At 65.8% G+C, this 56,606-nt stretch carries 49 protein-coding genes (1 of these 49 running past the window's edge); 27 read left to right on the forward strand and 22 right to left on the reverse strand.

What is annotated here, in order from left to right; translation table 11 throughout:
* Positions 1–201: 201 nt before the first annotated feature.
* Together I6F17_RS13050 and I6F17_RS13055 are read right to left on the reverse strand one after the other, a co-directional pair.
* Positions 202–756: a flavin reductase family protein gene (locus I6F17_RS13050; protein WP_225129252.1), complete on the reverse strand. Its 555-nt coding sequence runs from the start codon at positions 754–756 to the stop codon at positions 202–204.
* Positions 757–871: 115 nt separating this feature from the next.
* On the reverse strand, positions 872–1,969 hold the full coding sequence (locus I6F17_RS13055; RefSeq protein WP_225129250.1) for an LLM class flavin-dependent oxidoreductase: 1,098 nt from the start codon (positions 1,967–1,969) through the stop codon (positions 872–874).
* A 234-nt stretch (positions 1,970–2,203) separates the two neighbouring features.
* Here I6F17_RS13055 and I6F17_RS13060 point away from each other — a divergent pair, with 234 nt between their 5' ends.
* The 3 genes from I6F17_RS13060 to poxB all read left to right on the forward strand — a co-directional run bounded on the left by I6F17_RS13060 (position 2,204) and on the right by poxB (position 5,611).
* On the forward strand, positions 2,204–3,118 hold the full coding sequence (locus tag I6F17_RS13060; RefSeq protein ID WP_225129248.1) for a 2-dehydro-3-deoxygalactonokinase: 915 nt from the start codon (positions 2,204–2,206) through the stop codon (positions 3,116–3,118).
* Positions 3,119–3,132: 14 nt separating this feature from the next.
* The gene (locus tag I6F17_RS13065; protein WP_036036194.1) at positions 3,133–3,765 is read left to right on the forward strand and encodes a 2-dehydro-3-deoxy-6-phosphogalactonate aldolase; all 633 of its coding nucleotides are present in this window, start codon (positions 3,133–3,135) and stop codon (positions 3,763–3,765) included.
* Positions 3,766–3,874: 109 nt separating this feature from the next.
* Positions 3,875–5,611 carry a ubiquinone-dependent pyruvate dehydrogenase gene (poxB, locus tag I6F17_RS13070; RefSeq protein ID WP_225129247.1) on the forward strand — a complete coding sequence of 579 codons (1,737 nt, stop codon included), beginning with the start codon at positions 3,875–3,877 and terminating at the stop codon, positions 5,609–5,611.
* Positions 5,612–5,613: 2 nt separating this feature from the next.
* Here the strand turns inward: poxB and I6F17_RS13075 are convergent, their stop codons facing one another.
* Both I6F17_RS13075 and I6F17_RS13080 read right to left on the reverse strand, forming a co-directional pair.
* Positions 5,614–5,973 (reverse strand): hypothetical protein, encoded by a 360-nt coding sequence (locus I6F17_RS13075; RefSeq protein ID WP_225129245.1) that lies wholly within the window; start codon positions 5,971–5,973, stop codon positions 5,614–5,616.
* A 68-nt stretch (positions 5,974–6,041) separates the two neighbouring features.
* A complete protein-coding gene (locus I6F17_RS13080; protein ID WP_225129243.1) occupies positions 6,042–6,950 on the reverse strand; it encodes a PaaI family thioesterase in 909 nt (302 codons plus the stop codon).
* 135 nt (positions 6,951–7,085) lie between these two features.
* Between I6F17_RS13080 and I6F17_RS13085 the strand changes: the two genes are divergently transcribed.
* A complete protein-coding gene (locus tag I6F17_RS13085; protein ID WP_036009675.1) occupies positions 7,086–7,406 on the forward strand; it encodes a hypothetical protein in 321 nt (106 codons plus the stop codon).
* A gap of 73 nt (positions 7,407–7,479) precedes the next feature.
* Here the strand turns inward: I6F17_RS13085 and I6F17_RS13090 are convergent, their stop codons facing one another.
* Both I6F17_RS13090 and I6F17_RS13095 read right to left on the reverse strand, forming a co-directional pair.
* Positions 7,480–8,955, reverse strand: a complete 1,476-nt coding sequence (locus I6F17_RS13090; protein ID WP_225129241.1) for an amidase — start codon at positions 8,953–8,955, stop codon at positions 7,480–7,482.
* 115 nt (positions 8,956–9,070) lie between these two features.
* Positions 9,071–10,180 carry a ring-opening amidohydrolase gene (locus I6F17_RS13095; RefSeq protein WP_225129239.1) on the reverse strand — a complete coding sequence of 370 codons (1,110 nt, stop codon included), beginning with the start codon at positions 10,178–10,180 and terminating at the stop codon, positions 9,071–9,073.
* Between the two features lie 241 nt (positions 10,181–10,421).
* On the opposite strand from I6F17_RS13095, the gene I6F17_RS13100 reads away from it, so the two are divergent.
* The gene (locus I6F17_RS13100; RefSeq protein WP_225129237.1) at positions 10,422–12,758 is read left to right on the forward strand and encodes a Tex family protein; all 2,337 of its coding nucleotides are present in this window, start codon (positions 10,422–10,424) and stop codon (positions 12,756–12,758) included.
* Positions 12,759–12,783: 25 nt separating this feature from the next.
* On the opposite strand, the gene I6F17_RS13105 is transcribed toward I6F17_RS13100, so the two are convergent.
* Both I6F17_RS13105 and I6F17_RS13110 read right to left on the reverse strand, forming a co-directional pair.
* Entirely contained in the window at positions 12,784–13,155 is a 372-nt protein-coding gene (locus tag I6F17_RS13105) for a helix-turn-helix transcriptional regulator (protein WP_225129235.1), read from the reverse strand.
* On the reverse strand, positions 13,152–14,018 hold the full coding sequence (locus I6F17_RS13110) for a S1C family serine protease (RefSeq protein ID WP_225129233.1): 867 nt from the start codon (positions 14,016–14,018) through the stop codon (positions 13,152–13,154). The genes I6F17_RS13105 and I6F17_RS13110 overlap by 4 nt, the downstream gene beginning before the upstream one ends.
* Positions 14,019–14,210: 192 nt before the next feature.
* Between I6F17_RS13110 and I6F17_RS13115 the strand changes: the two genes are divergently transcribed.
* The 4 genes from I6F17_RS13115 (at position 14,211) to I6F17_RS13130 (ending at position 19,839) form a co-directional block, all read left to right on the forward strand.
* Entirely contained in the window at positions 14,211–15,176 is a 966-nt protein-coding gene (locus I6F17_RS13115) for a VOC family protein (RefSeq protein ID WP_225129231.1), read from the forward strand.
* Between the two features lie 63 nt (positions 15,177–15,239).
* Complete coding sequence (locus I6F17_RS13120; protein ID WP_225129229.1) at positions 15,240–16,115, forward strand: dihydrodipicolinate synthase family protein; 876 nt, start codon at positions 15,240–15,242, stop codon at positions 16,113–16,115.
* 166 nt (positions 16,116–16,281) lie between these two features.
* On the forward strand, positions 16,282–17,388 hold the full coding sequence (locus I6F17_RS13125; RefSeq protein WP_225129227.1) for a trypsin-like peptidase domain-containing protein: 1,107 nt from the start codon (positions 16,282–16,284) through the stop codon (positions 17,386–17,388).
* A 126-nt stretch (positions 17,389–17,514) separates the two neighbouring features.
* On the forward strand, positions 17,515–19,839 hold the full coding sequence (locus I6F17_RS13130) for a xanthine dehydrogenase family protein molybdopterin-binding subunit (RefSeq protein WP_225129225.1): 2,325 nt from the start codon (positions 17,515–17,517) through the stop codon (positions 19,837–19,839).
* 201 nt (positions 19,840–20,040) lie between these two features.
* Here I6F17_RS13130 and I6F17_RS13135 read toward each other — a convergent pair whose 3' ends face one another.
* From I6F17_RS13135 to I6F17_RS13145, 3 genes are read right to left on the reverse strand one after another with little or no spacing between them, the layout of a single operon-like run.
* Positions 20,041–21,237, reverse strand: coding sequence for an acyl-CoA dehydrogenase family protein (locus I6F17_RS13135; RefSeq protein WP_225129223.1), 1,197 nt, complete (start codon positions 21,235–21,237; stop codon positions 20,041–20,043).
* A gap of 13 nt (positions 21,238–21,250) precedes the next feature.
* Positions 21,251–22,399: an acyl-CoA dehydrogenase gene (locus I6F17_RS13140; protein ID WP_225129221.1), complete on the reverse strand. Its 1,149-nt coding sequence runs from the start codon at positions 22,397–22,399 to the stop codon at positions 21,251–21,253.
* A 5-nt stretch (positions 22,400–22,404) separates the two neighbouring features.
* On the reverse strand, positions 22,405–23,259 hold the full coding sequence (locus I6F17_RS13145; protein ID WP_225129219.1) for an enoyl-CoA hydratase: 855 nt from the start codon (positions 23,257–23,259) through the stop codon (positions 22,405–22,407).
* Positions 23,260–23,403: 144 nt separating this feature from the next.
* Between I6F17_RS13145 and I6F17_RS13150 the strand changes: the two genes are divergently transcribed.
* The 6 genes from I6F17_RS13150 to I6F17_RS13175 all read left to right on the forward strand — a co-directional run bounded on the left by I6F17_RS13150 (position 23,404) and on the right by I6F17_RS13175 (position 28,612).
* Positions 23,404–24,012, forward strand: coding sequence for a LemA family protein (locus tag I6F17_RS13150; RefSeq protein ID WP_225129217.1), 609 nt, complete (start codon positions 23,404–23,406; stop codon positions 24,010–24,012).
* A 15-nt stretch (positions 24,013–24,027) separates the two neighbouring features.
* Positions 24,028–24,912: a YgcG family protein gene (locus tag I6F17_RS13155; protein ID WP_225129215.1), complete on the forward strand. Its 885-nt coding sequence runs from the start codon at positions 24,028–24,030 to the stop codon at positions 24,910–24,912.
* Between the two features lie 5 nt (positions 24,913–24,917).
* Complete coding sequence (locus tag I6F17_RS13160; protein WP_036009684.1) at positions 24,918–25,415, forward strand: TPM domain-containing protein; 498 nt, start codon at positions 24,918–24,920, stop codon at positions 25,413–25,415.
* A gap of 313 nt (positions 25,416–25,728) precedes the next feature.
* Positions 25,729–26,736 carry a hypothetical protein gene (locus I6F17_RS13165; RefSeq protein WP_225129263.1) on the forward strand — a complete coding sequence of 336 codons (1,008 nt, stop codon included), beginning with the start codon at positions 25,729–25,731 and terminating at the stop codon, positions 26,734–26,736.
* A gap of 93 nt (positions 26,737–26,829) precedes the next feature.
* On the forward strand, positions 26,830–28,368 hold the full coding sequence (locus I6F17_RS13170) for a hypothetical protein (RefSeq protein WP_225129262.1): 1,539 nt from the start codon (positions 26,830–26,832) through the stop codon (positions 28,366–28,368).
* Positions 28,369–28,447: 79 nt separating this feature from the next.
* Complete coding sequence (locus I6F17_RS13175) at positions 28,448–28,612, forward strand: hypothetical protein (protein ID WP_193374981.1); 165 nt, start codon at positions 28,448–28,450, stop codon at positions 28,610–28,612.
* Between the two features lie 159 nt (positions 28,613–28,771).
* Here I6F17_RS13175 and I6F17_RS13180 read toward each other — a convergent pair whose 3' ends face one another.
* The 3 genes from I6F17_RS13180 to putA all read right to left on the reverse strand — a co-directional run bounded on the left by I6F17_RS13180 (position 28,772) and on the right by putA (position 33,869).
* Positions 28,772–29,419, reverse strand: a complete 648-nt coding sequence (locus I6F17_RS13180; protein ID WP_225126702.1) for a glutathione S-transferase family protein — start codon at positions 29,417–29,419, stop codon at positions 28,772–28,774.
* A gap of 129 nt (positions 29,420–29,548) precedes the next feature.
* Positions 29,549–30,754 (reverse strand): CoA transferase, encoded by a 1,206-nt coding sequence (locus I6F17_RS13185; protein WP_225129213.1) that lies wholly within the window; start codon positions 30,752–30,754, stop codon positions 29,549–29,551.
* 115 nt (positions 30,755–30,869) lie between these two features.
* Complete coding sequence (putA, locus tag I6F17_RS13190; RefSeq protein ID WP_225129211.1) at positions 30,870–33,869, reverse strand: bifunctional proline dehydrogenase/L-glutamate gamma-semialdehyde dehydrogenase PutA; 3,000 nt, start codon at positions 33,867–33,869, stop codon at positions 30,870–30,872.
* Positions 33,870–33,983: 114 nt separating this feature from the next.
* Here putA and I6F17_RS13195 point away from each other — a divergent pair, with 114 nt between their 5' ends.
* On the forward strand, positions 33,984–34,445 hold the full coding sequence (locus I6F17_RS13195; protein ID WP_225129260.1) for an Lrp/AsnC ligand binding domain-containing protein: 462 nt from the start codon (positions 33,984–33,986) through the stop codon (positions 34,443–34,445).
* Positions 34,446–34,617: 172 nt separating this feature from the next.
* On the opposite strand, the gene I6F17_RS13200 is transcribed toward I6F17_RS13195, so the two are convergent.
* The 4 genes from I6F17_RS13200 to I6F17_RS13215 all read right to left on the reverse strand — a co-directional run bounded on the left by I6F17_RS13200 (position 34,618) and on the right by I6F17_RS13215 (position 38,495).
* Positions 34,618–34,818, reverse strand: coding sequence for a cold-shock protein (locus I6F17_RS13200; RefSeq protein ID WP_008563500.1), 201 nt, complete (start codon positions 34,816–34,818; stop codon positions 34,618–34,620).
* 208 nt (positions 34,819–35,026) lie between these two features.
* Complete coding sequence (locus I6F17_RS13205) at positions 35,027–35,335, reverse strand: cytochrome c (RefSeq protein ID WP_225129209.1); 309 nt, start codon at positions 35,333–35,335, stop codon at positions 35,027–35,029.
* 12 nt (positions 35,336–35,347) lie between these two features.
* Positions 35,348–36,547, reverse strand: a complete 1,200-nt coding sequence (locus I6F17_RS13210; RefSeq protein WP_225129207.1) for a molybdopterin-dependent oxidoreductase — start codon at positions 36,545–36,547, stop codon at positions 35,348–35,350.
* A gap of 220 nt (positions 36,548–36,767) precedes the next feature.
* Positions 36,768–38,495, reverse strand: coding sequence for an adenylate/guanylate cyclase domain-containing protein (locus I6F17_RS13215; protein ID WP_225129205.1), 1,728 nt, complete (start codon positions 38,493–38,495; stop codon positions 36,768–36,770).
* Between the two features lie 391 nt (positions 38,496–38,886).
* Here I6F17_RS13215 and I6F17_RS13220 point away from each other — a divergent pair, with 391 nt between their 5' ends.
* On the forward strand, positions 38,887–40,449 hold the full coding sequence (locus I6F17_RS13220; protein ID WP_225129258.1) for a glycosyltransferase family 39 protein: 1,563 nt from the start codon (positions 38,887–38,889) through the stop codon (positions 40,447–40,449).
* A gap of 8 nt (positions 40,450–40,457) precedes the next feature.
* Here the strand turns inward: I6F17_RS13220 and I6F17_RS13225 are convergent, their stop codons facing one another.
* On the reverse strand, positions 40,458–41,582 hold the full coding sequence (locus I6F17_RS13225; protein ID WP_225129203.1) for a threonine synthase: 1,125 nt from the start codon (positions 41,580–41,582) through the stop codon (positions 40,458–40,460).
* Between the two features lie 324 nt (positions 41,583–41,906).
* Between I6F17_RS13225 and I6F17_RS13230 the strand changes: the two genes are divergently transcribed.
* From I6F17_RS13230 to I6F17_RS13245, 4 genes are all read left to right on the forward strand, one after another.
* Positions 41,907–43,163 (forward strand): GTP cyclohydrolase II, encoded by a 1,257-nt coding sequence (locus I6F17_RS13230; RefSeq protein WP_225129202.1) that lies wholly within the window; start codon positions 41,907–41,909, stop codon positions 43,161–43,163.
* 5 nt (positions 43,164–43,168) lie between these two features.
* Positions 43,169–44,407 carry a URC4/urg3 family protein gene (locus I6F17_RS13235; protein ID WP_225129199.1) on the forward strand — a complete coding sequence of 413 codons (1,239 nt, stop codon included), beginning with the start codon at positions 43,169–43,171 and terminating at the stop codon, positions 44,405–44,407.
* A 68-nt stretch (positions 44,408–44,475) separates the two neighbouring features.
* Positions 44,476–45,105, forward strand: a complete 630-nt coding sequence (upp, locus tag I6F17_RS13240) for a uracil phosphoribosyltransferase (protein WP_036036127.1) — start codon at positions 44,476–44,478, stop codon at positions 45,103–45,105.
* A gap of 67 nt (positions 45,106–45,172) precedes the next feature.
* Positions 45,173–45,385 carry a hypothetical protein gene (locus I6F17_RS13245; RefSeq protein ID WP_036009716.1) on the forward strand — a complete coding sequence of 71 codons (213 nt, stop codon included), beginning with the start codon at positions 45,173–45,175 and terminating at the stop codon, positions 45,383–45,385.
* Between the two features lie 18 nt (positions 45,386–45,403).
* Here the strand turns inward: I6F17_RS13245 and I6F17_RS13250 are convergent, their stop codons facing one another.
* Together I6F17_RS13250 and I6F17_RS13255 are read right to left on the reverse strand one after the other, a co-directional pair.
* Complete coding sequence (locus tag I6F17_RS13250; RefSeq protein WP_036036124.1) at positions 45,404–46,513, reverse strand: M48 family metallopeptidase; 1,110 nt, start codon at positions 46,511–46,513, stop codon at positions 45,404–45,406.
* A 3-nt stretch (positions 46,514–46,516) separates the two neighbouring features.
* Positions 46,517–47,662: a DUF898 family protein gene (locus I6F17_RS13255; RefSeq protein WP_193375050.1), complete on the reverse strand. Its 1,146-nt coding sequence runs from the start codon at positions 47,660–47,662 to the stop codon at positions 46,517–46,519.
* 309 nt (positions 47,663–47,971) lie between these two features.
* Here I6F17_RS13255 and I6F17_RS13260 point away from each other — a divergent pair, with 309 nt between their 5' ends.
* Positions 47,972–49,237, forward strand: a complete 1,266-nt coding sequence (locus I6F17_RS13260) for a cytochrome P450 (protein WP_036009721.1) — start codon at positions 47,972–47,974, stop codon at positions 49,235–49,237.
* A gap of 24 nt (positions 49,238–49,261) precedes the next feature.
* Positions 49,262–50,536, forward strand: a complete 1,275-nt coding sequence (locus tag I6F17_RS13265; protein WP_225129197.1) for a cytochrome P450 — start codon at positions 49,262–49,264, stop codon at positions 50,534–50,536.
* Positions 50,537–50,778: 242 nt separating this feature from the next.
* Here I6F17_RS13265 and I6F17_RS13270 read toward each other — a convergent pair whose 3' ends face one another.
* On the reverse strand, positions 50,779–51,699 hold the full coding sequence (locus tag I6F17_RS13270) for a LysR substrate-binding domain-containing protein (protein WP_225129195.1): 921 nt from the start codon (positions 51,697–51,699) through the stop codon (positions 50,779–50,781).
* 125 nt (positions 51,700–51,824) lie between these two features.
* On the opposite strand from I6F17_RS13270, the gene I6F17_RS13275 reads away from it, so the two are divergent.
* From I6F17_RS13275 to mdlC, 4 genes are all read left to right on the forward strand, one after another.
* Entirely contained in the window at positions 51,825–52,994 is a 1,170-nt protein-coding gene (locus I6F17_RS13275) for an acyl-CoA dehydrogenase family protein (protein WP_036028627.1), read from the forward strand.
* A gap of 10 nt (positions 52,995–53,004) precedes the next feature.
* A complete protein-coding gene (locus I6F17_RS13280) occupies positions 53,005–54,105 on the forward strand; it encodes a CaiB/BaiF CoA-transferase family protein (RefSeq protein ID WP_225129193.1) in 1,101 nt (366 codons plus the stop codon).
* Between the two features lie 15 nt (positions 54,106–54,120).
* Positions 54,121–54,972 (forward strand): MaoC family dehydratase N-terminal domain-containing protein, encoded by an 852-nt coding sequence (locus tag I6F17_RS13285; RefSeq protein ID WP_225129190.1) that lies wholly within the window; start codon positions 54,121–54,123, stop codon positions 54,970–54,972.
* Between the two features lie 148 nt (positions 54,973–55,120).
* Positions 55,121–56,606: the 5' portion of a benzoylformate decarboxylase gene (mdlC, locus tag I6F17_RS13290; protein ID WP_225129188.1), read on the forward strand. 137 nt of this gene lie beyond the right edge of the window; 1,486 of the gene's 1,623 nt are visible here — the first part of the coding sequence; the start codon lies at positions 55,121–55,123; its stop codon lies beyond the right edge, outside the window.

A 56,606-nucleotide genomic window follows, 5' to 3' on the forward strand; every position in this document is an offset into this window, starting at 1 on the left:
GTTGCCGTGGAGGAAACCGCTGACGGGCAATGGCAGGTGCGCTTCTTCAGCGTGCCGATCGGCATCATCGATCAGAAAACATCAACGCTGCGGCGCTGCGCTAGCGCTGCGCCGCAGCGGACCGAACGATGAACGATTGTTACCTATCCATCCGGTCTGTTTTGTTACCAATCCATCCGCTGGACAAAGCGAGCACTCGTCCTACGAAAAATCCGTCCAGCTCAGATGCCGCGCGTCGAGATCGCCGATCGTCACGTTCTCGCGGAGTTCTCGTGGCGTGTGGAAATTGCTGCGCAAGTACACCAGCGGCGTGACGGCAGCGGAATGCGAGGCGGTGCGGACCTCGCCGACGAAGATCGAATGCGTCGTCGTCTCGAACTCCTGCGCCAGCACGCAGTCGAACGCGGCCACCGCGTCCGCCAGCACCGGTGCGCCGGTCACGCCACGCGTCCATTGCCCGAAGGCGAAGCGATCGTCGCCGTCGACGCCCTTCTGGCCGCTGAAGGTGAGGGCGAGCAGCGCGTGATCCTCGTGCAAGAAGTTGATGGCGAAAGCACCTTCCTCCCGGATGCGGGCATGGGCGCTGGCGTTGCGGTTGACGCAGACGATCAGCGAGGGCGGCTTGTCCGACAACGAGCAGGCCGAGGTCACCGTCAGCCCCGTGCGCCTGCCGTGCTCGGCGCCCACCGTGACCAGCGCTACCGCACCGGCACATTGGCGCATCGCCTGCTTGAAGTCCTTCGCGTCCACCGTCACGCGGAAATCTCCCAGAATAGAAGCGGGTGCGGCACGATCGCGCCGCACCCGGCGCCAAGAGTCTAGCATGATCTCTTCGGAAAACCGCTACGCACTTTTCCGGATCATGCTTGCGTCAAGCCGCCTTCTTCGCGGAGCCTAGATGCCCAAGGCGCGGCATCACCTCGTTCTTCAGCAGCGAGAGCGAGTGGTGCCAGGCCTCGGCCTTGTGCTTGTAGTCGAAGCCGAACACGAGCAGCACGCCGAAGCCGCCGACCTCGTCGTAGATCTTCTCGATCTTCTCGGCGACGGTCGCGGGCGAGCCGACGATCCAGTTCCGCTTGGCGCAATATTCGACCGTGACGTCGCTGTCTGGCACATCGGGCGCGTGCTTGAGATAATCCTTGAAGCCGAAATGCCCGAGCAGCGGCAGGAAGTACTCGCTCATCATCCTGCCCATCATGTCGCCGGTCGAGAGCTTCCAAGCCTCTTCGTCGGTGTCGGCGACGAATACCTCGCGCACTAGGCGCCAGTCCTGGCGGTTCGGCTTGCGACCGGTCTTGGCCGCCCCGATCTCGACAGAGTCCCAATGGCTCGAGACATAGGCCGGGTTGAGGTTGAGGCTCATCGGGATGAAGCCGCGCTCGCCGGCGAGCTTGAGCGTGTCCGAGTTCTTGGACAGACCGGCAACGCCAATCGGCGGATGCGGCGCCTGCAGCGGCTTGATGTGGGGCTTGAGGAAATCGAACATCGTGTCCGGCTTGGTCACCGTCCAGTACTTGCCCTTGTGGGTGAAGGGCGCCGGCTCGGTCCACAGCTTCAGGATGATCTCCAGCGCCTCGCGCGTCATGTCGCGGTTCTGCCCGCTCATGCCGTCGACGTTGAACATCGCCCAGTCGCTCGGCAGCCCGCTCGCCGCCACGCCGAAATTGAGCCGGCCTTCGGAGAGATGGTCGAGCATGGCTACGCGGTTGGCGAGTTCGGCCGGGTGATGATAGGGCAGCAGGAAGCCGCCCGGCCCGATGCGCAGCTTCGTGGTCTGCATCAAGGCCTGCGCGATCAGGAGGTCCGGCGTGGGATTGGGTTCCCAGGGCGCGGTGTGGTGCTCGCCGACCCAGGCCTCCTGATAGCCGAGCTCGTCGAGCCAGCGCATGACCTGCAGATCCCAGTCGTTCCCTTCCTTGAGGCCGCACTCCGGCGGATGCGAAGGCATCGTGAAATAGCCGATCTCCATGGGTTTCCTCATCTGATGTTGACGCGTCTTGTCGCGCGTTGACGGAGTTGAGTGATGAACCTTGTCGAGTGATGAACCTTGAGCAAGCGGTGTGCCAGCGCGGCGGAGCCTCAAAATGAAGAGAAAGGGCTGGTTTGCCCGCGCAATAGCCGGTATCTCGACGGAAGCCTGCTGGACATCGTCTCATGTGTCGCGAGACGGCGTCTTGGCCATGAGACGAGGACGAGACCTGACATGACCGAACCCGCCTATGTCGCGGTGGATTGGGGCACCAGCAGCTTCCGGCTCTGGCTGGTCGATCGCGCCGGTCAGGTGCTTGCCGAGCGCCGCAGCGGTGAGGGCATGCTGGCGGCGGCTAGGACCGGCTTTCCCGCCGTGCTGCAAGCGCATCTGGCCGCGGTCGAAGCGCCCGCGCATCTGCCGGTTCTGGTCTGCGGCATGGCCGGTGCCAAGACCGGCTGGGTCGAGGCCGGCTACGTCGACACGCCGGCAAAGCTCTCAGCCGTCCTGAAACAGGCCGTGCGCTTGCCGGCCGAGGCGCGCGACATTCGCATCCTGCCGGGCATCGCCCAGCGCGATGCGAAGGCGCCGGACGTCATGCGCGGCGAGGAGACGCAATTGCTCGGCGCGCTCGGCCTCGATGCCGCCGGCGAGGCGCTGGTCTGCATGCCCGGCACCCATTCGAAATGGGTGCGGGTGAAAGACGGCACGGTCGAGCGCTTCTCCACCTTCATGACCGGCGAGCTGTTCAGCGCCGTCTCGCGCGAGACGATCCTGTCGCTCGCGGTCGCCGGCGCTGATGACGCCGAAGATATCGCGAGCTTCAAGGCAGCCGTAAAGGCCGCATTCGATGCTCCGGCCTTCGCCGCCAACTTGCTGTTCTCTGCACGGTCGCGACAGCTCTTGTTCGGCGGCACGCCGGCAGCGGCACGTGAGACGCTGTCGGGCACGTTGATCGGTGTGGAGCTCGCGGCAGGGCTCTCCGGCACCGTGCCGCAAGCGGGCGTCCAGCTGATTGCCGCGGGGCGACTTGCGGTGCTGTATCGGCTGGCATTCGAGGCGCTCTCGGTAACCGCAAAGCCGGTCGATGCGGATGAAGCCGTCCGCCGCGGCCTGTCGATGGCGGCAGCCGCGATCTGGACGAAGTAGAAGGACTGCGAGAGATGAGCGTTCCCTTTCCGCCGATGCAGCGGCAGCTGGTCGCGATCCTGCGCGGCATCAAGCCTGAGGAGACCGAAGCGATCGTCGGCGTCTTGGTCGAGGCCGGCATGACCGCGATCGAGATCCCCCTGAATTCACCCGATCCGTTCCGCTCGATCGCGTTTGCCGTGAAGCTCGCGCCATCAGACGTGTTGATCGGCGCCGGCACGGTGCTGACGACGGCAGATGTCGATCGTCTCAACGATGTCGGCGGCAGGCTGATGGTCTCGCCCAATGTCGACACCGAAGTGCTGGCGCGCGCGCATCAGCATCGCATGGTGACCATGCCCGGCGTGTTCTCGCCGACCGAGGCGCTGCTGGCGGCGCGCTCGGGCGCGTCGAGCCTGAAATTCTTTCCGGCGAGCGTGCTCGGCGCTGCCGGTATCGCCGCGATCCGCGCCGTGTTGCCGGCAGGCGTGATGATCGCCGCTGTCGGCGGCGTCTCCGATCAGAATTTTGCCGAGTACATCAAGGGCGGGGTGACCGCCTTCGGGCTCGGCTCCAGCCTCTACAAGCCAGGCATGACGGCAACAGATGTCGCAGCCCGCGCAGGGGTGACAATTGCCGCTTACGATCGGGCAATTCAGAAAGGTTGAGCCGACAATAAACTAGCCGTAATCCTGACATGGTCTATTCTGCCATATGGTGGCGCGATGCCGGCATGCGCGCATCGTGTTATGCGACTGGCTGAATCAGGAGACCGACATGGCGATCAACAACGTGGCCGATCTGTTCGTGGCAACGCTCGAACAGGCGGGCGTCAAGCGCATCTACGGCATCGTCGGCGACAGCCTGAACGCGCTCACCGAGGCGCTGCGCCGCCGCGGCACGATCGAATGGATCCATGTCCGCCACGAGGAGGTCGCGGCCTTCGCAGCGGCCGGCGAAGCCGAGATGACCGGGAGCCTCGCGGTCTGCGCGGGCTCCTGCGGCCCCGGCAATCTGCATCTGATCAACGGCTTGTTCGACGCGCATCGCAGCCGCGTTCCCGTGCTGGCGATCGCGGCGCAGATTCCGACCGCCGAGATCGGCGGCGGCTATTTCCAGGAGACGCATCCGCAAAACCTGTTCCGTGAATGCAGCCATTACTGCGAGCTGGTGTCGGACCCGAGCCAGCTGCCTTTCGTGCTGGAGAACGCGATTCGCGCGGCGGTCGGCTTGCGCGGCGTCGCCGTCGTCGCCATGCCCGGCGATGTCGCCTTCCGCAGTCCTCCGAAGCGCGCGCTGTCGACGACGCGCGGCCTTGCGCTGGCTCCGCCGAAGGTCGTGCCGCAAGCGGATGAGCTGCAGGCGCTCGCGGATCTCCTCAACGGCGCCGAGCGCATCACGCTGTTCTGCGGCCGCGGCTGCGCCGGCGCACACGCGCCTTTGATGCAACTCGCCGAGACCTTGAAAAGCCCGATCGTGCACGCGCTCGGCGGCAAGGAGCATGTCGAATACGACAACCCCTACGACGTCGGCATGACCGGATTCATCGGCTTCTCCTCGGGCTACGCCGCGATGCACGCCTGCGACGCGCTGGTGATGCTCGGCACCGACTTCCCCTACAAGCAGTTCTTCCCTGATGATGCGAAGATCGCGCAGATCGACATCCGCCCGGAAAATCTGGGGCGGCGCTGCAGGATCGATCTCGGCCTCGTCGGCGACGTCAAGCTCACCATCGAGGCGCTGCTGCCGCTGCTCAAGACGAAGACGCAGCGCAAGCATCTCGACGACGCCGTCGCGCATTACAAGAGAGCCCGCGAGGGCCTCGATTCGCTCGCCAGGGGCACGCCCGGAGCCAAGCCGATCCATCCGCAATATCTCGCCAAGGTCGTCAGCGACCATGCCTCCGACGATGCCGTCTTCACCGCCGATGTCGGCACCCCGACGGTGTGGGCGGCGCGCTATCTCGACATGAACGGCCGCCGCCGGCTGATCGGCTCCTTCGTGCACGGCTCGATGGCCAATGCCATGCCGCAGGCGATCGGGGCGCAGGCTGCGCAGCCCGGGCGCCAGGTCATCTCGCTCTCCGGCGACGGCGGCTTCACCATGCTGATGGGCGACCTGATCACGCTGACGCAAGAGAAGCTGCCGGTGAAGGTGGTCGTCTTCAACAACGGCGTGCTCGGCTTCGTCGCGCTGGAGATGAAGGCGGCGGGCTTCGTCGACACCAATGTCGACCTGGAGAACCCGGATTTCGCCGCGATGGCGCGCGCGATGGGCATCTTTGCCAAGCGCGTCGAGGATCCCGGCGAGCTTCCGGGCGCGATGAAAGAGATGCTGGCGCACAATGGGCCGGCGCTGCTCGACGTCGTCACCGCCAAGCAGGAGCTGTCGATGCCGCCGACCATCACGGCCGAGCAAATCAAGGGCTTCAGCCTCTGGGTGCTCCGCGCGGTGATGAACGGGCGCGGCGACGAGGTGCTGGACCTCGCGAAGACGAATCTCTTGCCGCGGTGATATCAGCCGGCGCGGTGGTTCACCTCTCCCCGCCGAGGAGAGGTGAAAGTCTGCCAGTGCAGCACGACGCCGATCAGCAGCGCCGGCAGAAAGCCGAGCGCGATCAGAAAATGCGGCAGCTGCTTCGGCGAGGTGAGGGCGATGGCGATATCGGAGATCAGCCACAGCGCTGCGAACATCACCGCAAAATCCGTTCGCGGGCACCGCAGGTAATAGAACATGGCGGTGATGACGATGGCCGGGCCAATTGCGATGCCGATCATGATCGCGGTCAGCTCCTTCGGCGTCAGCGTGTCGAGCACCATAGATGCCAGCAGCCAGAGTGCGGCGAACATGGCAACGATGTCGAGCGGATGCCGCAATCCAATTCCTCCGGCGAAAGGCGCGCTATCGTTGGGGCCGGAGCTGCGGCCGTCAAGTCAAAATGGGCTTATTCCTCGTCACTTCCAGGCGTCGGGCGCAGCATGAAGTGACCGAAAGCGGTGGCGATCGGCTTCAAAGCATCGTCCTGCCAGGCCCGCGCCTCGAAGGCGACGATACGTCGGCCCTGCTTCACGATCGTGACGTCGGCAAACGTGTCGAGCGCGCGTCCGGAGCGCAAGTAGTTGACGGTGAGGCCGATCGGCTTGGGCGGTGCGGCAGCGCCGAGCTCCCGCGCCACGCCGATGATGGCGGTGGTCTCGAGGAAGGCGCCCGTCATGCCGCCGTGGATCGCGGGCAGGATCGGATTGCCGATGATCTGCGGCGAGAACGGCATCGTCAGCGTGCCGTCATCGTTGACGCGGATGCCGAGCGCGCGCGCGAACGGGCTGCGCGCAAAGGGCCCGTCCGGATCATCAGGCGCCTCCAGCGTCGGGATGCTGCGCGCATCCATCCGGCGGTCGGCGAGCATGTTGGTGCGGTTGGCGCCGATCATGAAGCAGGCGGTCGCGGTCGCGACCGGATCGTCCTCGGACTCCTGATAGGCGGTGGAGCGCACGAAGGCGATCGAGCGCGTGGTGCGGTAGCAGACCGAATGCGCTTTGATGTCGACGCCGGGCGTTGCCGGCTTCTGGTAGTCGATGCGAAGGTCCAGGGTCGCGATCGCGCGGGTGCCGTCGAGCGCAAGTTGCACCGCCATGCCGCAGCTCTCGTCCAGCATCGCGGTGACGACGCCGCCATGCAGCACGCCGGTCGCGGTGTCGCCGACGAAGGCCGGTCGATAGGGCAGGCTGGACCACGCCTCGCCAGGTGCGAACCGGTCGAGCTGGAGCCCGCTGATATGGCCGTAATCGGAGCGGCGGCCCTTGATGGCCTCGGCGAGTTCCTCGAAGGCAAGCGTGGTCGGCGTGGTGCTCATGACGACCTTCTAGACCAGTGTCGGGCCTCGCGCAAAACCCGGAATGAGCCCCGCATGGGCGGTTTGATCTCGACAGGGCGCGCCGAAGCGCCGATGGTGGGCGCTTCGTTCGTCGATGAACTGCAAGGAGCGCCCATGGCCGACCCCGAAACGCCCTCGACCGCCCAGGGGCCCGTCACCATTTCCACCTCCAGCGCCGAGCGGGCGCCGATCATCTATTTCGACGGCGCGTCCTGCTTCGGTCACCACAACGGCGCGATCCAGATCGAGCTCGCCGCAAACCTGTTGATGCCGGTCGGCGCCGCCGTCCGGGTCGACGTGGTCCAGACCGCGCACTTGCGTTGCAGCGTCGCCGCGGCGCTGGCACTGCGCGAAGCCCTCGAAAAGGCGCTCGCGATGTATCAGCAGGGTCAGAAGCAGCCGGTGGCGGAGGAGATACCGGCGGTGAAGAACTGAGATCGCACGCCCGATGATTTGATTGCCTCGATCTGAGAGCGGACGCGGTCACCTCTCCGCATGACCTGCTATCTCACGCCTTCGTCACATGCACCTTCGCGGTCCTGCCGCCGTTCCACTTGCCGTCGAGCGCGCGCTCGATCTGGGCGGCGAGCTGCAGCAGCAGGCCGTCATTGGCCTGCTTGGCGATCGCCTGGATGCCGAGCGGCAGGCCGTGGTCTTGCGCTGCCATTGGCATCGAGATCGCCGGTATGCCGCAGAGATTGGCCAGCGGCGTGAAGGCGAAGAAGCGCCATAGATTCTCGAACCAGTCGCGCACATCAGGATTGTCGGAGATGGTGAGATATTCCCTGGTGCCGACCTTCGGCGTCGGCAGCGCCGTGATCGGGGTCAGGATCACGTCCCATTGCTCGAAGAAGCTGCCGAAGCCGCGCGAGGTCGTGTTGAACACGGCCTGCATCTTCGCACGCTCGGCGAAGGTCGTGTGACGGCCGGCTTCCCAGATGCGGATATTCATGGGCTCGACCAGATCCTCCGGCGGGCTCGTAAGTCCGCGCGCGGCGAGCATGTTGGAGATCACCACCGCAAAGTTCGAGATGTAGCAGGTGGTCTGCGCCTCGAAGGCGGTGGGAAGGTCGATCTCCGGCAGCGCATAGTCGACATGATGGCCGAGGCCTTCGAGGAAGCGTCCCGCCTTCTCCAACTCGGCAGCGAGCTCGGGCGCCGCGGTGTAATTGCCCCATGTGTGCGACAGCGCGATGCGAAGCTTGCCGGGATCGCGCTTGATCATCTCGGTGTAAGGCTGGGCCGTGGTCCAGAACGGCATGAACTCGCCGGGCGCAGGCCCGCGCGCATGATCGACGAAGGCGGCGGTGTCGCGCACCGAGCGCGACTGGCAGCCCTGGATCGAGACGAGGCCGGTAAGGTCGGACATGTGCGGCGCCAGCGAGAACACGCCGCGCGAGACCTTCAGGCCGATATTGCCGTTGACGCCGGCGGGAATGCGGATCGAGCCGCCGCCGTCGGTCGCGTGCGCGATCGGCACCACGCCCGCGGCCACCATCGCGGCGCTGCCTGCCGATGAGCCGCAGGTGGTGTAGTCGGTATTCCAGGGATTGCGGGTGACGTAGACGGCGGGATTGTCGGCCGACGAGCACACGCCGAACTCCGGCGTCGTGGTGCGTCCGATCAGGTTGAGCCCCGCCTGGCGGAATTTGCCGGTGAGGAACGTATCGGCGCTCGCGCGATTGCCGCGCATCAGCAGCGATCCCATCTCTTGCAGCCGGCCCTTCATGGTCGGCCCGAGGTCCTTCATCAGGAAGGGCAGGCCGGCGAACGGGCCTGCGAGATTTGCGCCGTCCTTGGCGGGATCGGCGATCACGTCCTCGAACAGCTCGACCACGCCGGACAGCGCCGGATTGACCTTGGCAACGCCCGCGGCGGCCTGCCGCGCCAGCTCCTTCGCCGTCAGCTCGCCCTTGCGGACGCGCCCCGCCAGCGCGATGCCATCGTGCTGTGCCCATTCATTCCAGCTCATCGGCAAAGTCATGAAGTCAAATCCCCTAAGGTCGCGGCGTCACCTTTTTCGCAACGGCCCGCGTGAATCAACCGAGGCGCCACGAGGGGCAGGGTTGCGCCCGGCGGAGAGGTCGGGCTGCCGGCTATCAATCCGACAGTCGTGCGATCGCTGCAACCGGGCCGCCGCCGGCCGGCCCCTGATGCTCGGCGCCGCCGGACACGTAGATTGCGCCGGTGCCGGCAAGGCCCGCGATCAGGCCGCCGACCGCTGCGCGGGCGTGGCGTGTCGCGCTGATGTCGGTGTCTTCAAGCATGGTGTGGCGGAAGCCGCGCACTGTGCCGTCAGGCGAGGCCTCCGCCTTGGCGAAGATGTTGACGAGCGTGCGGCCCGCGGTGGTCTGCGGCGCCGCGCCAAGCCCGACGCTGTTCAACGCCGATAGCACCGCCGAGGCGTCGATGGCATCCTCCATCACGGCATGGCCGATCACACACGCGCTTACCGATGCCCCCGAATTGCCGAGCACGATGACGACGTTGTGCATCAGCTCGATCCCCGACGAGGTCGAGGCCACCTTGGAGAAGAGATCATAGCGCCGCAGCACGTCCTCATCGCCGAGGTCGGAGCCGATCTCGCCGAGCGCGACCGCAACGCCAAGCGCGGACGCGCCGCGCGAATAGGCCATCGAGCTGTAAGCGCTTGTCGTTGCCGTTGTGTTGCCGCGGGCGTTTGCCGCCGCAACGCGCTCGCTGGTCAGCAGCGGACACTTGATCTGCACGAAATGAACGTCCGCGGGATCGTTGATGCCGGCATCCGCCATCGCGGTTTGCACGGCCTTCGCTGTCTCGGCGATCTGCGCGGCGCGGCCGAGCTCCTCGGGCAAGAAATCCCGCGTGTGCGCCATGCCGATGCTGAGGCGCTTGCCGGAGAGGCCTGCCGGCCGCTCGGCCTCGCTGCGCGTGAACACCGTGATGTGCGGGCTCAGCACGCCCTCGGTGCCGCCGGACATCACGAAGGCGATACGCTGCTCGACGTCCGGCGCCGACAGCCCGAGCTTGGGCGCCAGCGCCGTGCAGAGCGCGGCCACCGCGTATTCCCGGGTAAAATCGTTGACACCGCCATTGCCCTCGGTCTTGCCGAGAATGGCAAGGATCGAGTTGGGATCGATCGCGCCTGAAACGATCAAGTCCATCAGGCCGGAGACGTCGCCGGGTCCCGTGGTGGCGATCCTGAAGACGCCGACCGATGTGGTACGCATGATTGGTCCTCGTGCGGAGAGTTCATTGGCCCGGCGGGAGCAAGCAGGCGCGGAACGCGGGGCCGATGTCAAGTCGCCGCGCCCCCACGAATGTGGCGAGATCGCATCGGTCGGGCAAAAAATCCTCTGTCGACGGTTGCTTACCGCACCTTGATGAATCAACCTGGGTTGGTCCATAAGCGGCGTCCCGCGGCCGGTGGTTCGCCCCTGCGCCCGCGCGCTTGGATTAGAGGGAATCTTCGTGGCAAACATCAACCAGAAAATTGCGCAGGAGCTTGGGGTTCGCGCCGAGCAGGTCGAGGCGGCGGTGACGCTGCTCGACGGCGGCGCCACGGTTCCCTTCATCGCGCGCTACCGCAAGGAAGCGACCGGTGCGCTCGATGACGCGCAATTGCGCACCCTGGAGGAGCGCCTGGTCTACCTGCGCGAGCTCGAGGATCGCCGCAAGGCCATCCTCGAATCGGTCCGCGAGCAGGGCAAGCTCGATGCCGCGCTGGAGGCTTCGATTCTCGCCGCCGACAGCAAGGCGCGCCTCGAAGACATCTATCTGCCGTTCAAGCCGAAGCGCCGCACCAAGGCGGAGATCGCCAAGGAAGCCGGCCTCGAGCCGCTCGCCAACCAGCTTATGGCTGAGCCCGGCAATGATCCGAAGGTCGTGGCGGAAGGCTTCATCAACGCCGAGAAGGGCGTCGCTGACGCCGCTGCCGCGCTCGACGGCGCCCGCGCCATCCTGGTCGAGCGCTTCGACGAGGATGCCGATCTGATCGGCGCCTTGCGCGAAGAGATGTGGACCAATGCGCGGATGGCCTCCAAGGTGCGCGACGGCAAGAAGACCGAGGGCGAAAAATTCGCCGACTATTTCGATTTCTCCGAGCCGCTGACAAAACTGCCCTCGCATCGCATCCTCGCGATGTTCCGCGGCGAGAAAGAAGAAATTCTCGACCTGCAAATTCAGCCCGAGGCCGAGGCGCCGCCGCCGGGCGTGCCGAGCGCCTATGAATTGAAGATCATGAAGCGGTTCGGCATTGCCGATCTCAAGCGTCCCGGCGACCGCTGGCTGATCGATACCGTGCGCTGGGCCTGGCGCACCAAGATCCAGGTGCATCTCAATATCGATCTGCGCATGCGGCTGTGGAATTCGGCCGAGACCGAGGCCGTGCGCGTGTTCGCCTCGAACTTGCGCGACCTCCTGCTGGCCGCGCCCGCCGGCACCCGCGTCACCATGGGGCTCGATCCCGGCTACCGCACCGGCGTGAAGGTTGCCGTCGTCGATGCCACCGGCAAGGTGGTCGACACCACCGCGATCTATCCGCACGAGCCGCAGCGGCAATGGAATGAGTCGCTGGCGACGCTCGGCCGGCTCGCAATCAAGCACCGCGTCGAGCTGATCGCGATCGGCAACGGCACCGCCTCGCGCGAGACCGACAAGCTCGCGACCGAGCTGGTCAAGGGTCTGCCTGAGCTGAAGATGAACAAGATCGTGGTGTCGGAAGCCGGCGCGTCCGTCTATTCGGCCTCGGCCTTCGCCTCGGAGGAGCTGCCCGGCCTCGACGTCACCCTGCGCGGCGCGGTGTCGATCGCGCGGCGCCTGCAGGACCCGCTCGCCGAGCTCGTCAAGATCGAGCCGAAGGCGATCGGCGTCGGCCAGTATCAGCACGACCTCGGCCAGGCCAAGCTCGCCAAATCGCTCGATGCCGTGGTCGAGGATTGCGTGAACGCGGTCGGCGTCGACGTCAACACCGCCTCCGCGCCGCTGCTGGCGCGCGTCTCGGGCGTCGGCTCCGGCCTCGCCCAGAGCATCGTGGCGCATCGCGACGCCAATGGTCCGTTCAAGTCGCGCAAGGCGCTCAAGGACGTGCCGCGGCTCGGGCCGAAGGCGTTCGAGCAGTGCGCGGGCTTCTTGCGCATCCTCGGCGGCGAGGATCCGCTTGATGCCTCCGGCGTGCATCCGGAGGCCTATCCCGTGGTGCGCCGGATTCTCGAAGCGACCAAGAGCGACATCAAGGCGCTGATCGGCAACAGCGACGTCGTGCGCACGCTGAAGCCGAAGGATTTCGTCGACGAGACCTTTGGTCTGCCGACCGTCACCGACATCCTTCGCGAGTTGGAAAAGCCCGGTCGCGACCCGCGCCCTGCGTTCAAGGCGGCGGTGTTCAAGGAAGGCGTCGAGGAGATCAAGGATCTCAAGAAGGGCATGATCCTCGAGGGCACCGTGACAAACGTCGCCGCCTTCGGCGCCTTCGTCGACATCGGCGTGCACCAGGATGGCCTCGTGCACATCTCGGCGATGTCCAAGACCTACATCAAGGACCCGCGCGAGGTGGTGAAGCCCGGCGACATCGTCAAGGTGAAGGTGCTGGACTTCGAGGTGGCCCGCAAGCGCATCTCGCTGACGCTACGCCTCGACGACGAGGTCGGGCCTAAGAAGGACGCCCCCGGCATGCAGCGCGACAACAATCAGCGCAACGCAAGCCGCATGACCTCGTCTGCGCCGCGCAAGCAGGAGTCCTCGGGCGGCGGCGCGCTCGCCGAAGCGCTCCGTCGCGCGGCGGAGAAGAACGGCGGCAAGCGGGCGTAGCGGCTGAGCGGCGCCGTTAGGGCTGTCAAAGCTCGATCACGCCGCGGCGTGCCGCATGCGCCACTGCATCGGTGCGCCCGGTGGCATCGAGCTTGTCGAGCAACGAGCCGACATGGAATTTCACGGTGTGCACGGAGATGCCGAGCTGCCGCGCGATCATCTTGTTGGACGCGCCCTCGGCCATCAGCGCGAGCACGTCGAGCTCGCGCTGCGTCAGCGCGATGTCCGTAGGCATGATGCGCGGATCGCGGGCGACGATCGTTGCGGCGGGCTGCTCGCCGGGCGCTGCGAGGCGAAGCCCGGCGACATTGCCGAGCAGGGCCGCGAGGCGATCGGCGAGGGCGGGATCGTCGATCTCGAGCGATAGTACGATCTCGGCCGTCTTGTCCTCGCTCACGCCTCCGGCCTTTCCCCGACCGTGACCTTGAAGCTGACCGGCTCGCCGCCACGGTGCACGGCGACGTCTACCACCGCGCCGACGCTCGCAGGTCCCAGCGTTCGCGACAGCGCGCGCACGCCCGACAGCTTCTGGCCGTTGACCGCCACGATCACGTCGCCCTGGCGGATGCCGGCCGTGGCCGAAGGCCCGGTCTTGTCGACATTCATCACCATCGCACCGATGCCGTCGTCGAGCCGCACCGGCTGCAATCCGAGGCCGAGATAACCGCGTGCGATGCGGCCGCGCGCCTCGAGCTGGGGCGCGACACGCTCGATCGTCGCGGTCGGGATCACCAGCACGCGCCGCGGCCCGAGCACGGCCATGCCGAAGGCTTCGCCCGATGCATCGAGCGCGAGCCCACCCTGCTGGCTGCCGCGCAGGCGGACGTCGAGCTCGATCCGCGCGTCGATGTCGCCGCCGCGCAGGGAGCGCCAGCCCTTGCCCGACGCCGACACCATCCCGAGCGCCGCGCTTGGTGTCTCCCGGTTGGTCGCGACCACGACCGACAATGCGCCCAGCGGCGGGACGGTTGCGGCGAGCTTGACCGGCGCGGCCGCGGCCTCAGTGCGCAGCAGCGCGATGTCGGTGGTGTGGTCGCGGCCGGCGATCGTGGCAGCGACCCGACTACCGTCGACGAGACCGATCTCGACCTCGCCCTCGTCGGCGAGGGCCTCATCGGCGGTGATGATCAGGCCGTTCCTCCAGACGAAGCCGGTCGCGCGAGAACGATGCGAATGCACGGAGACGACGGACGGCGCGGTGCGCGCCACAATGTCCGCGAGCGCGGACGACAGTGAGGACAGGGGACTAAGATCAGTCATGGCGGGCTCCCGTAAGTTGTCCTCAATCTGGGATGCCGCGGGCGATTGCGAAACTGGCCGGGTGGCCAGGACCAGGACGGCCTCGTCAAGACCACGGCCGACGAACATGTGATTGGGAGCGCCTCACGGGAACGTGTAGCAATCGCAAAAATTGGGCCATATGGCCTCAAGGATTTCCAGCGAGCCTGACCGATGACCATCGACTTGACCCGCCGCACCCTGCTGCAGCTCGCCGGCGCCACCTCGCTCGCCATGGCCGCCGCAGCCGCGGCCCGTGCCGAGGGCACAGCGCAGGGCGGCGGCCCCACCTTTGCCAGCCGTACGCCGATGCGAGTCGGCATGGTGACGCTGCGGGTGAAGAGCCTCGACAAAGTCGCAGATTATTACCGCGATGTGATCGGGCTCACCGTGATGGAGCGCTCGGCGGCCACAGCCAAGCTCGGCACATCAGGCCTCACGCTCCTGGTGCTGGAGGCCCGCCCCGAAGCCGCGATTGAATCGCGCAGCGCCGCAGGCCTCTACCACACCGCCTTCCTGATGCCGACCCGCAAGGATCTGGCGCGCTGGCTGGTTCATGCCGCCTCGCACCGCGTGCCGTTGTCGGGCTTTGCCGATCATCTCGTCTCCGAATCCGTCTATCTCGACGACCCCGAAGGCAACGGCATCGAGGTCTATGCCGACCGCGACCCCTCGCAATGGCAATGGAGCGAGGGTAGCGTGAAGATGGCGACCGACGAGCTCAACATTCCCGACCTGTTGTCGCTCACCAATACGCGCGTTCCCGATTATGCGAAGGCGCCGGACGGAATGCGCATCGGCCACATGCATCTGCGCGTCGGCGATCTCGCCCAGGCCGAGAGCTTCTATCACGGCACCGTCGGCCTCGACCCGACCCGCCGCCGCAGCGGCGCGGCGTTCCTGGCGTCGGGCCGCTATCACCATCACCTCGGCATGAATGTCTGGCAGAGCCATGGCGCCGGCCAGCGCGACGAGTCCACGACCGGTCTTGCCTGGTTCTCCCTGGTGATGGCGAAGCCGGAGCTGCTCGCCGCGCAGGAAGAACGGCTACGCAAAGGCGGTGTGAAGGTCACGGCGCTTGCGGATGGGGTGGAGGCGATCGATCCCTGGGGCACGCGGGTGCGTCTGCTCAGGGTTTGATCGCCGGCGCTGGCATTGGTAATAGCGGTCAGCCGCAAACCAATCGACCGGGATCAGCGCCGCATGTCCGAATTCCACGGTGTCTTTCCGTATCTCGTCTCGCCCATCGATGCCGACGGCACGGTGCGAACCAACGTGCTGGCAAAACTCTGCGACGACCTCATCGGCGCCGGCGTGCACGGGCTGACGCCGCTGGGCTCGACCGGCGAATTCGCCTATCTCACCGCCGCGCAACGTACGGCGGTCGTGCAGACCACGATTGAGGCCGCGCAGGGCCGCGTGCCTGTCGTTGCCGGCGTCGCTTCGACCGCGACGGCGGATGCGGTGGCGCAGGCGAAAGCCTGCCAGAAGTGTGGGGCCGACGGCATCCTTGCGATTTTGGAGGCGTATTTCCCGCTGGCCGATGCGCAGGTCGAATCCTATTTCCGCGCCATTGCCGATGCCGTCGACATTCCCGTCGTGATCTACACCAATCCGCAATTCCAGCGCTCCGATCTGACCCTCGACGTCATCGCGCGCCTCGCCGAGCATCCGCGCATCGGCTACATCAAGGATGCCTCGACCAACACCGGACGGCTGCTCTCGATCATGAACCGCTGCGGCGATGCCTTGCGCGTGTTCTCCGCCTCCGCCCACATTCCGGCAGCGGTGATGCTGATCGGCGGCCGCGGCTGGATGGCGGGACCTGCCTGCATCATCCCGCGCCAGAGTGTCGCGTTGTACGAGCTCTGCACGGCCGGCCGCTGGGACGAGGCCATGGCGCTGCAGCGGCGGCTGTGGCGGATCAACGAAGCCTTCGCCCGTTTCAATCTCGCGGCCTGCATCAAGGCCGGCCTTGCGATCCAGGGCTATGACGTCGGCGGCCCCGTCCCGCCGCAGGCGCCACTGACGGCCGATGCGCGCAAAATCGTGGAAACGGCGCTGCGCGAGCTGCAATAGCTCGCCACGCGGCAATATGCCCCGGCCCCGTGCCGGGCGCAAAATGGTCCATACCTGACCGAGAAACTTCCGCTCGTTTGCGACGTTGCTGCGTAAGCGAGATCCTGCCACTTCATGCATGTGCATCTCACAGCCCGCATTCAGCACAAGACACGGTGATCACCCAATGAATCGTCGCTATGCGATTGCCGCGGCAGCCTTCGCCGCCCTGCTGCTCGCCGTCACGGCCGCGAAGATCCTGCATGTCCCCGTCTCGTATGTCCCATGGGCCGCGCCCTCCGCACGTGCCGTCGAGCAGCGCGGGCCGCTGTGGGACGGCGAGAAGGCGACCATCGACATCTTCGAGCGCGTATCGCCGTCGGTCGTTCAGGTTGCGGCCAAGTCGGCGGCAAGTCCCCTCATGGGCGAGGAGAGCCAGGCCGGCGGCGGCGCCTCCGGCACGGGATTTGTCTGGGACCGCGACGGCCACCTGGTGACGAACAATCATGTTGTCGCCAATGGCGGCGAGATCGCCGTGCGCTTTGCCTCGGGTGAGGTGGCCCAGGTCGACCTGGTCGGCACGGCGCCCAATTACGATCTCGCGGTGTTGCGCATCCGCAGCGTGCGCCAGCTTCCAGCGCCGATCGCTCTCGGCAGTTCGAGCGACCTGAAAGTCGGACAATCCGCTTTCGCGATCGGCAATCCCTTCGGGCTGGATCAGTCGATGACCTCTGGCATCATCAGCGCGCTCAAGCGCCGGCTCCCGACCCATGGCGGCCGGGAGATCGCCAACGTCATCCAGACCGATGCCGCGATCAACCCCGGCAATTCGGGCGGGCCGCTGCTGGATTCCGCAGGCCGGCTGATCGGCGTCACCACAGCCATCATCTCGCCGTCCGGCTCGAACGCCGGCATCGGCTTCGCGGTCCCGGTCGACGTCGTGAACCGGATTGTCCCTGAGCTCATCCGCAACGGCCGCGTGCCGACGCCGGGCATCGGCATCGTGGCCGCCGGCGAGGATGTTTCGACCCGGCTTGCTGTCGAAGGGGTGATCGTGGTGCGGACGGCCCCCGGCAGTCCTGCCGAGGGGGCGGGGATTCGCGGTGTCAACTTTTCCACGGGAGCGGTCGGCGACATCATCACCGCGGTGGAAGGCAAGCCGGTGCGGCGCCTTGCCGACCTGACCGATGCGCTCGAGCAGGCCGGGGCCGGAAAGACCGTTCGGCTCACGGTCAAGCGCGGCTCGGACACCCGTGACGTGAATGTGAGCATTGTCGATATCGACAGGTCCTAGCCGCCCAATCCGTACCTGCAAGGGGCTCTGACGCGCATCGCAGATGTGCCGGGGCTCGGTTGTCTGGCGCGCAAAATCGGTTAAAACCGCCGCCGTCGTTTTTCCCGATCTCGAGGATACAGCGGAATGAACATTCTTCCCGGCAATTTGCGTTTCGGAGCGGGGCAGCCCGTCAAGCGTTTGGAAGACCAGAGGCTGCTCACCGGGAAGGGACAGTTCATCGATGACAAGCCGGCGGACGGCGCGCTGTGGTTGCACGTGCTGCGCTCGCCGCACGCCCACGCCAAGATCGTCTCGATCGACACCAGCGCCGCGGCTTCGATGCCGGGCATTGCCGCGATCTACACCGGCGCGGACCTCGTCAAGGACGACATCGGTACCATCCCGACGCTGAACATCTTCAAGCGCCCGGACGGCAAGCCGATGACCGTGCCGCCGCGCCGGCTGCTCGCCCACGAGGTCGTCCGCTACGCCGGCGAGGCCGTGGCCGCGGTGGTGGCCTCCTCGCGCGTGGAGGCGCAGAGCGCGGCCGAGGCGATCGTGGTCGAATACGATGTGCAGCCCGCGGTGGTCGATCCCGTCGAGGCGGTGAAATCAGGCGCGCCCGTGGTGTGGCCGGAGGCGCCCGACAACATCGTCGGCGCCATGAGCTACGGCGATGCCGCCAAGGTCGACGAGGCCTTTGCCAAGGCGGCGCACACGGTCGAGCTCGATATCGTCAGCCAACGTCTCGTTCCGTCCGCGATGGAGCCGCGCTCGACGATTGCCGAGATCGACAAGAAGTCCGGCCGTCTCCTGCTGCACGTGCAGTCGCAGACGCCGGCCTCGACCCGCGACGTGCTGGCGGAAGCCGTGCTGAAGCGTCCCAAGGACAGCGTCCGCGTGCTGGTCGGCGACATCGGCGGCGGCTTCGGCCAGAAGACCAATCTCTATCCCGAGGATGGCATCGTCGCCTATGCCGCCACCAAGCTGAACAAGAAGATCCGCTGGCGCGGCGACCGCACCGACGAGTTCGTCGGCGGCACCCACGGCCGCGACCTCACGTCCACGGCGTCGTTCGCGCTGGATGAGAAGGGCAAGGTGCTGGCCTATCGCGTCAAGTCGATCGGCTGCACCGGGGCCTATTCCTCGGGCGCGGCCAACATCATCCCGCTGGTGCTCGGGCCGTTCGTGCAGACCGGCGTCTACGACCTGCCGCTGGTGCATTTCGAGGTGAAGTCGGTGATGACCCACACCGCGCCGGTCGGGGCCTATCGTGGCGCCGGCCGCCCCGAAGCCGTGTTCATCGTCGAGCGCCTGTTCGACGCCGCCGCACGCAAGATCGGCATGGATCCGCGCGCGATCCGCAAGGCCAATTACATCAAGCCGGCACAGCTGCCCTACACCAATGCGGCCGGGCAGGTCTACGATTCCGGTGCCTTCGCGCACATGCTCGACCGGGCCGTGAAGCTTGCCGACTGGGACGGCTTCGCCGCGCGCAAGAAGGCGGCGAAGAAGAAGGGCCTGCTCTACGGCCGTGGCCTCACCTCCTACATCGAGTGGACCGGCGGCCGCGCCCACACCGAAAAGGTCACGCTGCAAGCGACCTCGCAAGGGCGCGTCGTGCTGCATTCCGGCACCATGGCGATGGGGCAGGGGCTGCAGACCACTTACACCCAGATGATCTCCGACACGCTCGGCATTCCCATGGACAAGATCGACGTGGTGCAGGGCGACACTGATCTCGCGATGGGCTTCGGCAGCGTCGGCTCGCGCTCGCTGTTCGTCGGCGGCACTGCGGTTGCCGTGTCCTCCAACGATCTGATCCAGAAGGCGCGCGAGAAGGCGGCGAACGTGCTGGAGACCTCGGTCGAGGACATCGAATATCAGGGCGGCATGCTCACCGTGGTCGGCACCGACCGCCGCATCAGCCTGTTCGATCTCGCCGAGAAGGAGAGCGGCGCCAAGCTCAGCGTCGATTCCGAAGGCGAGGTCGATGGTCCCAGCTGGCCCAACGGCACGCATATCTGCGAGGTCGAGATCGACCCGGAGACCGGCGTCTCCAAGGTCGTGCGCTACACCACGGTCGATGACGTCGGCGTCGCCGTGAACCCGATGCTGGTCACGGGGCAGATCCATGGCGGCGTCGCGCAAGGCATCGGCCAGGCGCTGTATGAAGGCGTGTCGTATGATGCCGACGGCCAGCTGCTGACCGCGAGCTACCAGGATTACTGCATCCCGCGCGCCGATGACGTGCCGCCGATCGTGGTGACGCTGGACGATTCCGCGCCCTGCCGCACCAATCCGCTCGGCGCCAAGGGCTGCGGCGAATCCGGCGCCATCGGCGGCCCGCCCTGCGTCACCAACGGCGTGATGGACGCGCTCGCCGAGCTCGGCATCACCCAGCTGAATACGCCCCTGACGCCGCAGAAGATCTGGCAGGCGATCCGGGACGCGAAGGCGGCGGGGTAAGTGCGCTAGCTGTTGCGTCGAACGGAGCCGTCGTCCCGGGGCGCGCGCAGCGCGAGCCCGGGACCCATAACCACAGGGAGTGGTTGTCGCGCGAAGCTGGCAACTCCAAGTCCCCATCACCACAACTCCCTGTGGTTATGGGTCCCCGCCTTCGCGGGGACGACACCGAGCGAGTGGCTCGATCCACGCCAGCCCGCCCCGTCAAATCCCCAGCATCATCTTCGCGATAATATCCCGCTGGATCTCCGAGGTACCGCCGAAGATGGTGTAGGCGCGGCCGTTGAGATATTCCGGCATCACCGTCAGCATCTCCTCAGGCGTCGCCGGCTCGTGGTTGAGCTTGTAGAGCGGGCGCATCGGCTCGACGGCGAGGGCGTCATGGCCGATCACGTCGGCCCCTAACCGCGTCACGGCCTGGCGGATCTCGCTGTTGCGCAGCTTCAGGATCGACGACACCGCGCCGGGATTCTGGCCGGTCTGGAGTGCCGAGAGCACGCGTAGCTCCGTCATCTCGAGCGCGTCGATGTCGACCTCGACCTCGGCAATCCGCGTCGCGATGTCGGGGCTGTCGATGGCGCGGCCCGTGAGGTCGGACTCTGCAAGATCGGCAATCGCCTTCAATCCTTCGCGCAGCTTGGCCGAGGCGATGCCCGCGCCGCGCTCGAACTCGAGCAGATATTTGCCGTAGGTCCAGCCCTTGCCTTCCTCGCCGACGCGATTGGCGACGGGCACGCGCACGTCGTCGAAGAACACCTGGTTGACCTCGTGGTCGCCGCCGATGGTAAGGATGGGACGGATGGTGATGCCCGGCGTCTTCATGTCTATCAGAATGAAGCTGATGCCGTCCTGCTGCCGCGGCCCGTCGCTGGTGCGCACCAGCGCGAACATGCGGTTGGCGTGATGCGCATGCGTGGTCCAGATCTTGGTGCCGTTGATGACGTAGTCGTCGCCGTCGCGCACCGCGCGCGTCTTGAGGGACGACAGATCGGAGCCGGACCCCGGCTCGGAATAGCCCTGACACCAATAATCCTCGCCCGAGAGAATTCGCGGCAGATAGAAATTCTTCTGCTCGGGGCTGCCGAAGCCGATGATGACGGGCCCGACCATCTTCACGCCCATCACGTTGACGTTGGGCACGCCGGCGCGGGCGCATTCGGTCTCGAAGATCCAGCGCTGCGCCGGCGTCCAGTCGGGGCCGCCATATTCGACCGGCCAGCCCGGTGCGCCCCAGCCGTTGGCGTGCAGCGCGCGCTGCCAGGCTATCCCGATGTCAGGATCGGAGAACACCGATGGCGTCAGCGCGGTTGCGCGCTTCATTTCCGCGGTGAGATTCTTGGCGATGAAGCCGCGCACCTTGCTCTGGAAGGCGCGCTCCTTGGCATTGAACGACAGGTCCATGATGCGCTCCTTGTTAAGCAGAGATGGCCCTGCGGCCCAGCTCGGCGTGGCGGGCATAATGATGCGCGCTGCCGCCGAACAGCGTGTCGAAGGCGACCAGCCGCTTGAAATAGGCGCCGACCTCGAGCTCCTCGGTGACACCCATGCCGCCATGGAGCTGGATCGACTGCTCGCCGACGAAACGCGCGCATTTGCCGATCTTCGCCTTCGCGCCCGAGGCGGCCCGGGCACGCTCGATCGGCGCGCTATTGGCCTTCAACGCCGCGCGCAGCGCCATCGAGCGGGCCTCGTCCACCTGCATCGCCATGTCGGCGAGGCGGTGGCGGATCACCTGGTTGGCGGAGAGCGGCCGGCCGAATTGTTTTCGGATCTTGGTGTAGTCGAGCGTGGTGTCGAGCAGCGTCTGCATGATCCCGACGGCCTCCGCACCTAGCGCGGCCATGGCGCGATCGATCGCCCATTCGATCGCGGGCACGGCGTCGCTGCCGTCGCCGAGCAGGGCGTCTTCCGGCAGATGCGCGTCGAACAGCTCGATGTTGCAGGCGCGTCCGCCGCCGAGACGGGGATAATCACTGATGACGAGGCCCGACGTCGTCGCCTGCACGAGGAACAGGCCGATCCGGCCCGAGGGGCCCCGATGATCGTGGACATGGGCGGAGACGATGATCTCGTCGGCGGCATGTCCGTCGAGCACGGCGATCTTGCTGCCGGAAAGGCGCCAGCCTTGTCCGGTCTTGTTGGCGCTGGTCGTGACCTTGGCAAGATCGAACCGGGCGGCGCGCTCCGAATGCGCCAGCGCAAGCTTCAGTGATCCGTCCGCCACCTTGGGCAGGCTCGCCTGCTTCTGCTCGCTGGTGCCGCATCTGGCGATCAGCGCGGCCCCGAGCACGACGGTTGCGACATAAGGCTCACAAACCAGGCCCCGGCCGAAGGCCTCCATCAAGATGCCGATATCGACCGCGCCGCCGCCGAGCCCGCCGAACTCTTCCGGAAGCGGCAGCGCCAGCCAGCCGAGCTCGGCGAATTGCTTCCAAACGGCCGGGCTGAAGCCGAGCGGATCGTTCGCCATCTTGCGGCGGTGCTCGGCATCGTAGCTTTCGGCCACGAATCGTTCCGCGCTCTCGCGCAGCAACTTTTGCTCGTCACTGAGATTGAGATCCATCGCGTCTACTCCGCGGCGGCCGGCGGCTTGCGTACGGAGGGATGCAGGCCGGATGGATCGATGATCATGCCGAACTCCTGGAGATTGTGCGCGTGGCAGAGCTGATGCAGCGCGAAGGCCTGGTCGATCGCGGCCGGCTGGCCCATGACGTCGACCGAGCGGTTGACCGCCTCCTTGGTCAGCTTCAGCGCGAAGGACGGTTTTGTCGCGATCCTTCGCGCCAGCTCCAGCACGCGCGACGACAGCTCGGCGCGCGGCACGATTTGGTTGACCATGCCGAGCTGGTGCGCCTCCTGCGCGCTCCAGCTGTCGGCGGTGAACAGGAACTCCTTGGCCTTGCGTGGCCCCAGCTCCCAGGGATGCACGAACCATTCGACGCCGCACACGCCCATGGTGACCACGGGATCGCAGAACTGCGCATCGTCGCTGGCGACGATGAGGTCGCAGGCCCAGGCCAGCATCAAGCCGCCGGCGATGCACTTGCCATGCACCTCGGCAATGATGGGCTTTGCCAGATTGCGCCAGCGCCGGGTGATCTGGAGATAAATTTCCTGCTCGCGGGCGAACCGGCCATGGGCGTTCGGCTCGGCAAAGCCACCCCAATTTCCGATCGGCGGGAAATCGACCCCAGCGGTATTCTTGTCTCCGGGGCGCAGGTCGTGGCCGGAGGAGAAGTGCGGGCCGTTCCCGGCGAGAATGATCACCTTGACCGCATCGTCCTGCACCGCCGCATCGAAGGCGGCGTTGAGGTCGTAGGTCATTTGCAGGTTCTGCGCGTTGCGCGCCTCGGGCCGGTTCATCACGACACGGGTGATCGCCGGCTCAGGCCGTTCCACGAGGATGGTCTCGAACGAGGACATCGCGTTCCCCCTGGTGTTTCCGCTCTTGTTTTGCCGGAGTTGACTATGTCGGCCGGTGCGAGGCAAGAGGGCTTGCGTCAGCCGGCTGCTTTTCTCAGGCGCGCAATCTGATAGTTTGCGCCGGATTCCACCGGGAGAAATTTAATGCGCAAGATCCTGACCGTGCTGGCCGCCCTGGCCTCGCTGAGCCTGACCAATTGCGGCTACAACGCGATCCAGAGCGAGGACGAGCAGATCAAGGGCAATTGGTCCGAGGTCGTGAACCAATATCAGCGCCGCGCCGATCTCGTGCCCAATCTCGTCAACTCGGTGAAGGGCTTTGCCCAGCAGGAGAAGGACGTGCTGCTCGGCGTCACCAATGCACGCGCCAAGGTCGGCAGCATCCAGGCGACGCCGGAGGTGCTGAACGATCCCGCCGCGTTCCAGAAATTCCAGGCCGCGCAGAGCGAGCTCTCCAGCGCGCTGTCGCGCCTCCTGGTCGTCACCGAGAACTATCCGCAGCTGAAGTCCGATGCCTTGTTCAAGGATTTGATGTCGCAGCTCGAGGGCACCGAGAACCGCATCACGGTGGCGCGCAACCGCTACATCAAGGCGGTGCAGGATTATAACGTCACCGTCCGCTCGTTCCCGACCAATCTCACAGCGATGATGTTCGGCTACAAGGAGAAGCCGAACTTCACGGTCGAGAACGAGAAGGCGATCTCGACCGCGCCGAAGGTGGATTTTAACGCGGCGCCGGCGCCGTCGAAGTAAGCGCGTCGAGCCCCGATGCGCGTCGTCAAGGCGTTCCTGCTCGCAATCATACTGACGTGGTCGTATGCCGCCTCAGCCGATGTCGCCGTCCCCCAGCTCACCGGCCGCGTCGTCGATCAGACCGGCACGCTCTCCAGCGGCGACATCGCCACGCTCACGCAAAAGCTGCGCGAGTTCGAGAATCGCAAGGGCAGCCAGATCGCCGTGCTGATCGTCCCGACCACGCAGCCGGAGACGATCGAGCAATTCTCGATCCGGGTCGCGGAGGCCTGGAAGATCGGCCGCAAGAAGGTCGACGACGGCGCGATCCTGGTCGTCGCCAAGAACGACCGGCATTTACGCATCGAGGTCGGCTACGGTCTCGAAGGCGTGCTCACCGACGTCACCTCCCGGCGCATCATCGACGAGGCTATCACCCCCAAATTCAGGAGCGGCGATTTCGCCGCGGGCATCAGCGCGGGCGTGGACCGCATGTTACGAGTGATCGACGGCGAGCCGCTGCCACCGCCCTCGCGCAGCGTCAACTTCGCCCACAATAATCTGGATGATCTGGCGCCGGTGTTTGCGGTGGCGCTGTTTGCCTCGATCGGCGTCGGCGGGTTCTTCCGCGCCATCCTGGGGCGGCTGCTCGGATCATTGGTGACCGGGGGCATCATCGCAGCGGTAACCTGGCTCATTCTCGGCTCCGCGGCGCTCGCGGCGGCTGTCGGCATCCTCGGCTTCATCGTCGGATTCATCGCCGATCTGTTTTCGGCGATCACGCCGGGCACGGGCCGCTCGCGCGGCGGCTCGTGGTCGAGCGGCTCCTCCGGCGGATGGAGTAGCGGATCGTCGAGTAGCGGCGGCTTCAGCGGCGGCGGCGGCAGTTTTGGCGGCGGCGGCGCCTCGGGGAGCTGGTAGCTATCATGAGCATCAAGCGCATTGCCCGACATCTCGTGCAGCATCACTGGCGGGCGAAGCAGATCTTTCCGCAAGCGGTGCTCGACCGCATCGAGCAGGCGATCAAGCGCGGCGAAGCCACCCATTCCGGCCAGGTCCGCTTCGTCGTCGAAGGGGCGCTCGACGGCGGCCCGCTGTTCCGCAACCAGCCGGCCCGCGAGCGCGCGCTCGACGTGTTCTCGCATCTGCGTGTCTGGGACACCGCCCACAACAATGGCGTTCTGATCTATCTCCTGCTCGCGGACCGCGACGTCGAGATCATCGCCGATCGCGGCATCGACGCGAAGGTCGGCGCGGAGGGTTGGGAGACGATCTGCCGCGCGATAGAGGCCGAGTTCAGATCGGGCCGGTTCGAACGCGGCGTGATCAGTGGCATCGAGGCCGTCTCGCGCGAAATGGCAAAGCATTTTCCTAAGCAAGGGCCGCATGCGAACGAGCTGCCGGATGCTCCCGTCGTGATGTGACGGATAGTGATTTGATCGGAGCGCGCGCGGCGCGCTCCGTCATTGCGAGGAGCCCTTGCGACGAAGCAATCCAGACTGCCTCCGCGGAGTTGCGCTCGCAATGACGCCATGGGGGCCATTCCGCCCCCGTTCATCTTCCCCCGATTACGAACTGTTTCACGCCCGCCACACCGGTTCCACTTTCCCGGCCCAATTCGGCCCCGGATGAATTCCTAAAATTTCGGTAAGCGGGTCCCGAGGTAAGGATTTCGCAAGCAATGAAAGTTACCAAAAGGTCAACCGAGACTGGAGTATTTGAGCCGTGAGCGAACCAATGCCCGAGCAGGCTGCCCAGGATTCCGCTGCCATCGACGCGGCAGCGCCGCAGGCCATCGAGGCTGCCGCGGGTATCGAGGCCCCCTCGATCGCCCCCGACCACGAAGCGCCGCCCAAGCCCGATCCGGTCAAGGCGGACGCCCCGAAGATTGAGCCGCCGCGGATCGAAGTGCCGAAGTTTGAGGCCAAGACTGAGGCCAAGACTGACGCCAAGACTGACGCCAAAGCTGAGGCCAAGCCCGAGCCGAAGCACGGCAAGCTCATCGTCATGCCGCCCGCCGACCGCGCCTGGGAGCGCGAGGAGTTCGCCCCGCATGGGAAGGCCGACGAGCCGCGCGAGTCCGGCAGCAAGCGCCGGCTGTCGGCGATGGCCGCGGTGGTGGCGATTGCCGCCAGCGTCGGCGCGATCAGCGGCGCGCTTGCGACCGCCGGCATGATGCGTTTCGCCGCACCCGCCCCGGCTCCGGTCCAGGTCGCCGATACCAGCGCGCTGGATGCGTCCGTGGCGCGGATCGACGCCGACCTCGTCGCCCTGAAGGCCAATGTCGAGCAGAGCTCGAAGACCGGCCTCACCCAGTTCAACCGGGCCAACGACCGCCTGGACAAGCTCGAAAAGGCGCAGGCCGAGCCGCTGGCCAGGATCGCAAAGCTGTCCGAGGCCGTCGACAAGCTCCGCGCCACGCCGCCCGCCGCGCCTGCGCAGGCCGCTGCAGCGGTGCCCAAGGAGACCACCGGCTCGATCGCGCCGACGCAGGTCGCGACCGCGGCGGCCGCACCGGTCCCGGCGCCCGCAGCTCCCAAGACCGAAGTTGGGCGTCTGCCGACGATCGAAGGCTGGCGGCTGCGCAGCGCCGGCAATGGCGGCGCGCTGATCGAGGGCCGCGACGGCCTCTACGAGGTCTATCCCGGCGACCCCATCCCCGGCGTCGGCCGTGTCGATGCGATCCGCCGCCAGGATGGCCGCTGGGTGGTCGTCACCTCGAGGGGGCTGATCACCGGACGCTGAGCGTCCGATATCCGACTTTCGAAGAGGCGCTTCACTGCGATGTGAGGCGCCTTTTTGCTTGAATAGGCACGCTTGCGCGGTGTTACCTCAGGCATGGGCCGCGCCTTGCGAATTCTCGTTGCTGCCGCCGCATTGCTGGGCGGTGTGGTTTCGCTGTTCGCAGCGGAGAGGACCGCGCTGACGCGCGGCACCGCGATTACCGATCCCGATCTCCTGCGCAAGCTCGACCAGAACAACACGCTGACGATCTCGCGTCTTTTGTCGCCGGAGCGGAATTCGGACGTCCCGCTCACGACCGAGCCGATGTTCGCCTCGCTGCCGCAGCTGAAAGACATTCTGCCCGCGATCGATGCGGAATTCGACCGCTATATCGCATGGTTCAGGGCGACCTATCCGGGCGAGACCATCGGCGTCGGCGAGGGCTTCGACGTACAATTGTTCGATCGGGCCAATCTGAAATCGCGCGAGGCGCGCTTCGTGCTGGCCGGCATCGTCAATCGCATGGATCGTGCCTATGTCTCGGAAGAGTCCTGTGGCGAGATCCGGCTGATCTATCGTCTGGCGCGCTTCGACAGCGGGCCGGATGGCGGCAAGACCGCAACGCGCCTGCCGATGACATTCAACCTCGTGATGAAGGCGCGCGATGGGCGCCAGACGGATGCGAACGGCAAGCCGATCAGCTGCGCCGAGATCGCGCGGCGCTGGCTCGACAATGGCGACTGGCAGGGCTTGATCGGCGGTCGCGCTCCGCCTGACGACGCCATGCTCGACAGCATCGAGACCAACATCCAGGTCTCGGTCGCGCCGAAATCGGCGCTGCACGATTTCCGCTCCGACTATCTTCTCAAGGTGTTCAAGTACAATGCCGCCACCAGGACATTCGTGGAATCGACGCTGGAGAACCAGATCGACCGCGATCGCATTCTTGCCGACGATGCGCTGCGGCGCGACTTCAAGGCGTGGCTGCTCGCGCCGGAGAACTTACGCGCGTTCGATCGCGGCACCGTGTTGATCCCGGAGAAATTCCTGGCCAGGGTCGCAATCGTGCCGACCCCCGCCGGCCTCGACGCTTCAGCCTTGCAGCCGGAGTTCGGCATGATGCAGGGGGAGGGCAAAGGCGATCCCGTCTTCACCGACAATGACGTGGTCGGCGCGCTGAAGCAGGCGGCGGCACGCGGCCTCGACATGCAGAACGTCCGTTCGGTCGCAGGCTTCCAGCGCCGTCTCAACGACGTCACCTGCACTGGCTGTCACCAGACCCGTGGCATCGGCGGCTTCCATTTCCCGGGCGTCGATTGGCTTGCGGACAGACCGTCGAATGCCGCCATCGTGGCGGCCTCGCCACACTTCTTCGGCGACCAGCTCCGCCGCCGCGACATCCTGACCGCGTTCGCGGCCGGAAAGATCCCTGATTTCTCACGCGGATTTGCCAGTCGGCCGCAGACCCGCGGCAGTCGCGAGCTCGCCGGCAGCGAATATCAGGACGGCTGGGGCGCGCATTGTTCCCTGCAAGATCCGGGATCGGGAACGCCGGACAGGAGTTTTACGTCATGGAGCTGTGCTAGCGGTCTGACCTGCCAGGCCGCCGCGGCCTCGCGCCGCATCGGCATGTGCTTCATCAAGACGCGTTAGCGCGTGATCCAGGAAAAGTGTGGAGCGGTTTTCCGAAGGATCACGCGCAAGATAAAGTCTCAAGCGATTTGGATGACCCATGACGGATACCGGCAACGCCAACAAGGCGCGCAATCGCGAGATCGCGCGGAACGAGGAAGTCAAGCAGGTCACCGGCAGCGCCCGCGTCAGCATCTGGGCCGTCGCGGTGGCCGTCATCGTCGGCGGAATTCTGTTCACGCTGGGCTGGCTGTCGCTGAGGTGAGCTTGCTTACCTCTCCCCGCTTGCGGGGAGAGGTCGAATTCGATCGCAGATCGAATTCGGGTGAGGGGGTACAGGTCCCTCGACGAACTCACATGTGGAGAGAAGCCCCTCACCCAACCCTCTCCCCGTAAGAACGGGGAGAGGGAGAAGAGAGAGTCCTCACGTCGCGTAGTTGGTCATCCGTTTTCCCGGCAGCAGCTCGTAGGCCGGCTTCCAGCCCGGCAGCGCGGCCATGCGGCCGAGCCAGGCATGGATGGCGGGATGGCTCGATGCGAAATCGAAGCCATGCTCGTCGCTGGGATAATGCAGATAGGCCATCATCGAGATGTCCGCGACCGTCGGCCTTGCGCCGATCGCGAATGCATTGTGCTGGAGATGGCCGTCGAGGATACCGAGAAAGTCTTCGAGCCGCCGGCGAAAATGCTTCAGCACCTGCGGATCGTTTTTCTCGGTGAAGGCGCGCATGAAGCGGTAGGTCGCCATGTAGCCGGTGAGCTTGTGGTTGTCCCAGAATAGCCAGCGCAAGAGCTCGAACTTCTCGTCCTCCGTCTCGGCGCCGAAGCGCCCGTATTGCTCGGCCAGCTTCAGCAGCAGCGGCGCGGTCTGCGTCATCTTCACGCCGTCGATCTCGAGCACGGGAATCTCGCCCATCTCGTTGACGGCCTTGCGCCATTCCGCCGTGCGCGTGACGCCGCCGGCAAAATCGGTCCAGACCGGCTCAAACGTCTCGCCGCAGAGCGTCAGCATCAGCGCCAGCTTGTAGCTGTTGCCGGATTCGGGGAAGTAGTGCAGGCGGTAGCTAGGCATAGGACCTCGCGAGGCGTGTTGTTGCTGCGATTATAAGCGAGATCGCCCCACGCCGTCATTGCGAGCCAACGGGGCCGCGCTCCGCGCGGACCCGTTGGCTCGCAATGACGAGGTTAGAGTGGCGCGCTCCTAACCGACCGCTCCCGACCCCCGCAGCTGCTTGATCGCCGCCTCGTCAAATCCCGCCCCGCGCAAAATCTCGTCACTGTGCTCGCCGACGGCTGGCGGCTTGCGCGGCTGCACCTTCTTGGCGCCGTCGATCCAGATCGGGCTGTTGATGGTCAGCATGGTGTCGTTCTCGAACGGCACCAGCACCTCGTTGTCGAGCATCTGCTTGTCGTTGGGGATGTCGTCCAGGATGGCGACGACGCCGAACACCAGGCCGTTACCGTCGAGGATTCTCCGCCATTCGGCGAGATCCCTGGTGGCGAAGGTCTCGTCCAAAATCCTGATCAGCTCGACCGAGCGGGCGTGACGGTCGGCCTTGGTGGCGAAGCGGGGGTCGTTGATCAGATCCTCACGGCCCAGGCACTTGGCCAGCGTCGGAAACTGCTTCTCTTCGTTCAGCAGCGACAGGATCAGCCAGCGGCCGTCCTTGCACTGGTAATGATTGGCCACCGCGTTAAGCGCGCGCTCGCGCGGGCGCCGCTCGCCGAACTTGGCGCCGCAGAGCTTGGCCTGCGCCAGCACGCTCGCGGCCCACACCCCGTTCGCCATCAGGTTGGAAGCGACGTGCGAGCCCTTGCCAGTCTTCTCGCGCTGATACAGTGCGGTGACGATCGCGCCGTAGAATGCCATGGCGCAAGGATGGTCGCCCATGCCCGCGACCGAGCGCGCCGGCGTGGTGTCGGTGTCGGCGCGGACGAGATCCATCAGGCCGGACCGCGCCCAATAGGCGTTGCTGTCGAAGCCGGGTTTGTTGGCTTCCTCGCCCTTTTCGCCATAGCCGGTGAAGGAGGCGTAGATCAGCCGGTCGTTGAGATGGGCGAGATGATCATAGGTGATGCCGAGCTTGGCGCGCACCGGCGGCGGCATGTTGGTGATGAAGACGTCGGCCTCCGCCACGAGCTTGTAGAGCACGGCTTGCGCCTCCGGCTTCGACAAGTCGAGCGCGATGCTCTTCTTGTTGCGCGCCTCCAGCAGCCAGGCGAAATTGTGCTCGCCTGAGGGATAGCCCGGCAGGTTCGGCAGGTTGCGATAGGGGTCGCCAGTGCCGGGCGGCTCGATCTTGATGACGTCTGCGCCGAAATCCGACAGCACGGTCGCGGCCGCGGGCGCTGCGATGAAGCTCGCGCAGTCCAGCACCTTCAGGCCTGCAAAAATGCCCTTCTCCATCGCGGCGTCGCTCCCTCGCTTCAGTCGTTTCCCGCGCGCTGGAATTGGCGCGGGCGCGTGATGAGAGCATTAGACCGATGTTTTGCCGGGATGCAACGGCGCCTGGCGCAGGGCCTCACTCCTCCCCCGCAAGCAACGCAGCATTGCCGCCGGCCGCAGCCGTGTTGATCGTCACGGTCTGCTCGGTGGCAAAGCGCGCGAGGTAGTGCGGGCCGCCGGCCTTGGGGCCGGTTCCGGACAGGCCGCTGCCGCCGAACGGCTGCACGCCGACCACGGCGCCGATCATGTTGCGGTTGACGTAGATGTTGCCGACCTGGACGCGGTCGACGATGGCCTCGATGGTGTCGTCGATGCGCGAATGGATGCCGAGGGTGAGCCCGTAGCCGGTGCGCGCGATGGATTCCAGCACACGCGCCAGGTTCTCCGCGCGATAGCGCACGACATGCAGGATCGGGCCGAACACCTCCTCGGTGAGCTGACCGGCCTCCTTGAGCTCGAAGATATGCGGCGCGACGAAGCAGCCGTCCGGCGCGGTGCCCGCAAAATGCAGCCGCGCCTCGCGCTTCATCCGCGCGATATGCGCATCGAGGCGCTGCTTGGCCTCCTCATCGATCACCGGACCGACATGGGTCGCGACATCCGCGGGATCGCCGATTTTCAGTTCGCGCGCGGCGCCCGCGATCATCTCGATCATGCGGTCGGCGACATCCTCCTGCACGAACAAAAGCCGCAACGCCGAGCAACGTTGCCCTGCGGAACGGAACGCGGAGGTCACGACGTCGTCGGCGACCTGCTCGGGCAGTGCGGTCGCATCCGCGATCATGGCATTGATGCCGCCGGTCTCCGCGATCAGCGGCACGATCGGCCCGTCCTTGGCGGCCAGCGTCCGGTTGATCTGGCGCGCGACCTCGGTCGAGCCGGTGAAGACTACTCCGGCGACATCAGGATGCGCGGTGAGGACGCCGCCGATGCGGCCGTCGCCGGTGACGAGATGCAGCGCGCTTCTGGGGATGCCGGCCTCGTGCAGCAGGGCAACGGCCTCGCGCGCGATGCGCGGCGTCTGCTCGGCGGGTTTCGCCACCACGCTGTTGCCGGCCATCAGCGCCGCGGTCACCTGGCCAAGGAAGATTGCGAGCGGAAAATTCCACGGCGAGATCGCGACGAACACGCCGCGGCCGCGCAGGCTAAGCACATTGCTCTCGCCGGTCGGGCCGGGCATGGCGGCATCGTTTCCGAACAGCTTGCGGCCCTGCGCAGCATAGTAGCGGCAGAAGTCGGCGGCTTCGCGCAACTCGGACAGAGCGTCGTCGAGCGTCTTGCCGCCCTCGGCTTGCAGCAGCGCGATGAAACGGGCGCTGCGGGTTTCCAGGAGATGCGCGGCCTGCTCCAGCGCCGCCGCGCGCGTGCCTACAGGCGTCCGGCTCCAGCTGCCAAAGCCGGCGCGCGCAGCCGTCACCGCCGCGTTGGCCTGATCCGGTGTTGCGTCAGCGACAGGCTTGAGCTCGGCCGCCGCGGCCTTCACGTCCGTCAGGAGCCCGTCGAGGGCGGCACGCTCACCGAATTCGACGCCGCGCGAATTGCGCCGCTCCGGCGCGAACAGATCTGCCGGCAACGGAATCTTGGCATGAGGTGCCTGTTGCGCCCGGCCGATGGCATTCGCCGGGCGCTGCAGCAGCGCCGAAACCGGCACGCGATAATCGGCCGCCTGCGCCACGAAGGACGAGTTGGCGCCGTTCTCCAACAGCCGTCGCACCAGATAGGCGAGCAGGTCGCGATGGCTGCCGACCGGCGCATAGGTGCGATAGGCGATGTCAGGATGATCCTTTGCGAGTTGCTCGTAGAGCGCTTCGCCCATGCCATGCAGGCGCTGGAACTCGAAGCCGCCGCCATCTGCTGCGAGCTCCAGCACGGTCGCGACCGTCAGCGCGTTGTGGGTGGCGAATTGCGGGAAGATGCGCGGCCGCAAGGCGAGAAGCTTCGTCGCGCAGGCGACGAAGTTCAGATCGGTCATCGCCTTGCGCGTGAACACGGGATAGCCGTCGAGCCCGCGCTCCTGCGCGCGCTTGATCTCGGTGTCCCAATAGGCGCCCTTGACGAGGCGCACCATCAGCTTGCGGTCATGCGCGCGGGCGAGTTCATCGACATAGTCGATTACTGCGCTGGCGCGCTTCTGATAGGCCTGGATCGCGAGGCCAAATCCGTCCCAGCCGGAAAGCGAGGGATCGGCGAGCGTCGCCGCGATCACGTCGAGCGACAGCTCCAGCCGGTCGGCTTCCTCGGCATCGACCGTGAAGTTGAGGTCATGCGTCTTGGCGCGCTGCGCAAGGTCCAGCAATAGCGGCACCAGCTCGGCCATCACGCGGCCGCGGCTGATCGCCTCGAAACGCGGATGCAGCGCCGAGAGCTTGACCGAGATGCCGGGCCGGTCGGGCAGGGGATGGTTGCCCGAAGCCTTGCCGATCGTGTCAATCGCGCTGGCATAGGCGTCGAAATAGCGCTTGGCATCGGCGGCCGTGCGCGCGCCTTCGCCGAGCATGTCGAAGGAATAGCGCGGCTTCTGGCCCGAGCGCGGCCGAGCCCGCTCCAGCGCCTGCTCGATGGTCTCCCCTAACACGAAATGATTGCCCATCAACCGCATCGCCTGGCGCGTCGCGGTGCGCACCGCCGGTGCGCCGAGCCGCTTCACCAGCCGGCCGATAGTGCCGTCGGGCGTCTCGCCCGGCTGGATCACCCGCGCCGACAGGCCGAGCGCCCAGGCCGAGGCGTTGACCAGGAACGCGGTGGACTTGGTCTCGTGATGGATGAAATCGCCCTCGCCGAGCTTGTCCTCGATGAACTGGTCGGCCGTGCGCGCATCGGGCACGCGCAGCAGCGCCTCGGCCAGCACCATCAGCGCCAGCCCCTCCTTGGTCGAGAGCGCGAACTCCCGCAGCATGTCCTCGACCCCGCCGAGCCGGTCGTCGCGCTTGCGGATCGCCTCGATCAGCCGCGTCGCGGTGCGGTCGATCCGGCCGTTCTGGGGCGGGGCGAGATGCGAGGCCGGCAGAAGCTTTGCGGCGATCTCGGAATCATCGGGAGCGTAGGGCGCGGAGAAGGGAGGCGGGATGTTCGGCATGGCGTGTCCTGCGGCTGAAATCCAGGATAAGGCCCGCGTGACCGTAGTTCGATAGACAATTTAGCCAATTTGCCTTAGAAAATAAAGAGGATTAGCCATTTGGTCACAGAAGCTATGGAATTGGATCGAATAGACCGGAAAATCCTCTCGATTCTGCAGGAGGATGGGCGCATCGCCAATGTCGAGCTCGCCGAGCGCATCGGGCTGTCGCCGACCTCGATCGGCGAACGGCTGAAGCGCCTACAGCGCGAGGGCTTTGTCGAAGGCTATGGTGCGCGGCTCAACCCGCACCGGCTCGGCCTTGGGCTCCTGGTGTTCGTCGAGGTGCTGCTCGACAAGACCACGCCCGAGAATTTCGAGCGGTTCGCCCGAGCCGTGAGGCTCGCCCCTGAAGTGCTGGAGTGTCACATGGTTGCCGGCGGCTTCGACTATCTTGTGAAGGCGCGGCTTGCAGACATGACCGCCTATCGACGCTTTCTCGGCGAGACCCTGCTGTCGATGCCGGGCGTGCGCGAGACGCGAACTTATGCGGTGATGGAGGAGATCAAGCGCGACGCACCGCTGCCGGTGGGTTAGCGAAGTGCAGTCGCGATTGTCATTGCTGTGGTTCGATGAGCGGTCTTCGCAAGGAAAAAATAGCTATCCTTGTGCAATCGCAACGCCTGTCGTCGAATGCACCGGCCGTCTTCTTAAATTTTCTTGGCCCGCTCCCGGACAAATCCGGGAGGCAGCAAAGGCTGGCGCGGGCTTATACTTTGAGGTTTTCCGCGGAGGTCTTGCCCCGGTTTGCGATCTCTTCGTATTCCACCGTCTGTCCCTCGTTGAGGGTCGACAGACCGGCCTTCTGCACTGCCGAGATATGCACGAACACATCCTTGCCACCCGACGCAGGCTGGATAAATCCATAACCCTTCGTCGGGTTGAACCACTTGACCGTACCTTTAGCCATCACGACTTCTCCGCGGGTCTTCCTCCGAGATCTCGAACCGCCAGTCCCCGCCAACCGGCCGGTTCGGTCCTAACAGGATACGCGGAATGTGGCAGGCTTGGTAGCTCAAACCACATCGCCATTTCGCCGAATTCCGCTCAACTTCGCGGCGTTTTTGCCGGTTTTGCCCGTTTCGCGGTCAAATGGCAGGAGCGCGTGCCGGCGCCCGTCAGTAGGTCGCGGCCAGATAATCGACGATCTTGCCGACATCGGCATCGTCGATCGGTGCGCCATAGACCTTGATCATCTTGGTCACCTCGGCCTGCCAGAACGCCCTCTTGTCCTTCATCGGCGGCTGCGTGGCGACGTAGTCGGACGAATGGCAGGCGCTGCAATTGCCCTGCACGACCTCGAGATTGGGACCGGGCTTGAAAGCGGCGACCTCGTCGGGGGTCTTGTAATTGACGGGCGCTGCAAGTGACGAGCCCATCAATGCGGCGACGGCGAGTGAGATGGCGAGGAGAACGATGCGCTGCATGGTCAGTCTCCTTCAGGCCACGCTGACGCGGACGGTTTCGACGACGTTGCGTAAGTAACCCGCCGGGTTCCAGCGCGGCATGTCCGGCTGGGTCTCGCCGCCATTGCCGGTGGCGCGGACTTTGAGCTCGTGGCTGCCGGCCGCGAGCTTCACCGGCAGCTTCCATTCGCGGAAGGCGTACTTGCCGAGGTCCTTGCCGAGCTTGGCGCCGGCCCAGGTCTTGCCGCCGTCGGTGGAGACCTCGACCTGCTTGATGCCCTTGCCGCCATCGAACGCGATGCCGCGCAGGGTAACGGCCCCCGCCTTCAGCTTGGCGCCATCGGGGACGCTGGTGATGAAGGAGCGGATGGTGAAGCGGTTGATCGGGATCGTTGCCTTTGGCGCGGTGCCCGGCTCGACCGCATTGTTCGGCGTGTCAGGGATGCGGTAGGCCGACTTCATCCAGAAGCCGTCATAGACGTTGTCGATGACGGTGATCTCGTTGAGGTGCTTGACCCAGTAGGTGCCGAAATAGCCGGGCACGATCAGGCGCAGCGGAAAGCCGTTGAGGAACGGCAGGTCCTCGCCGTTCATGCCAAAGGCCAGCATCACCTCGCCGTCAGTGGCGTGATCGATGTCGAGCGCCTTGATGAAATCCGGCGTCTTGTCGTTGACCGGTCCGTCCATGCCGTTGAAGGCGACCTGCCTGGCGCCGCTTTGCACGCCGGCCATCTCCAGCACGCTCTTCAGCGGCACGCCGCGCCAGCGCGCGCAACCCATCGCGCCGTTGGCGAGCTGACCGCCGGCGACGCGCGGCTCGAAGAAGCCGCGGCTGTTGCCGGAGCACTGGTTGACGGCGACGATCTCCGTCGCCTTCATCTTGCGGATGTCCTTCAGCGACAATTTCAGCGGCTTGTCGACCTTGCCCTTGACCTCTAGCGTGAATTTGTCGGGGTCGAGATCGTAGGGCAGGTCGGAGAGGTGATAGCGCACGAAGAACGCGTTGTTCGGCGTGATCGGGCCGTCGTTGAACACCGCAAACGGGGTCTCGAGCTGCGGCGGCCGGCTGGTCAGGCCGATCATCGGCCGCTTCTGCGGATATTTCACCAGCGGCCGTTCGCCGTTGGTGAAGGGCAGGGTCACCGTGTCGAGGGCCAGCGCCTTGGTGGAATTCAGACTGGCCGCCATGGCGGCAAGGCCTGCTCCCTTGAGCAGGTCGCGTCGATCGAACATTCTTTCTCCTCCCGGAGCTTCTCGTTGGATCGGCGGTCATCACCACGATCCTGCGCTCATCTGTCGCAACGATTTGGGTGAAGTCAATTCGCGCTTTCGCAGCAAGCCCATGCCGCTGCGTTGCAGCAGGCCGGTGTTACGCTCGTAACGAAGTTGACGAGCAGTAGGCCGCGACGACGGTGCGCTCCCTCGCACCGTTCTTACGGGGAGAGGTAAAGAATCACGCCGCCACGCGCTCGCTGCGATCGACCAGCGCCGCCAGCTCCCTCGCATTCGCCACCACGCGCACTGCGAGCGGCTGGTCGCGGCCGCGGATGGCGACCTCCTGCTGCGGCAGCGCGTCGTCGGCGATATCAGCGGTACGGCGGACTTCGTCCGAGACAATCGCCTCGCAGGCCAGCGTCTTGGTCATGTCCTGCAGGCGGGCGGCGACGTTGACGGCATCGCCGAGCGCGGTGAAGACGATGTGATCGCGATAGCCGATGTCGCCGATGATGACCTCGCCGCCGTGGATGCCGATGCCGAAGCGGATCGGCTGGCGCAGATCGTGGCTCAGGAGATCGTTGAGCTCGTCGATATGCGCAGCGATTCCCGCGGCGGCCTTCATCGCCTGCCGACAGGCGGTTTGCGGGTCGGCTGCGAGTCCGAACAGCGCCAGCATGCCGTCGCCGACGAATTGGTTCGGCTGGCCGCCGTTCTCGATCACCGCTTGCGATACCGCGCCGAGGAAGCGGTTGACGATGAAGACCGTGTCGAACGGCAGGCGCTTCTCGGCCAGCTGCGTCGAGCCGCGCATGTCCACGAACAGGCTGACGAGATAGCGCTCCTGGCCGATACTGGCCGATGTCGAGGCTCCGTCCGTTGCATGCGTGTGAGCTGCGAAGAGCTGGAAGAAGGAGAGATCGGAGGTCGGACGCAGCTGACAGGCCAGCCGGATCGAGGGATCGGCGGTGCCGACGCGGGTGAGCACGAAAGCCTCGCGCTGCGACGGAGTGGGCAGGGCATCATGATCGCCGATGATGCGGATGCGGCAGGTCGAGCAGCGGGCGCGGCCGCCGCAGACGCTGGCGTGCGGCACGTTGTGGCGCAGGCTCGCCTCCAGCACCGACAGGCCCTTGGGGACCCGCACCGTCTTGCCGTTGCCGTAGGACAGCGCGATCATGCCGCCGCGCCGTTCGCGCAAAGCGCGCACGCCGCGCGCCGCCAGCACGAGTCCCAGCAGGCCGAAATAGCCGTAGGTGAGACCGCTCGTGATGCGCTCGAGCGTGTCGCCTTCCGCAACCGTGCCGACCTGGCGGCGGGTGAGATGCTGCTTCCGCCATTCGCCATCGTCACTGTCGATGACGACGCTGCGGCCGCCCTGGTAGACGCCGAGCAGCGAGAGCGTCGGGATCAGCACGGCGGCCGCGAGCAGATAGGGCGCCGCGCGCGTGAAGAACGGCTTCAACCGAAGCCAGAAATAGACGCCGATGCAGCCGTGCACCCAGGCGATGAGAAGCAGGATCGTCATCTGCCAGATTAGGCCCGGCGCCGCGACGAAGAACAAATAGAGCTCCTGCGGATAGAGCTTCTCGTGTCCGTACAGCGTCTGCGCGAGCCGCACGCCGATGACGTGGCCCATGACGAGGACGGGGATGCTCAAGCCGAGCACGAGCTGGAGCGGCTCGATCGTTCGCCAGCGGAACTGCCGGCGCTGATACAGCGCGTAGACGCCGAGGCCCATATGGGTGAGTGCGGCCGTGTAGAACACGATCGCGACCGGGAGGAACTGCCAGAACAGCGTGTGGTAGTAGACCCCGGTCTCCATGGCGTCGACCGAGATGTTGCCGAGCGCGTGGTTGAGGAAATGACTGACCACAAAGGCGAACAGGATGATGCCGCAAACGAGTCGCACCTGCCGCACGCCGGCGGCGCGGACGACTGACATCTGTGTGGGAGCGGTGGCCATGATTCGGTTGTGTCAGGTCATGGAGGAGATCAGCCAGCGTAACCTTTAATTCCCGATATGGACAGGTTGCGAGGTCATATGCCAGTTAAGGTGCCTAACACTCCGCTGTCGTCCCGGACAAGCGCGCCCTCAGGCGCGCGCGGATCCGGGATCCATAACCACAGGAAGAAGTTTGTGGCAGGCGGGTAACTTCGCCTTCGCCCAACCCCTCCCTGTGGTTATGGGTCCCGGACCGGCGCTCCGCTTCGCTGCGCTTGTCCGGGACGACAGCGCTGTATGCGGCACGATCCCCACATTGACTCCCCCTTCCAAGTCGGGGAAAAGCGCCGCCGTGACGATCGCTCCCGACATCTCTGCTAAGCCAGCCGGCGCCGAACGGCGTCTGATCCTCATGGCCGCAGCGATCATCGCCGCGATGACGCTGCTCCGCATCGTCTATGCCTCGGCCATCGAGCTGCGCACCGATGAAGCCTATTACTGGACCTGGTCGAAGGAGGCTGCGCTCAGTTTCCTCGATCATCCGCCCGGCATCGCCTGGCTGATCCGCTTCGGAACCGCGATCTTCGGCGACACTAATCTCGGCGTCCGCTTCGGCGGCATCGTCGCGATGCTAGTGACGCAGCTATTGCTCGCCGACATCGTCCGCCGCCTCACCCATGATGCGCGCGCGATCGTGTTCGCGGTGCTGATGCCGGAGGCCGCGCTTTATTACGGCCTGTTGATGGCCAAGGTCGCGCCCGACGTCGCCATGATCCCGTTCGCGGTGGCGATGATGTGGTCGCTGGTGCGGCTGGCGCAAAGCGGCGATGGCCGCTGGTGGCTGGCGGCCGGTCTGTTCGGCGGCCTCGCGATGCTGTCGAAATTCACCATGATCTTGTTCGCGCCGGCCGTTGCCGCCTTTCTGCTGGTGCCGGATTGGCGCTGGCGCTGGCTGCGCAGTCCTTACCCCTATCTCGCCGTGCTGGTCGCGCTCGCGGTGTTCTCGCCGGTGCTGATCTGGAACGCGCAGCACGACTGGGCCTCATTCCGTTTCCAGGGCGTGCGCGCCACCGCCAATTACGGCATCTCGCTGCGTACGATCGGCGATTACATCGGCCTGCAATTCGGCCTGGTCGGTTTCGTCTTGCTGCCGGTAGTGCTCATGGGCCTGGTGCTGACGGCGTGGCGCGGCTATCGCACGCGCGAGCCGGCCGCGATCCTGTTGTCGGCCGCGGTGCTGGTGCCGTTCGTCTACTTCTTCTTCAAGTCGCTGACGCTCCGCGTCGGCGACACCTGGCCGATGTTCATGTGGCCGGTCGGTTTTGCCGCCACCGCAGTCAACCTCGTCACGATGAGGAAAGAGGGATGGTCCGCGAGGATGCTGGAGTCCTCGCTGTTCTGGGCCAGGACAGCGATCGTCTCGGGCATCCCCTTCGTCATCATCGTGTTCCTCTATTACGTTGCCGCGCCCTGGAATCTGCTCGGCAAGATCGACCCGATCGGCGCCGAGGCCGGCTACGAGCAGGTCGCAGCGCGGACGCAAGCCGCCCTCGATGCAACAGGCGCGACCTGGATTGCAACCACGGACTACCGCACCTACGCCATGATGCGCTGGCTGTTCCGTGGCCGCGTGCCCGTGATCGAGATCAACGAGCGCGGCCGCTTCCAGGGTTTCCGCGACCCCGGCATGGACCGGATCAAGGGCCATGCCGGCATCTATGTCGGGCGCGAGCCAGATAACCGCGCATCGCTGTGGGAGCACATTCCGGCGCAGCGCGAGCAACTCGCCACGGTCGAACGCCGTTGGCGCGGCGTCGTGGCTGATACTTATGTGATCGAAAAGCTCACCGGCTGGACCCCGCAGCTCTCGCCGCCAAAGGACTCGCCGCTGTTCCAGTGGAAGGTGCTGGCGGACGCAGGCGCGCGCTTGCGGTCCCCTGCCAGGCCCATTCAAGAGCCTGGAGCGGGAGGGTAAGCGCGGCCCTACTGCACGAGATCGGCAACGGTGGTTGCGGCCTTGAGGCCGGTGCCGGTGAGAACCGCGACCGTGGTTTCGTTCGTCTTGATGGCGCCGGTTGCGGCGAGCTTGTCGAGCGCCGCCGCCGCGCTGGCGCTGGTCGGCTCGGCGAACAGGCCCTGGCGCGCAAGGCGGCGCAGGGCGGCGACGATCTCGTCCTCGGTGAGCGCGATGGTGCCGCCGCCGCTCTCGCGCAGGGCGGCGATGATCTCCCGCAGACGGAGGGGAGTCTTGATGGCGGTGCCCTCGGCGACGGTCTTGCTCACCTCGCGCGCGACCGGCGTATCGACACCGGCCTTGAAGCTTGCATCGATCGGCGAGCAATTGAGCGGCTGCGCCGCGAACAGGCGCGGCAGCTTCGAGATCTGTCCGGCCTTCAACAGCTCGCGGAAGCCGAAGGCGCAACCCAGCAGACTGCTGCCGGCGCCCACGGGAACGATGATGTTGTCGGGCGCGCGGAATCCGAGATCTTCCCAGATCTCGTAGGCCAGTGACTTGGTGCCTTCGAGGAAGAACGGTTGCCAATTGTGGCTGGCGTAGAAGGTCTGGCTCGACTGGCGGATGGCCTCGGCTTCGGATTCCTCGCGCGGGCCCTCGACGAGCTGCACGGTCGCGCCGTAGGCGCGCACCTGCGCGATCTTGGCCGGCGACGTCGAGGCCGGCGCCAGAATCTTGACGCGCATGCCGCCGGCCGCACCCAGCCCTGCCATGGATGAGCCGCCGTTGCCGGAGGAATCCTCCAGAATGGCCTCGACGCCGATCTGCCGTAGGAACGACAGCATCACCGCCGAGCCGCGGTCCTTGAAGCTGCCGGTCGGGTTGAACCATTCGAGCTTGAACAGCGGGCGCAGCGCGCCCCATTCCTGCTGGACCAGCGGCGTGCAGCCCTCGCCGAGCGTGATCGGATTCTCGATCGCGACCGGCAGCGCCGCCCGGTAGCGCCAGAGCGACCGCGTCCGGCCATCGATGTCCTCGCGCGAGATGCCCGCCCCCCGCGTCACCAGCAGCGGCGTCCGCTCGTCCGAGCACCAGCGCGGCTGGTCCAGGGGATAGAGTTTTCCGTTGCGGGGATCGATGTAGCTGGCAGGCATGGCAGTCTCCAGGGCGGGGGCAGCGCAGTGCACCGGACTTGAAGCCGGCCGCACGAAGCAACGCCTCCTTGAAAACACGAAAAACGAAACTATTTCAATCCCTTAAACTGACCTCACCAGCAGGCGGCGAGCGCGATGAGCGGCGTCGGCAGGCCCGATGACGGGAATTTGGCCCCGAACGCCCCCTGCGCCCTGCCACGATTAACTTGTCTGTCGTCGCCGGCCGCTACAATATGTTGGATTGAGCTTGCGCCGCCGGTTCGGCGTCGCAAGTGAGCCAGGCCCGTCCGAGCGGCGGGCCGTTGGCTTTTTGGGAGCCTGGACATGAGCCGTGCCAACCGTACCGACCACATCCGCCTGACCTCCCATCCGGAGCCGGGCCGGAAGGCCGCCTTTCCCATCCATTGGGGCGCCGCTGATGCGCGCGCGCGCGGGCCGATCATCGGCACGGTGTCGCGCGCCGGGGATCGCAACGTGATCGGCAGCCATGGCGGGTCCTACGCGATGTACCGCGCGCTCGCGGTCTCCGCCGGCGCGCTCGACCCCATCAGGCGTCCTGACCTCACCAACACCTTTCCGGCCGCGACCATCGGCCCGTTCGAGCAATGGACCGATCCCACAAAAATCGTCGCGCTCGATCCCTGGGGGCATCTGGTCGCCGAGAATTTTCGCCAGCAGATCGCCGAGGGCGCGGACATCCGCCCGAGCATCGCGGTGACGCGCGCGCGGCTCGACCTGCCGGAGATCCGCGAAGCGCTCGCCGCAAGGCGGCTGCGCGCCGACGGCGAGGTCGTGCACGCCAATGGCAGCGTCTCGGTGGTGAAGATCGCGATCGATCCGGTGTGGTATCTGCCGGGCCTTGCGGCGCGCTTCGGCACCGGCGAGACCGAGCTGCGGCGCACGCTGTTCGAGCAGACCGCCGGCATGTTCCCGGAGCTGGTGACGCGCCCGGACATGAAGGTGTTCCTGCCGCCGATCGGCGGCACCACGGTGTATCTGTTCGGCGACGTGACGAAACTGCCGGACCATCGCACCAGGATCACCTGCCGGGTGCATGACGAGTGCAACGGCTCCGACGTGTTCGGCTCCGACATCTGCACCTGCCGGCCCTATCTGATCCACGGCATCGAAGAATCTGCGCGCGGCGCGCAGGAGGGCGGGCTCGGGCTCGTCGTCTACAACCGCAAAGAGGGCCGCGCACTCGGCGAGGTCACCAAATTCCTGGTCTACAATGCGCGCAAGCGGCAGGAGGACGGCGATGCGGCCGCCGCCTATTTCGAGCGCACCGAGTGCGTCGCCGGCGTTCAGGACGCGCGCTTTCAGCAATTGATGCCGGATACGATTCATTGGCTCGGCCTCAAGCGCATCGACCGCTTCCTGTCGATGAGCGACATGAAGTACGACGCGCTGACCTCGCAAGGCATCGACATCGTCGAGCGCGTGCCGATCCCGCTGGAGCTGATTCCGGCCGATGCCCATGTCGAGATCGCCGCGAAGAAGGCCGCCGGCTATTACTCCACCGACATCGCGCCGGAGCAATCGGTGGACGGCGTCGTCGGGCGTTCGCTGGAAAAATACTGATCGCGATGGCGGACACTTTGGAATCGCAGGCGCGCGCGCTGCTCACCGCAAACGCGGTGCGCGCGCGCGCCGGGCAGATGCTCGAGCTCGGCCTTGCCGGCGGGCTCACCCATTTCACCATCGATCTCGACCGCATGGACGGCGTTGCGGAGGCCGTACTCGCGGTCACGCGAAAAGCCTATCCGACGCTCGACATTCCCTTTCATGCGCGCTGGCGGCACTTTGTGCTCGGCGGCGTCGACCGCTGGGCCCGGCTCGCCGATGCTGCGTCCTGGCCGGATCGCGCGGCGCAGGCGCGCGCCGAGTTCGACCTCGCCATCGTCAGCGTGCTGCTGGATGCAGGTGCCGGCGCAGCGTGGCGCTATCGCGACGCCATGACTGGAGCAGATGTAGGGCGATCGGAAGGGCTTGCGATCGCAAGCCTCGACATGTTCGCGAGCGGGCTGTTTTCGCACGATGCGCGTGCCTCGTTCAGGGCCGATGCGGAGGTGCTCGCAAAGCTTCCCCTTGGCTCACTCACCTTCGCCTTTCAGGTGACCGAGGCCAATCCGCTGCTCGGCCTGGAGGGACGGGCCGACCTGCTGCGGCGTCTCGGCAGGCAGGTCTCGGAGCGTGCGGACGTGTTCGGCTTGCACGATACGCCGCGGCCGGGCGGGCTGTTCGATCATATCGCGGCGCATGCAGTCGGCGGCGCCATTGCCGCGCCCGCGATCCTGGCGGCCGTGCTGAACCAGCTTGGACCGATCTGGCCCTCGCGACTCGAACTCGGCGGCATTCCGCTCGGCGATTGCTGGCGGCATCCTGCGATCAAGGCGGACGACGGCACGGCAGGCCTCGTGCCGCTGCACAAGCTGTCGCAATGGCTGAGCTATTCGCTGATCGAGCCGCTGCAGCGCGCCGGCTTTGAGGTGACCGACATCGATGGCCTGACCGGGCTCGCCGAATACCGCAACGGCGGTCTGTTCGTCGATCATGACGTGCTGCGCCTGCGCGATGCCGCCGATGCCGCGCGTGCGCATGAAGTGGATTCGCTGCTCGTCGTGGAGTGGCGCGCGCTGACGGTTGCATTGCTCGACAGGTTGGCGGAGCGCATTCGCTCCAAGCTCGGCCGCACCCCTCGGACCTTGCCGCTTGCGAGCATCCTCGAAGGCGGCACGTGGGCGGCGGGCCGCGCCGTCGCATTTGCACGCCGTCCCGATGGATCGCCGCCGCTCAAGGTGATCAGCGACGGCACGGTTTTTTAGAGAATGGATAGAGATTGTCGGCCAAGCGCTCGCAATGACGTCTCGGTGAATTTCAGGAGCATCTCATCATGGAAGGCGTCACGATCGTCGATCATCCGCTGGTGCAGCACAAGCTGACGCTGGTGCGGGACAAGTCCATCTCGACCAAGTCGTTCCGCGAGCTGATCAAGGAGATCGGCATGCTGCTGTGCTACGAGGTGACGCGCGATCTGCCGCTCACCGACACCGTGATCGAGACGCCGCTGGCGACGATGCACTCGGCCAAGATCGCCGGCAAGAAGCTGGTATTCGTGCCGATGCTGCGCGCCGGCACCACCTTCGTCGACGGCATGATGGATCTGGTGCCGACCGCGCGCGTCGCCCATATCGGGCTCTACCGCGAGCCGCACAGCTTTGCCGCGGTGGAGTATTTCTTCAAATCGCCCTCCGATCTCGGCGAGCGCCTCGCCATCGTGGTGACGCCGGTGGTCGCCACCGCCAACACCGCCGTCGCCGCCATCGACCGGCTGAAGGAGCGCGGCGCCAGGGACATCCGCCTCGCCTGCCTGATCGCTGCTCCCGAAGGGCTCGAGCGGCTGCGCGGATTGCATCCGGACGTGCCGATCTGGACCGCGGCGGTGGATGAAGGGCTCGACGACAACGGGTTCATCCTGCCCGGCCTCGGCGATGCCGGCGACCGCGCCTACGGAACGCGGTAAGCGCTGGGCGCGTTTTAGGAACAGCTTCCGCCGCGCGAGGTTCTCCTGCACCAACAGGGAGAGCACGATGACCTATCAGAATGATGACCCCAGGACTGACCGTGCGCGCCGCAACAGCCCGGTCGGCTGGGCGGTCGGCGCGATCTTCGTGATCGCCGTGGTCGCGGCCGTCTTCTTCTACAATGGTCGCGAGTTCGGTCCCCAGACCACGACCTCGAACCCGAACACGGCGCCGAACGTCACCACCGGATCGAATCCACCGGCTGCGCCGGCGAAGTGATGCGCCAGGAGCGGGCCGTCACACCTTCCCGCTGCCGCAAATGCCCTTCAGTGCCTGCCACTCCTTGTCGGTCAGCAGCGGCGGGCCGCTGGCGGGCCGGTCCTCCTTCGTCATGCGCGCGAGGCGGTCCTCGGTCAGCGGATGGCTGGCGAGGATATTCGTCAGGCCGGAGCCGCCCTCTTTGCCGGTGATGCGGAACATCAGCTGGGCCGCGGGCTTCGGCGACCGGCCGAGCGCATGCATGATCTCGATCGCGAAAGTGTCGGCGCCGGTCTCGGCTTCGCGCGAATAGGACGCTTCGACCAGGCTGCGCGAGGCGAAGATCACGGCCGAGGAGCCGGTGATGTCGCCGAACAAGAGGCCGATCAGGAACGAGGTGCCGCCATTGTAGATCAGGCCGCGCATGTTGTCGTAATGCTTGAGATGGCCGAGCTCGTGGGCGAGGATGCCGGCGAGCTCGTCGGGACTCTCGGCCTTGTCGAGCAGGCCCTTCAGCACGAACACCTTGCCGCCGGGCAGCGCGAAGGCATTCGGTATCGAGCTCGGCAGCACGCCGGCCGTCATTGTGTCGTCGAGGCCGGCCGCATCGCGCAGGCGGTTGACGAGCTTCGTGAACGCGGCCTTGCCCGCGGGGTCTTCGCACACGCCGCGGCCGAAGATGGTCTTCATCTGCACTTCGGCGGCATCGCCGATGCGCCGTTCCACGGGCTTCGGCACCAGCGGCGCGAGTCGGTCGGCGGCGAGCGGAACGCCGAACAGGACGACGCAGACGATGGAGACGGTGGCGGCAACCGACCAGCCCACGATTTTCGCGACGCCGCTGCGCGTCGTCCGGTGCTCGTCGAGACGCGTGCAGCGCGCGGCTACGTCCGCGGCGAGCACGGCATCGCGGATCTCCAGCCGGGCCAGAGGCGGTGCAGACGTCGCAGCCAGGCGCAGGATTCCGGGGGGACTGTCGGCGCGGCGAAGGTCGGCATAGGCCCAGCGAACAGGCGTTGCGCCGTCCTCGGCGATCTCGAGCGCATCACTGAGCGTCAGCGTCACCTGCCGTCTGCGGCTCGACACGCCGTCGAAGAAGATGGTCGGCCTCTCCGACTGCGCCGGGGTCTCGGCAAACACGTCACTCACAGCTCAGAATCCCGCGACATCGAGTCCGTCGGCAAAGCCTTCGCCGAGCGCGCCGGCAAGCTGACCGCTGCCGCGCACGTCCGCCGCGGCCCAGATGTTGTGCACCTCGACGGTCTCCAGCACCTTGGCCCAGAGATCGCGCTGAAGATAGACCCGCATGACGATGTTGATGGCAAGAGCGAGCGCGAAATAGCCGATCACCATCATCACCACCATCGGGATGCTCTTCGTCGCATTGTCGCCGGCGAAGATCTCTTCGGCGGAAACGCCGGTGAGCGAGACGACCAGGAAGGCGCTGCCGCCCATATAGGCTGCGAACGCGACCGTGAGCAGCATCCACCAGCCGATCACTTTCCAGTACAGGCCGTAGAAAGCATCATGAGGCAATTCCGAGGACAAGCTGACGCCACCGATACGGATACCGTCGAGCCACCAGCGCCATTCGCGCGCCTTGAACTCGGCGTAGAAGAACGGTGCGAGCGGGAAGATGAGGAGCGCGATCGGGCTGAGCAGCCAGAGCCACCAGCCGCGCTTGAAGAAGGTCCAGCCGTCGGCGTCGAAATCGCCGCGGAGATCGCCGTAATGGGTGTGCCGCATCTTGTAGCGTTCGAGCGCCGCCGCGCGCCAGGGCAGCGCGAGACCGAGCGTCAGGAGCACCAGCAAGCCCCACAGCATGGCGCGAAACGCGTAAGCCCAGCCCGAGCCGTCCATCCAGAAACGGACGCCGCGCCAGACCGTGCGCGTCAGCCGGTAGCGCCGCGCGCGAAAAATCGCGAACTGGCCGAAGGCGTAGAAGGCGATGAACAGCGGCGTCGAGGCAAAGGCCTGCCAGCGCTCGAACTCGATGCCAATGAGAAAATAGGCGAGATAGATCGGCACCAGGATCGCGAGCGCGAACAGGAAGCCGACCAGGAGCTCCTTGGCCCGTCCGGTGTATTCGGCCGCATCGCCATCGATCGCGGTGTGCGTCCACAGATGACGGCGGATGTCGGTGACGAGCCAGAACCGGTAGAAGCCGAAGGTCACGAGCTCGAGCATGGCACCCTTGGTGACCATTTTGCGGAACTCGGAGCGGCTGCCGGAGAAATCGACCCGCGTCGCCGGCAGCGGCGGGGGCAAGGGTTCGGACCCGATCGGGGTCCATTGCATGTCGTTCACGGCGGCAACCTCGGGATGCGGATCTGTTCCGGCCAAACTATAGATCAGAGGTTAGTCGATCCCCAAGATGAGCGGGTTCGATTTAGCTCGATTCCAGCGGGTTTCTCGCACGATTCTCTGTCGTTCGACGTGCGGGAGGTCACGTTCTCGTGGCGCCGTGACGATCGTGCAACGTGCTCGTGAAGGCTGGATGAGGCAAAACTCTCCCTTGCCCCGGCGCAGACAACCGGCTGTAATTGCAAATCAAATACCGCAGCGCAGAATTCAACGACGCGCGGTTCATATCCAGGGAGAACGGTCATGCATGGGACCATCGAAAGCGCGGCCAAGCTCGACGCCTTGCGCGAGCGCGCCATGTCGCTGCCGCTGGAGCAGTTCGATCCCGGCGACCCCGAATTGTTCAGGACCGATACGTTCTGGCCCTATTTCGACCGGCTGCGCCGCGAGGATCCCGTGCATTACTGCAAGGACTCGATGTTCGGGCCGTATTGGTCGGTGACGCGCTACAACGACATCATGGAGATCGAGACCAACCATGCGGTGTTCTCCTCGGCCTCCGCGCTCGGCGGCATCACCATCCGCGACATCGATCCGGATCTGCGCCGTGAGAGTTTCATCTCGATGGACCCGCCGCGCCATGCCGCCCAGCGCAAGACCGTGGCGCCGATGTTCACGCCGACGCACCTGGACAATCTCGCCATCAATATCCGCAAGCGCTCGGCCGAGTGTCTGGACAATCTTCCCCGCGGCGAGGTGTTCGACTGGGTCGATCGCGTCTCGATCGAGCTCACGACGCAGATGCTGGCGGTGCTGTTCGACTTCCCCTGGGAGGATCGCCGCAAGCTGACGCGCTGGTCGGACGTCGCCACCACGATTCCCGGCCCGGACGGTCTCGTCGCCACCGAGGACGAGCGGATGGCCGAACTCGCCGAATGCGCGGCCTATTTCTCGAGGCTGTGGAAGGAGCGCATCGAACAGCCGCCGAAGAGCGACCTATTGTCGATGATGGCGCATGGCACTGCTACGCGCGACATGGATGCGAAGAACTTCCTCGGCAATCTCATCCTCCTGATCGTCGGCGGCAACGATACCACGCGCAACACCATGTCGGGCTCGCTTCTCGCGCTGAGCCAGCATCCGGAGCAATATCGCAAGCTGCGCGAGAACCCTGACCTGCTCGACAGTTTCGTGCCGGAGGTGATCCGCTGGCAGACGCCGCTCGCGCATATGCGCCGCACCGCGCTCTCCGACTTCGAGTTCCGCGGCAAGCAGATCAAGAAGGGTGACAAGGTCGTGATGTGGTACGTCTCGGGCAACCGCGACGAGGACGTGATCGACAGGCCCTACGAGTTCATCATCGACCGCGCCCGCCCGCGTACGCACCTCTCCTTCGGCTTCGGCATCCATCGCTGCGTCGGCCTGCGGCTCGCAGAGCTCCAGCTCAAGATTATTTGGGAGGAAATTCTCAAGCGGTTCGACCATATTGATGTGGTCGGCGAACCCACCCGGGTCTATTCGAGTTTTGTAAAGGGTATCGAAACGCTGCCGGTGAAGATTGCTGCGTGAGTCGAACGCAACGGAGCCACGATCATGAACATCCAAGCGCCGGTTAAAGTGGACAAGGCCGAACGCATGCGGAAGGCGCGCGAGGAGGCCTATGCGACGCCGTTGTCGCAATTCCACCCTGGCGCGCCCCGGCTGTTCCAGGACGACACGCTGTGGCCCTGGTTCGAGCGGCTGCGCAAGGAAGAGCCGGTGCATTACTGCACCAACGCGCCGATCGAGCCGTACTGGTCGGTGGTGAAGTACAACGACATCATGCATGTCGACACCAATCACGGCATCTTCTCCTCGGACTCCAAGCTCGGCGGCATCTCGATCCGCGACGTGCCGGAAGGCTACGACTATCCGAGCTTCATCGCGATGGACCAGCCCCGGCATTCGGCGCAGCGCAAGACGGTGTCGCCGATGTTCACCCCTCAGCATCTGGACGAGCTGGCAAAGCTGATCCGCCAGCGCTCGCAGACCGTGCTGGACAATCTGCCGCGCAACGAGACGTTCAACTTCGTCGAGCGCGTCTCCATCGAGCTGACCACGCAGATGCTGGCGACCCTGTTCGACTTCCCCTGGGAGGAGCGGCGCAAGTTGACGCGCTGGTCCGACGTTTCCACCGCGCTGCCCAAGAGCGGTATCGTCGCTTCCGCCGAAGAACGCCGCCGCGAGATGGACGAGTGCTACGCCTACATGTCCAAGCTGTGGAACGAGCGTGTCAACTCCGCGCCGCGCAACGACCTGTTGTCGCTGATGGCCCACAACGAGGCCACGCGCCACATGGACCCCGACAACCTCATGGGCAATATCATCCTGCTCATCGTCGGCGGCAACGACACCACGCGCAACACCATGACCGGCTCGGTGCTGGCGCTGAACGAGAACCCGGAGCAATACGACAAGCTGCGCGCCAATCCGGAGCTGATCGATTCCATGGTGCCGGAGGTGATCCGCTGGCAGACGCCGCTGGCGCATATGCGGCGTACTGCGCTCCAGGACACGGAGATCGGCGGCAAGCACATCAGGAAGGGCGACCGGGTCGTGATGTGGTACGTCTCCGGCAATCGCGACGAGGAGATGTTCGACAAGCCGAACGAGTTCATCATCGACCGCCCGCGCCCGCGCACGCATCTCTCCTTCGGCTTCGGCATCCACCGCTGCGTCGGCATGCGCCTCGCCGAGCTTCAGCTCAAGATCGTCTGGGAGGAGATGCTGAAGCGCTTCGACCGCATCGAGGTGGTCGGCGAGCCCAAGCGGATCTATTCGAGCTTCATCAAGGGATATGAGACGCTGCCGGTGCGGATTCCGGGGTAGGCTCTCATTGGCCGTCGTAGGCTCTCTCCTCCGTCATTGCGAGGAGCTCTTGCGACGAAGCAATCCAGACTGCCGCCGCGGAGGGATTCCTGGATTGCTTCGCTACGCTCGCAATGACGGTTGTGGGTGCATCTGTTCGCCACACCCACATTCCCCCCGTAGCCCGGTTATAAAATTCCGGCATGACAGCTCGCACCAGATGCGAAGGCACGACCGCGCGGGGCTGTTCTACCACACGCCATCTAACTCAGCCGGATGTCCCACACGCCTTCCTTGCGGCAGGCGGCGACTTCCTCGCGCAGCAGCGCGGTGATGGCGAGCGAGGCCGTCGAGGCCGGGCGGTCGATTGGAGAGGCAAAAATGAGCTCGCGCGTCATCGGCTTGGATACCGGTGCGGTTTCCAGCCGCCCGTCCGCGACCTCGCCGTGGACCGAGGACGGCGGCAGCAGCGCGAAGCCGAGGCCCTCCTCGACCAGGCTCGTCAGCACGCGGAAGGAGTCCGCTTCCAGCTGGACGTCGAGCTTGATCTTGCGCTGGGCCGCAGCGTGCTCGATCAGCGCGCGGAGGCCGTGGGAATGAGAGGGCAGCACCAGGCGTTGCCGCAGCAGCCAGCCGATGTCGACGCTCTTCTTGCGCGCCAAGCCGCAGCCGCGCGGACCGACCGCGACGATATTGTCGCGCCCCAGGCTCTGCACGTTGAGATGCAGGTCGGCCGAGCGGCCGTACAGGATGGCGAGGTCCATCTCGCCGCGATGCAGCCATTCGACCAGATGGCCGCTATAGCTCTCAACGATGCGCAGCGAGATGCCCGGAAATTTCTCGACACAGCGCCGCGCAAAGCGCGCCGACAGCACGCAGCTGACGGTCGGAACCAGGCCGAGCACGACCTGCCCGGACGGCGGCCCCTTGGCCGACTGGATGTCGTCGCGGATCTGGTCGATCTGCCGCACGATGCCGGAGGTGCGTGCGAGCAGCAGGCGGCCGGCCTCGGTCAGCACCATGCCGCGGCCGTTGCGCGTGAAGAGTTCGGTGCGCAGCTCGTGTTCCAAGAGCTTGATCTGCCGGGAGAGCGCCGGCTGCGCCACGCGCAACGTGTCGGAGGCCTTGGACAGGCTGCCGAGCTCCGCCACGCAACTGAAGGTCCTGAGCTGCCGGAAATCCATGCTTGCCAATCCTGGAAGGCTACTCCATACGCTATAACAAATGAGCATAGGGGGCGGGCATTGTTTTCACAACGCCCATGGGTTGGCCGGCGTTATCTTAACTGCCGCTAAGAATTGGAAACGCCATGAGTCAAGAACACCACGCCGAAGATTACGCCGACATCCGCGAGGCCGTAGCCAAGCTCTGCGCCCAGTTCCCGGGCGAATATTGGCGCAAGCTCGATCGCGAGATGGCCTACCCCAAGGCGTTCGTCGATGCGCTGACCGAGGCCGGCTATCTCTCGGTGCTGATCCCCGAGGAATATGGCGGCGCGGGCCTGAAGCTGTCGGCGGCCGCGGCGATCCTGGAAGAGATCCAGCGCGCGGGCTGCAACGGCGGCGGCTGCCACGCCCAGATGTACACGATGGGCACGGTGCTCAGGCACGGCAATGCCGAGCAGAAGGCAAAATACCTGCCGAAAATCGCGAGCGGCGAGTTGCGCCTGCAGGCCTTCGGCGTCACCGAGCCGACCAGCGGCACCGACACCTCCTCGCTGAAGACGTTCGCGCGCAAGGACGGCAACGACAGCTACATCGTCAACGGCCAGAAGATCTGGACCAGCCGCGCCGAGCATTCCGACCTGATGGTGCTGCTGGCGCGCACCACGCCGAAGGACCAGGTCAAGAAGCGCACCGATGGCTTGTCGGTGTTCATCGTCGACATGCGCGAGGCCAAGAACAACGGTCTCGAGATCCGCCCGATCCGAACCATGATGAACCACGCCACCACCGAAGTGTTCTTCACCGACATGAGAGTGCCGGCGGAGAACCTGATCGGCGAGGAAGGCAAGGGCTTTCGCTATATCCTGTCCGGTATGAATGCCGAGCGCATCCTGATCGCGGCCGAATGCGTCGGCGACGCCAAGTGGTTCATCGCGAAGGCGACGAACTACGCCAAGGAGCGCGCCGTGTTCGGCCGGCCGATCGGCCAGAATCAAGGCATCCAGTTTCCGATCGCCAAGGCCTACGCCTCGATGCGCGCGGCCGAGCTGATGGTGAAGGAAGCCACGCGCAAATACGAGGCCGGGCTCGATTGCGGCGCGGAGGCCAACATGGCCAAGATGCTGGCGGCGGATGCGTCCTGGGAAGCGGCGAACGCCTGCATCCAGACCCATGGCGGCTTCGGCTTTGCCGAGGAATATGACGTCGAGCGCAAGTTCCGCGAGACGCGGCTCTACCAGGTGGCGCCGATCTCGACCAACCTCGTGCTGTCCTTCGTCGCCGAGCACGTGCTCGGCATGCCGCGCTCGTACTGAGGTTGCGGTCATGGGAGCATTGGACGGGATCAGGGTGATTGCGGTCGAGCAGGCGGTGGCGGCGCCGTTCTGCTCGTCGCGCCTGGCGGATGCCGGCGCGGAGGTGATCAAGATCGAGCGGCCCGAAGGCGATTTCGCCCGGGGCTATGACGCAGCGGCCAAGGGCCAGAGCAGCTACTTCGTCTGGCTCAACCGCGGTAAGCAATCGCTCGTGGTCGATCTCACGACGAAGGAAGGCCGCGCCGAGCTGGAGAAGCTGATCGCGAGTGCGGACGTGCTGATCCAGAACCTGAAACCCGGCTCGATGGACAAGCTCGGCTTCTCGCGCGAGCGGCTCCTGAAGGACTATCCCAAGCTGATCTCGTGCACCATCACCGGCTATGGTGACGAAGGTCCCTATGCTCATCGCAAGGCCTATGATCTGCTGATCCAGGCCGAGAGCGGCCTCGCCTCGATCACCGGCAATCCCGACGGCGCCTCGCGCGTCGGCATGTCGATCGTGGACGTCGCGACCGGCGCCACCGCGCATGCCGCAATCCTGGAGGCACTGATCGCGCGCGGGCGCACCGGCAAGGGCGCCGACATCCGCATCTCCATGTTCGACGTGATGGCGGACTGGTGCACCGTGCCGCTGCTCAATGCCGAAGCCGGCAATCCGCCCAAGCGCATGGGCCTGCGGCATCCGTCGATCGCACCGTACGGCGTTTTCACCTCCAAGGATGGCAAGGACATCCTGATCTCGATCCAGAGTGAGCGCGAGTGGAAGACGCTGTGCGCGAAGGTTCTGGATCAGCCGGACCTGCCGGCCGATCCCCGCGTCGCCAACATGGTCGAGCGCGTGCGCAACCGCGACTTCACCGACACGACGGTGGCCGACATCTTCGGCAGGATGACGCGCGACGAGCTGTTGAAGCGGCTCTCGGACGCAGACATCGCATTCGCCGAGGTCAACACCATGGCCGACCTCGCCAACCATCCGCATCTGCGGCGGATCGAGGTCGACACGCCGAACGGCCGCGTCAGCTATCCCGCGCCGGCGCCGATCATCGTCGGCGAGACGCGCAGCTACGGCGCCGTGCCCGCCATCGGCGAGCGTCCCCAGTCCAAGTAAAGAGAGCGAGGCGTCATGACCGAGAAGCTCGACATCGATCATCTCAGGCAATGGATCGGCCGCAGCCAGGAGGCCACCGACATCGTCACCGCGCAGCTCGTGAAGGGCCTGCGCGCGACGCTGTTCCAGGAGGTCGGCGAGCCCAAGGCGGGCGACGCTGCGCCGTTCACGGTGCACTGGTGCCTGGCGCAGCCGGTGTTTCCGATGTCGATGCTCGGTCCCGACGGCCACCCGACCCGCGGAGGCTTCCTGCCGCCGGTGCCGCTGCCGCGCCGGATGTGGGCCGGCGGCGAGATCGAGTTCTTGCAGCCCTTGCGCGTCGGCGATGAATCGACGCGAACCTCGCGCATTGCCGACGTGCAAGTCAAATCGGGCTCGACCGGCACGCTCTGCTTCGTCTCGGTGGAGCACAGCATCTCCTCGCCGAGAGGCACGGCGATCCGCGAGCGGCAGGACATCGTCTATCGCGAGATGACCGGCCGCGCGCCGGCTGGCGGCAAGGCGTCGCCTCCGCCGCCGCGGGCGCAGCATCGCGAAACGCATGTGTCGGATCCCGTGCTGCTGTTCCGCTATTCCGCGCTGACCTTCAACGGCCACCGCATCCATTACGACCGCGACTACGTCACTGAGGTCGAGGGCTATCCGGGCCTGATCTTCCACGGTCCGCTGCAGGCGGCGCTGATCGTCGAGATGGCGGCCAAGCTTCGCGGCGGCAAGGCGCCGAAGAAGTTTTCGTATCGCGGCGTGCAACCGCTGTTCGAAGGCACGGAGTTCTCGGTCAACGCCAACGAGACCGAGGCGGGCATGGAGCTGTGGACCGCGAACGCGGAGGGGCAGCCGACGATGAAGGGCACGGCGGTGTGGTGAGCCTCCGCTGTTTCTTCCCGTCATTGCGAGCGTAGCGAAGCAATCCAGAATCCCTCCGCGGAGATGATCTGGATTGCTTCGTCGCTTCGCTCCTCGCAATGACGGGGTGAGGCTGCTACCCTCAATCAACAACACGGGGACGGAACCAATGGCCAGGAACGGCAAGACCGGCAGCAAGCCCGTCACCGTGAAGCAGGCGACGCTCGATCTCTTGCGCGCCTTCGGCATCGACAGGGTGTTCGGCAATCCTGGTTCGACCGAGCTGCCGTTCCTGAGCGACTGGCCCGACGATATCGACTACGTGCTGGCGCTGCAGGAGGCCAGCGCGGTCGGCATGGCCGATGGCTATGCGCAGGCGACGCGCAATGCCGGCTTCGTCAACCTGCATTCGGCGGCCGGCGTCGGCAACGCGCTCGGCAACATCTACACCGCGCATCGCAACGAGACCCCGCTAGTGATCACCGCAGGCCAACAGGCGCGCTCGATCCTGCCCTTGCAGGCGTTTCTCTATGCCGAGCGCGCCTCCGAGTTTCCGCGGCCTTATGTGAAATACAGCGTCGAGCCGGCAAGGCCGGAGGACGTGCCCGCCGCGATCGCGCGGGCCTATTACACCGCGATGCAGCCGCCGTGCGGGCCGACCTTCGTGTCGATCCCGATCGACGACTGGGCCCATGCCTGCGCGCCGGTCGAGGCGCGGAAAGTGAGCCGCGAGATCGGCCCTGAGCTGGAGCCGATGAAGGCGCTGGTTGCGGCGCTCGCCTCAAGCAAACACCCTGCGCTCGTCGTCGGCCCGGGCGTCGATCGCGCCGGCGCGGTGGATCTGATGGTGCGCGTCGCCGAGAAGACCAAGGCGAGCGTCTGGGTCAGCCCGTTCTCGGCACGCTGCTCGTTCCCCGAGCGGCATCCGCAATTCGCAGGCTTCCTGCATGCCTCGCCGGCGCAGCTGTCCGATGCGCTGCGCGAGCACGATGTCGTCGTCGTCATCGGCGCGCCGGTGTTCACCTTCCATGTCGAGGGCCATGCCGCGATCTTCGACGGCGGAGCGACCATCTTCCAGATCACCGATGATGCGGATGCCGCCGCGGTGACGCCATCAGGCACCAGCATCATCGCGACGATGAAGCCGGCGCTGAGCCTGCTGCTCGACCTGCTGCCGGAGAGCAAGCGCGCCGCGCCGAAGGGCCGCACGCTGCCGCCGGCGCCGCAGCCCGCCGATCCGCTGCCGGTCGAATTCCTGCTGCATTCGCTGTCGCGGGCGATGCCGGATGACGCATCACTTGTCGAGGAAGTGCCCTCGCACCGGCCGGCGATGCAAAAATTCCTGCCGATGCGCGGCCAAGACAGTTTCTACACCATGTCGAGCGGCGGCCTCGGCTATTCTCTACCCGCCGCCGTCGGTATGGCGCTCGGCAAGCCGAAGCAGCGCACGGTATGCCTGATCGGCGACGGCTCGGCGATGTATTCGATCCAGGCGCTCTGGACCGCCGTGCAGCGCAAGCTCCCGCTCACCGTCGTGGTCATCAACAATTCCGGCTACGGCGCGATGCGCTCGTTCAGCCAGGTGATGCAGGTGAGGAACGTGCCGGGGCTGGAGCTGCCGGGGATCGATTTCGTCCGGCTTGCCGAGGGCATGG

The organism is Bradyrhizobium sp. NBAIM18, assembly GCF_020193825.1.
GTDB classification, from domain to species: Bacteria; Pseudomonadota; Alphaproteobacteria; order Rhizobiales; family Xanthobacteraceae; genus Bradyrhizobium; species Bradyrhizobium yuanmingense.

What these genes read in the sequence shown, in the direction of transcription:
- I6F17_RS13055 (WP_225129250.1), bottom strand. Translation starts at nt 1,969, where the DNA reads ATGGAGATCGGCTATTTCACGATGCCTTCGCATCCGCCGGAGTGCGGC.
- I6F17_RS13060 (WP_225129248.1), top strand. Translation starts at nt 2,204, where the DNA reads ATGACCGAACCCGCCTATGTCGCGGTGGATTGGGGCACCAGCAGCTTC.
- I6F17_RS13065 (WP_036036194.1), top strand. Translation starts at nt 3,133, where the DNA reads ATGAGCGTTCCCTTTCCGCCGATGCAGCGGCAGCTGGTCGCGATCCTG.
- poxB (WP_225129247.1), top strand. Translation starts at nt 3,875, where the DNA reads ATGGCGATCAACAACGTGGCCGATCTGTTCGTGGCAACGCTCGAACAG.
- I6F17_RS13080 (WP_225129243.1), bottom strand. Translation starts at nt 6,950, where the DNA reads ATGAGCACCACGCCGACCACGCTTGCCTTCGAGGAACTCGCCGAGGCC.
- I6F17_RS13085 (WP_036009675.1), top strand. Translation starts at nt 7,086, where the DNA reads ATGGCCGACCCCGAAACGCCCTCGACCGCCCAGGGGCCCGTCACCATT.
- I6F17_RS13090 (WP_225129241.1), bottom strand. Translation starts at nt 8,955, where the DNA reads ATGACTTTGCCGATGAGCTGGAATGAATGGGCACAGCACGATGGCATC.
- I6F17_RS13095 (WP_225129239.1), bottom strand. Translation starts at nt 10,180, where the DNA reads ATGCGTACCACATCGGTCGGCGTCTTCAGGATCGCCACCACGGGACCC.
- I6F17_RS13110 (WP_225129233.1), bottom strand. Translation starts at nt 14,018, where the DNA reads ATGACTGATCTTAGTCCCCTGTCCTCACTGTCGTCCGCGCTCGCGGAC.
- I6F17_RS13115 (WP_225129231.1), top strand. Translation starts at nt 14,211, where the DNA reads ATGACCATCGACTTGACCCGCCGCACCCTGCTGCAGCTCGCCGGCGCC.
- I6F17_RS13120 (WP_225129229.1), top strand. Translation starts at nt 15,240, where the DNA reads ATGTCCGAATTCCACGGTGTCTTTCCGTATCTCGTCTCGCCCATCGAT.
- I6F17_RS13125 (WP_225129227.1), top strand. Translation starts at nt 16,282, where the DNA reads ATGAATCGTCGCTATGCGATTGCCGCGGCAGCCTTCGCCGCCCTGCTG.
- I6F17_RS13130 (WP_225129225.1), top strand. Translation starts at nt 17,515, where the DNA reads ATGAACATTCTTCCCGGCAATTTGCGTTTCGGAGCGGGGCAGCCCGTC.
- I6F17_RS13135 (WP_225129223.1), bottom strand. Translation starts at nt 21,237, where the DNA reads ATGGACCTGTCGTTCAATGCCAAGGAGCGCGCCTTCCAGAGCAAGGTG.
- I6F17_RS13140 (WP_225129221.1), bottom strand. Translation starts at nt 22,399, where the DNA reads ATGGATCTCAATCTCAGTGACGAGCAAAAGTTGCTGCGCGAGAGCGCG.
- I6F17_RS13145 (WP_225129219.1), bottom strand. Translation starts at nt 23,259, where the DNA reads ATGTCCTCGTTCGAGACCATCCTCGTGGAACGGCCTGAGCCGGCGATC.
- I6F17_RS13150 (WP_225129217.1), top strand. Translation starts at nt 23,404, where the DNA reads ATGCGCAAGATCCTGACCGTGCTGGCCGCCCTGGCCTCGCTGAGCCTG.
- I6F17_RS13155 (WP_225129215.1), top strand. Translation starts at nt 24,028, where the DNA reads ATGCGCGTCGTCAAGGCGTTCCTGCTCGCAATCATACTGACGTGGTCG.
- I6F17_RS13160 (WP_036009684.1), top strand. Translation starts at nt 24,918, where the DNA reads ATGAGCATCAAGCGCATTGCCCGACATCTCGTGCAGCATCACTGGCGG.
- I6F17_RS13165 (WP_225129263.1), top strand. Translation starts at nt 25,729, where the DNA reads ATGCCCGAGCAGGCTGCCCAGGATTCCGCTGCCATCGACGCGGCAGCG.
- I6F17_RS13170 (WP_225129262.1), top strand. Translation starts at nt 26,830, where the DNA reads ATGGGCCGCGCCTTGCGAATTCTCGTTGCTGCCGCCGCATTGCTGGGC.
- I6F17_RS13175 (WP_193374981.1), top strand. Translation starts at nt 28,448, where the DNA reads ATGACGGATACCGGCAACGCCAACAAGGCGCGCAATCGCGAGATCGCG.
- I6F17_RS13180 (WP_225126702.1), bottom strand. Translation starts at nt 29,419, where the DNA reads ATGCCTAGCTACCGCCTGCACTACTTCCCCGAATCCGGCAACAGCTAC.
- I6F17_RS13185 (WP_225129213.1), bottom strand. Translation starts at nt 30,754, where the DNA reads ATGGAGAAGGGCATTTTTGCAGGCCTGAAGGTGCTGGACTGCGCGAGC.
- putA (WP_225129211.1), bottom strand. Translation starts at nt 33,869, where the DNA reads ATGCCGAACATCCCGCCTCCCTTCTCCGCGCCCTACGCTCCCGATGAT.
- I6F17_RS13195 (WP_225129260.1), top strand. Translation starts at nt 33,984, where the DNA reads ATGGAATTGGATCGAATAGACCGGAAAATCCTCTCGATTCTGCAGGAG.
- I6F17_RS13200 (WP_008563500.1), bottom strand. Translation starts at nt 34,818, where the DNA reads ATGGCTAAAGGTACGGTCAAGTGGTTCAACCCGACGAAGGGTTATGGA.
- I6F17_RS13205 (WP_225129209.1), bottom strand. Translation starts at nt 35,335, where the DNA reads ATGCAGCGCATCGTTCTCCTCGCCATCTCACTCGCCGTCGCCGCATTG.
- I6F17_RS13210 (WP_225129207.1), bottom strand. Translation starts at nt 36,547, where the DNA reads ATGTTCGATCGACGCGACCTGCTCAAGGGAGCAGGCCTTGCCGCCATG.
- I6F17_RS13215 (WP_225129205.1), bottom strand. Translation starts at nt 38,495, where the DNA reads ATGGCCACCGCTCCCACACAGATGTCAGTCGTCCGCGCCGCCGGCGTG.
- I6F17_RS13220 (WP_225129258.1), top strand. Translation starts at nt 38,887, where the DNA reads ATGGCCGCAGCGATCATCGCCGCGATGACGCTGCTCCGCATCGTCTAT.
- I6F17_RS13225 (WP_225129203.1), bottom strand. Translation starts at nt 41,582, where the DNA reads ATGCCTGCCAGCTACATCGATCCCCGCAACGGAAAACTCTATCCCCTG.
- I6F17_RS13230 (WP_225129202.1), top strand. Translation starts at nt 41,907, where the DNA reads ATGAGCCGTGCCAACCGTACCGACCACATCCGCCTGACCTCCCATCCG.
- I6F17_RS13235 (WP_225129199.1), top strand. Translation starts at nt 43,169, where the DNA reads ATGGCGGACACTTTGGAATCGCAGGCGCGCGCGCTGCTCACCGCAAAC.
- upp (WP_036036127.1), top strand. Translation starts at nt 44,476, where the DNA reads ATGGAAGGCGTCACGATCGTCGATCATCCGCTGGTGCAGCACAAGCTG.
- I6F17_RS13245 (WP_036009716.1), top strand. Translation starts at nt 45,173, where the DNA reads ATGACCTATCAGAATGATGACCCCAGGACTGACCGTGCGCGCCGCAAC.
- I6F17_RS13255 (WP_193375050.1), bottom strand. Translation starts at nt 47,662, where the DNA reads ATGCAATGGACCCCGATCGGGTCCGAACCCTTGCCCCCGCCGCTGCCG.
- I6F17_RS13260 (WP_036009721.1), top strand. Translation starts at nt 47,972, where the DNA reads ATGCATGGGACCATCGAAAGCGCGGCCAAGCTCGACGCCTTGCGCGAG.
- I6F17_RS13265 (WP_225129197.1), top strand. Translation starts at nt 49,262, where the DNA reads ATGAACATCCAAGCGCCGGTTAAAGTGGACAAGGCCGAACGCATGCGG.
- I6F17_RS13270 (WP_225129195.1), bottom strand. Translation starts at nt 51,699, where the DNA reads ATGGATTTCCGGCAGCTCAGGACCTTCAGTTGCGTGGCGGAGCTCGGC.
- I6F17_RS13275 (WP_036028627.1), top strand. Translation starts at nt 51,825, where the DNA reads ATGAGTCAAGAACACCACGCCGAAGATTACGCCGACATCCGCGAGGCC.
- I6F17_RS13280 (WP_225129193.1), top strand. Translation starts at nt 53,005, where the DNA reads ATGGGAGCATTGGACGGGATCAGGGTGATTGCGGTCGAGCAGGCGGTG.
- I6F17_RS13285 (WP_225129190.1), top strand. Translation starts at nt 54,121, where the DNA reads ATGACCGAGAAGCTCGACATCGATCATCTCAGGCAATGGATCGGCCGC.